The 57,671-nt window shown below is 43.8% G+C and carries 52 protein-coding genes, 9 tRNA genes and 1 riboswitch (1 of these 62 running past the window's edge); of the genes, 44 read left to right on the forward strand and 17 right to left on the reverse strand.

The features are described 5' to 3' along the window. Positions 1-344: 344 nt before the first annotated feature. Positions 345-1,100, reverse strand: coding sequence for a YccT family protein (locus L2744_RS12920; RefSeq protein ID WP_248992294.1), 756 nt, complete (start codon positions 1,098-1,100; stop codon positions 345-347). Positions 1,101-1,291: 191 nt separating this feature from the next. Continuing rightward, a complete protein-coding gene (locus tag L2744_RS12925) occupies positions 1,292-3,349 on the reverse strand; it encodes a bifunctional 2',3'-cyclic-nucleotide 2'-phosphodiesterase/3'-nucleotidase (protein ID WP_248992295.1) in 2,058 nt (685 codons plus the stop codon). Positions 3,350-4,092: 743 nt separating this feature from the next. On the opposite strand from L2744_RS12925, the gene L2744_RS12930 reads away from it, so the two are divergent. From L2744_RS12930 to L2744_RS12955, 6 genes are all read left to right on the forward strand, one after another. Further along, on the forward strand, positions 4,093-6,237 hold the full coding sequence (locus L2744_RS12930) for a M3 family metallopeptidase (RefSeq protein WP_248992296.1): 2,145 nt from the start codon (positions 4,093-4,095) through the stop codon (positions 6,235-6,237). Positions 6,238-6,457: 220 nt separating this feature from the next. Then, entirely contained in the window at positions 6,458-7,081 is a 624-nt protein-coding gene (locus L2744_RS12935) for a 2OG-Fe(II) oxygenase (protein WP_248992297.1), read from the forward strand. 594 nt (positions 7,082-7,675) lie between these two features. Then, on the forward strand, positions 7,676-8,278 hold the full coding sequence (locus tag L2744_RS12940; protein ID WP_248992298.1) for a GNAT family N-acetyltransferase: 603 nt from the start codon (positions 7,676-7,678) through the stop codon (positions 8,276-8,278). Positions 8,279-8,309: 31 nt separating this feature from the next. Further along, positions 8,310-8,774 (forward strand): GNAT family N-acetyltransferase, encoded by a 465-nt coding sequence (locus L2744_RS12945; protein WP_248992299.1) that lies wholly within the window; start codon positions 8,310-8,312, stop codon positions 8,772-8,774. A gap of 37 nt (positions 8,775-8,811) precedes the next feature. Continuing rightward, positions 8,812-9,207 (forward strand): hypothetical protein, encoded by a 396-nt coding sequence (locus tag L2744_RS12950; RefSeq protein ID WP_248992300.1) that lies wholly within the window; start codon positions 8,812-8,814, stop codon positions 9,205-9,207. A 209-nt stretch (positions 9,208-9,416) separates the two neighbouring features. After that, positions 9,417-9,812 (forward strand): hypothetical protein, encoded by a 396-nt coding sequence (locus L2744_RS12955; RefSeq protein WP_248992301.1) that lies wholly within the window; start codon positions 9,417-9,419, stop codon positions 9,810-9,812. Positions 9,813-9,824: 12 nt separating this feature from the next. Here L2744_RS12955 and L2744_RS12960 read toward each other — a convergent pair whose 3' ends face one another. Continuing rightward, entirely contained in the window at positions 9,825-10,631 is an 807-nt protein-coding gene (locus tag L2744_RS12960) for a substrate-binding periplasmic protein (RefSeq protein ID WP_248992302.1), read from the reverse strand. 135 nt (positions 10,632-10,766) lie between these two features. Here L2744_RS12960 and L2744_RS12965 point away from each other — a divergent pair, with 135 nt between their 5' ends. From L2744_RS12965 to L2744_RS12990, 6 genes are all read left to right on the forward strand, one after another. Then, entirely contained in the window at positions 10,767-11,867 is a 1,101-nt protein-coding gene (locus L2744_RS12965; RefSeq protein ID WP_248992303.1) for a DUF2157 domain-containing protein, read from the forward strand. Then, positions 11,857-12,990, forward strand: coding sequence for a DUF4401 domain-containing protein (locus L2744_RS12970; RefSeq protein ID WP_248992346.1), 1,134 nt, complete (start codon positions 11,857-11,859; stop codon positions 12,988-12,990). Before L2744_RS12965 ends, L2744_RS12970 begins: the two co-directional genes overlap by 11 nt. Further along, positions 12,990-13,493: a GDYXXLXY domain-containing protein gene (locus tag L2744_RS12975; protein ID WP_248992304.1), complete on the forward strand. Its 504-nt coding sequence runs from the start codon at positions 12,990-12,992 to the stop codon at positions 13,491-13,493. Before L2744_RS12970 ends, L2744_RS12975 begins: the two co-directional genes overlap by 1 nt. Before the next feature lie 329 nt (positions 13,494-13,822). Beyond that, entirely contained in the window at positions 13,823-16,657 is a 2,835-nt protein-coding gene (locus L2744_RS12980) for an ExeM/NucH family extracellular endonuclease (protein WP_248992305.1), read from the forward strand. A 485-nt stretch (positions 16,658-17,142) separates the two neighbouring features. Continuing rightward, positions 17,143-17,661, forward strand: coding sequence for a GFA family protein (locus tag L2744_RS12985; protein ID WP_248992306.1), 519 nt, complete (start codon positions 17,143-17,145; stop codon positions 17,659-17,661). Between the two features lie 134 nt (positions 17,662-17,795). Next, the gene (locus L2744_RS12990; RefSeq protein ID WP_248992307.1) at positions 17,796-18,188 is read left to right on the forward strand and encodes a DUF6678 family protein; all 393 of its coding nucleotides are present in this window, start codon (positions 17,796-17,798) and stop codon (positions 18,186-18,188) included. Between the two features lie 108 nt (positions 18,189-18,296). Here the strand turns inward: L2744_RS12990 and atcC are convergent, their stop codons facing one another. The 7 genes from atcC to L2744_RS13025 form a co-directional block, all read right to left on the reverse strand. After that, a complete protein-coding gene (atcC, locus tag L2744_RS12995; protein WP_248992308.1) occupies positions 18,297-19,193 on the reverse strand; it encodes a cold adaptation protein AtcC in 897 nt (298 codons plus the stop codon). Positions 19,194-19,204: 11 nt separating this feature from the next. Next, the gene (gene atcB, locus L2744_RS13000) at positions 19,205-19,963 is read right to left on the reverse strand and encodes a cold adaptation protein AtcB (protein WP_248992309.1); all 759 of its coding nucleotides are present in this window, start codon (positions 19,961-19,963) and stop codon (positions 19,205-19,207) included. Further along, positions 19,963-20,493, reverse strand: coding sequence for a cold adaptation protein AtcA (gene atcA / locus L2744_RS13005; protein WP_248992310.1), 531 nt, complete (start codon positions 20,491-20,493; stop codon positions 19,963-19,965). Before atcA ends, atcB begins: the two co-directional genes overlap by 1 nt. Positions 20,494-20,516: 23 nt before the next feature. Beyond that, entirely contained in the window at positions 20,517-20,801 is a 285-nt protein-coding gene (gene atcJ / locus L2744_RS13010) for a cold adaptation protein ActJcold adaptation protein ActJ (protein WP_248992311.1), read from the reverse strand. A 684-nt stretch (positions 20,802-21,485) separates the two neighbouring features. Further along, a tRNA-Met gene (locus L2744_RS13015) sits at positions 21,486-21,562 on the reverse strand. 140 nt (positions 21,563-21,702) lie between these two features. Then, positions 21,703-21,779, reverse strand: a tRNA-Met gene (locus L2744_RS13020). Positions 21,780-21,820: 41 nt separating this feature from the next. Next, a tRNA-Met gene (locus tag L2744_RS13025) sits at positions 21,821-21,897 on the reverse strand. Between the two features lie 257 nt (positions 21,898-22,154). Here L2744_RS13025 and rlmKL point away from each other — a divergent pair. From rlmKL to rmf, 5 genes are all read left to right on the forward strand, one after another. Continuing rightward, positions 22,155-24,284, forward strand: a complete 2,130-nt coding sequence (gene rlmKL / locus L2744_RS13030; protein WP_248992312.1) for a bifunctional 23S rRNA (guanine(2069)-N(7))-methyltransferase RlmK/23S rRNA (guanine(2445)-N(2))-methyltransferase RlmL — start codon at positions 22,155-22,157, stop codon at positions 24,282-24,284. After that, positions 24,277-24,537, forward strand: a complete 261-nt coding sequence (locus L2744_RS13035) for a glutaredoxin family protein (protein ID WP_248992313.1) — start codon at positions 24,277-24,279, stop codon at positions 24,535-24,537. Before rlmKL ends, L2744_RS13035 begins: the two co-directional genes overlap by 8 nt. A 1-nt stretch (position 24,538) precedes the next feature. Next, a complete protein-coding gene (locus L2744_RS13040) occupies positions 24,539-26,464 on the forward strand; it encodes an ABC transporter ATP-binding protein (RefSeq protein ID WP_248992314.1) in 1,926 nt (641 codons plus the stop codon). 28 nt (positions 26,465-26,492) lie between these two features. Continuing rightward, the gene (locus L2744_RS13045) at positions 26,493-28,328 is read left to right on the forward strand and encodes a DUF3466 family protein (protein ID WP_248992315.1); all 1,836 of its coding nucleotides are present in this window, start codon (positions 26,493-26,495) and stop codon (positions 28,326-28,328) included. A gap of 187 nt (positions 28,329-28,515) precedes the next feature. Further along, positions 28,516-28,692, forward strand: a complete 177-nt coding sequence (rmf, locus tag L2744_RS13050; RefSeq protein WP_006082074.1) for a ribosome modulation factor — start codon at positions 28,516-28,518, stop codon at positions 28,690-28,692. Positions 28,693-28,799: 107 nt separating this feature from the next. Here rmf and fabA read toward each other — a convergent pair whose 3' ends face one another. Both fabA and L2744_RS13060 read right to left on the reverse strand, forming a co-directional pair. Beyond that, entirely contained in the window at positions 28,800-29,315 is a 516-nt protein-coding gene (fabA, locus tag L2744_RS13055; RefSeq protein WP_248992316.1) for a bifunctional 3-hydroxydecanoyl-ACP dehydratase/trans-2-decenoyl-ACP isomerase, read from the reverse strand. A 74-nt stretch (positions 29,316-29,389) separates the two neighbouring features. After that, a complete protein-coding gene (locus L2744_RS13060; RefSeq protein ID WP_248992317.1) occupies positions 29,390-31,123 on the reverse strand; it encodes an AAA family ATPase in 1,734 nt (577 codons plus the stop codon). Between the two features lie 221 nt (positions 31,124-31,344). Here L2744_RS13060 and L2744_RS13065 point away from each other — a divergent pair. The 9 genes from L2744_RS13065 (at position 31,345) to L2744_RS13105 (ending at position 36,286) form a co-directional block, all read left to right on the forward strand. After that, a tRNA-Ser gene (locus L2744_RS13065) sits at positions 31,345-31,435 on the forward strand. Between the two features lie 231 nt (positions 31,436-31,666). Continuing rightward, positions 31,667-31,757, forward strand: a tRNA-Ser gene (locus L2744_RS13070). 718 nt (positions 31,758-32,475) lie between these two features. After that, positions 32,476-33,120 (forward strand): UvrY/SirA/GacA family response regulator transcription factor, encoded by a 645-nt coding sequence (gene uvrY, locus L2744_RS13075; protein WP_248992318.1) that lies wholly within the window; start codon positions 32,476-32,478, stop codon positions 33,118-33,120. 65 nt (positions 33,121-33,185) lie between these two features. Beyond that, a complete protein-coding gene (gene uvrC / locus L2744_RS13080; protein WP_248992319.1) occupies positions 33,186-35,015 on the forward strand; it encodes an excinuclease ABC subunit UvrC in 1,830 nt (609 codons plus the stop codon). Between the two features lie 47 nt (positions 35,016-35,062). Beyond that, a complete protein-coding gene (pgsA, locus tag L2744_RS13085; protein WP_011789673.1) occupies positions 35,063-35,611 on the forward strand; it encodes a CDP-diacylglycerol--glycerol-3-phosphate 3-phosphatidyltransferase in 549 nt (182 codons plus the stop codon). Positions 35,612-35,762: 151 nt separating this feature from the next. Continuing rightward, positions 35,763-35,838: transfer RNA gene (locus L2744_RS13090), tRNA-Gly, on the forward strand. A 39-nt stretch (positions 35,839-35,877) separates the two neighbouring features. Next, positions 35,878-35,951: transfer RNA gene (locus L2744_RS13095), tRNA-Cys, on the forward strand. A gap of 48 nt (positions 35,952-35,999) precedes the next feature. Further along, positions 36,000-36,086, forward strand: a tRNA-Leu gene (locus tag L2744_RS13100). Positions 36,087-36,199: 113 nt separating this feature from the next. Next, positions 36,200-36,286: transfer RNA gene (locus L2744_RS13105), tRNA-Leu, on the forward strand. 249 nt (positions 36,287-36,535) lie between these two features. On the opposite strand, the gene L2744_RS13110 is transcribed toward L2744_RS13105, so the two are convergent. From L2744_RS13110 to L2744_RS13125, 4 genes are all read right to left on the reverse strand, one after another. Next, positions 36,536-37,462 (reverse strand): ABC transporter ATP-binding protein, encoded by a 927-nt coding sequence (locus L2744_RS13110; protein ID WP_248992320.1) that lies wholly within the window; start codon positions 37,460-37,462, stop codon positions 36,536-36,538. Beyond that, positions 37,459-38,289: an ABC transporter permease subunit gene (locus L2744_RS13115; protein ID WP_248992321.1), complete on the reverse strand. Its 831-nt coding sequence runs from the start codon at positions 38,287-38,289 to the stop codon at positions 37,459-37,461. The genes L2744_RS13110 and L2744_RS13115 overlap by 4 nt, the downstream gene beginning before the upstream one ends. A gap of 72 nt (positions 38,290-38,361) precedes the next feature. Then, complete coding sequence (locus tag L2744_RS13120) at positions 38,362-39,027, reverse strand: YceH family protein (RefSeq protein WP_248992322.1); 666 nt, start codon at positions 39,025-39,027, stop codon at positions 38,362-38,364. Between the two features lie 132 nt (positions 39,028-39,159). Then, positions 39,160-40,002 carry a CvfB family protein gene (locus L2744_RS13125; protein ID WP_248992323.1) on the reverse strand — a complete coding sequence of 281 codons (843 nt, stop codon included), beginning with the start codon at positions 40,000-40,002 and terminating at the stop codon, positions 39,160-39,162. Between the two features lie 737 nt (positions 40,003-40,739). Between L2744_RS13125 and L2744_RS13130 the strand changes: the two genes are divergently transcribed. The 7 genes from L2744_RS13130 (at position 40,740) to L2744_RS13160 (ending at position 46,827) form a co-directional block, all read left to right on the forward strand. Then, positions 40,740-40,892, forward strand: coding sequence for a hypothetical protein (locus L2744_RS13130; protein WP_248992324.1), 153 nt, complete (start codon positions 40,740-40,742; stop codon positions 40,890-40,892). A 474-nt stretch (positions 40,893-41,366) separates the two neighbouring features. After that, positions 41,367-43,280: a biosynthetic arginine decarboxylase gene (speA, locus tag L2744_RS13135; RefSeq protein ID WP_248992325.1), complete on the forward strand. Its 1,914-nt coding sequence runs from the start codon at positions 41,367-41,369 to the stop codon at positions 43,278-43,280. Positions 43,281-43,439: 159 nt separating this feature from the next. Beyond that, entirely contained in the window at positions 43,440-44,381 is a 942-nt protein-coding gene (locus L2744_RS13140; protein ID WP_248992347.1) for an S-adenosylmethionine decarboxylase proenzyme, read from the forward strand. 101 nt (positions 44,382-44,482) lie between these two features. Next, positions 44,483-45,121: a pyridoxamine 5'-phosphate oxidase gene (pdxH, locus tag L2744_RS13145; RefSeq protein ID WP_248992326.1), complete on the forward strand. Its 639-nt coding sequence runs from the start codon at positions 44,483-44,485 to the stop codon at positions 45,119-45,121. A gap of 26 nt (positions 45,122-45,147) precedes the next feature. Continuing rightward, positions 45,148-45,600: a YaiI/YqxD family protein gene (locus L2744_RS13150; RefSeq protein WP_248992327.1), complete on the forward strand. Its 453-nt coding sequence runs from the start codon at positions 45,148-45,150 to the stop codon at positions 45,598-45,600. Between the two features lie 120 nt (positions 45,601-45,720). Next, positions 45,721-46,296, forward strand: a complete 576-nt coding sequence (locus L2744_RS13155; RefSeq protein WP_248992328.1) for a YceI family protein — start codon at positions 45,721-45,723, stop codon at positions 46,294-46,296. Between the two features lie 177 nt (positions 46,297-46,473). Further along, positions 46,474-46,827 carry a DUF3802 family protein gene (locus tag L2744_RS13160; protein WP_248992329.1) on the forward strand — a complete coding sequence of 118 codons (354 nt, stop codon included), beginning with the start codon at positions 46,474-46,476 and terminating at the stop codon, positions 46,825-46,827. A 147-nt stretch (positions 46,828-46,974) separates the two neighbouring features. Here the strand turns inward: L2744_RS13160 and L2744_RS13165 are convergent, their stop codons facing one another. Beyond that, on the reverse strand, positions 46,975-48,768 hold the full coding sequence (locus L2744_RS13165; protein WP_248992330.1) for a M61 family metallopeptidase: 1,794 nt from the start codon (positions 48,766-48,768) through the stop codon (positions 46,975-46,977). 145 nt (positions 48,769-48,913) lie between these two features. Between L2744_RS13165 and hinT the strand changes: the two genes are divergently transcribed. The 11 genes from hinT to L2744_RS13220 form a co-directional block, all read left to right on the forward strand. After that, entirely contained in the window at positions 48,914-49,270 is a 357-nt protein-coding gene (gene hinT / locus L2744_RS13170; RefSeq protein ID WP_248992331.1) for a purine nucleoside phosphoramidase, read from the forward strand. Next, positions 49,267-49,794: a PaaI family thioesterase gene (locus L2744_RS13175; RefSeq protein ID WP_248992332.1), complete on the forward strand. Its 528-nt coding sequence runs from the start codon at positions 49,267-49,269 to the stop codon at positions 49,792-49,794. The genes hinT and L2744_RS13175 overlap by 4 nt, the downstream gene beginning before the upstream one ends. Further along, positions 49,781-50,296, forward strand: coding sequence for a PaaI family thioesterase (locus L2744_RS13180; protein ID WP_248992333.1), 516 nt, complete (start codon positions 49,781-49,783; stop codon positions 50,294-50,296). Before L2744_RS13175 ends, L2744_RS13180 begins: the two co-directional genes overlap by 14 nt. Positions 50,297-50,428: 132 nt before the next feature. Further along, positions 50,429-50,824, forward strand: coding sequence for a YcfL family putative periplasmic lipoprotein (locus L2744_RS13185; protein WP_248992334.1), 396 nt, complete (start codon positions 50,429-50,431; stop codon positions 50,822-50,824). Between the two features lie 129 nt (positions 50,825-50,953). Then, positions 50,954-51,081, forward strand: a riboswitch (TPP riboswitch). A gap of 54 nt (positions 51,082-51,135) precedes the next feature. Continuing rightward, a complete protein-coding gene (locus L2744_RS13190; protein ID WP_248992335.1) occupies positions 51,136-53,325 on the forward strand; it encodes a TonB-dependent receptor in 2,190 nt (729 codons plus the stop codon). Between the two features lie 68 nt (positions 53,326-53,393). Continuing rightward, entirely contained in the window at positions 53,394-53,654 is a 261-nt protein-coding gene (locus L2744_RS13195) for a hypothetical protein (RefSeq protein WP_248992336.1), read from the forward strand. Between the two features lie 109 nt (positions 53,655-53,763). Next, entirely contained in the window at positions 53,764-54,420 is a 657-nt protein-coding gene (gene pnuC, locus L2744_RS13200; RefSeq protein WP_248992337.1) for a nicotinamide riboside transporter PnuC, read from the forward strand. A gap of 30 nt (positions 54,421-54,450) precedes the next feature. Beyond that, on the forward strand, positions 54,451-55,626 hold the full coding sequence (locus tag L2744_RS13205) for a phosphotransferase (protein ID WP_248992338.1): 1,176 nt from the start codon (positions 54,451-54,453) through the stop codon (positions 55,624-55,626). A 187-nt stretch (positions 55,627-55,813) separates the two neighbouring features. Continuing rightward, positions 55,814-56,695 (forward strand): DUF6279 family lipoprotein, encoded by an 882-nt coding sequence (locus L2744_RS13210; protein WP_248992339.1) that lies wholly within the window; start codon positions 55,814-55,816, stop codon positions 56,693-56,695. Between the two features lie 44 nt (positions 56,696-56,739). Beyond that, positions 56,740-57,333, forward strand: a complete 594-nt coding sequence (locus tag L2744_RS13215; protein WP_248992340.1) for an HvfX family Cu-binding RiPP maturation protein — start codon at positions 56,740-56,742, stop codon at positions 57,331-57,333. Positions 57,334-57,451: 118 nt separating this feature from the next. Then, on the forward strand, positions 57,452-57,671 hold the 5' end (the start) of the coding sequence (locus L2744_RS13220) for an NAD(P)H nitroreductase (RefSeq protein ID WP_248992341.1). The gene runs 329 nt beyond the window's last position; the window shows 220 of its 549 coding nt (coding positions 1-220); the start codon lies at positions 57,452-57,454; its stop codon lies beyond the right edge, outside the window.

Genomic DNA, 57,671 nt, shown 5'->3' on the forward strand with positions numbered 1-57,671 from the left:
AGTGTGGGGTCTCCCCATGTGAGAGTAGGTCATCGCCAAGCGCCTAATTATCTTGTAAAGATGTAACTAAGCCAGCTGAATAAGCTGGCTTTTTTGCGTCTGTAATTTGTAAAATCAAGGCACTAAGAACAATTCTGCTTAGCATTTTACTATTCGGTAAGGCAGTAGATTTACTGTTTGAAATGATATTAGGTCGTAACGTGAGAATTGCTTTACTGAGCTGTAAGTGAAGCCGTCAGTTCATAATGAAACTGGCGGCTTGGTATACCAAGTAATTTAGCTGTCTCAGCATGAACATATCACTTTCACGATACTGATTTATTACTGATTTATTACTGATTGATTCACTGTTGATTTATTTTTGCTTTGAAGCTGGCTTTAGTATCATCATTGGCAAGTTTATACCAATAATCAAGCATCTGACTGATTTCGGTTTGACTCGGTGTGTCAGCCAAAGTGTCTTGGGGATTGGGTTGGTTTTGGTTATTTGCCGAAGTTTCGCTTGGTGCAATCACAGCTGGCGCTACCAAACTGGTTGATGCGACCACTGGTGCTTGGTGCGTCAATGAGGGATTAATGACAGCACTCGATTGTGCTTGAGGCGCAGCAGCTTGGCTTATCATAGCGATTTTTAATGAAGCCGAGCGATCACCAAGATTGTATTGCAGCATCTCGTGTTCAAAATCTCGTCCAATTTGAAGACCATTTTTAATCAATTTATCCTGAGCAACATTTACCGCTTCGTTTCGTGTATTCATCAATGTCACTGTGGGTGAGGTATCAAATTGTTTCGCATCGCGGGCTGAGGTTATTGGGGGAAGTTTGAGGATCAGTGTTTGATCTGACTCATCGAAACGTATGATTAACACGTCAGACTGATAACGTACAGTGTTTGCTTGTTGTCGATATTGAGCTGTATATCTAAAGGCAATTTGATTGATGCCATCGGCTAAGATGAGATCGTCACGATTCAATGACTGTTTGCCATTCACAGTTAATAATTCAACGTTTTGAGGGATTTTGAGATTAACATCCGCCATGGCTGGTTGCACTATGCCCAGTATTAGCGCAGTGGTACATAGGATGGAATGATATTTCATAAACTTTCTCTTTTATTGCGAGGACGCAGCTAAATAATAAGGGAGATATTTTGGTGACACATCGGCTTAGTCTTTAGTCTGAACCATGATGATCATAATGGCTAGCAGCTATTTATACGACATAGAGATATAAGCAGGGAATAAAAAAGGCTCACAGGGAGCCTTTTAGTAATTGGTTGTTTTTTATAAGATTATTTGGTTAAGTCGATGCTGTACACTGCAAAACCAAGTTCATCTTTGCTGAGTTTTTTCATTTCACGTTGTTTATTGGCTTCGATAAAGGCGGCGGCTTTGTCGCTATCTTGTGTTTCGAAACGAATATCCAGTGCTACGCTGGTCGTGATGGTTTTAAAATCCCAGTTGTAATCAGCACTTGGATTGACCATACCGTCGTACTTGCCTGTGGTTTCGTTGTACTGAGATTGCGCTGTGATATAGGCAGCTAGTGCTTCACGGTTGGTGTCAGGTAGTTCGAGTACAACGTGATCACTGCCAGTACCGGCAAACTTACCGCCAAAGGCACGGTAGTTATTCGATGCGACAATAAATTCTTTCGCAGCAAGTGCTTCACCCGTAATGACATTGCCATTTTCATCTTTATAGCTTAAGTCAACGATACGGTTCGCATTGGCATTGATCACGGCACAGTCACGGTCAAATTTGCTCGGCTGAGTCACATCAATTTTGTAAGTTAAGCCATCGAGCACATCAAAGTTATAGGTTGGATGACCATCCCAGTTGATTAGGCCTTGTGGTGTCGTTTTTGTTGGATCGATTTGATTAAATTGGTTAGCTGAGCATTCGAGCCAATCTTTTAACTCTGCGCCAGTCGCTTTTACTGCAACCATAGTATTGGGATACAGGTACAGATCGGCGGCGTTTTTGAAGGTCAGTGCACCTTTATCGACTTGGACATATTGATCCGCATCGCTGGTTGTACCGTGACGTCCACCCGCTTTAAATGGTGCTGAGGCCGATAGTACTGGCAGTCCTTGTAATGCTGAAGGTAATTTCGCTTTAACGTTAGCGATTTGCGCATCGGAAACGATTTGTACCGTTGGATCGTCCTGCACTAACGTGAGGAAGCTATACATATCCGCCGCGGCAACACCGATGGGTTCATCCACAAAGGCGAGTGTGCCTTGGTGTTCTGTTGCTACAGCATCGTGAATGGCGGCATCAGCTTCAACCAATGGTGTTTTATTTGTGCCATCGTAAATTGGTTTGGCTTGAGTTGTGGCACTGATGACATTCCATTTGCCACCTTTACGTTCAAGTTTGAAGTCAACAACCCCTAAGTTATCACCCCAACGGCCTGGCATAACGGCTGGTACGCCGTTGAGTAGACCCTTAGTCACATCGGTATTGGGGAGATCTGCATATTTGGCATCGGGGAAAATTGAGTGGCTGTGGCCGAATAAAATAGCGTTAATACCTTCCACATTAGTTAATGCATAGGTGGCATTTTCAGCCATAGCATCGCCAGGGTTTTCTGTTGAACCAATGCCAGAGTGAGGAATCGCAATAATAAGATCAGCGCCTTTGGCTTTCATTTCTGGCACATATTTCTTCGCAGTTTCCACTATATCTTCAACAGTGACTTTGCCATTGAGATTCTGCTTATCCCACAGTAAAATTTGCGGTGGCACAAACCCAATGTAACCAATTTTAATGGTTTGATCATTTCCTTCGCTGTCGATGATGTGTTTTTCTTTGATGATATAAGGGGTGAATAAATGTTCACCTTTTTTGACATCATTCCAACAACCATTATCATCAGCACAATAAACGTTGGAGTTTATATAGGGAAAATCTGCACCACTAATGGATTTATTTAAGAAATCTAAACCGTAGTTAAATTCATGGTTACCTATATTACCTACTTCGTAATCTAAAAGGTTCATGGCTTTATAGGCTGGGTGAACATCACCCGTTTGCAGACCAACTTTGGCCATATAGTCGCCCATTGGGCTGCCTTGTAGCAGATCGCCGTTATCGACGAGTACGCTGTTTTTAGCTTCATTGCGAGCAGCATGGATTAAGCTGGCGGTACGAGCGAGACCGATAGTCGGATCATCTTTACCACTGTAGTAGTTGAAATCCATGATATTTGTGTGCAGATCTGTAGTTTCTAGTACCCGTAAATCTGCTTGAACATCAGGTTGAATAATAGTGTCGTCATCTGATCCACAGGCACTTACGCCAAGGGCTGCAGTGATCATTACTGCAAGTATTTTTTTATTTAACATAGTTATCTCTATTTATTTTTCTTTGACCCCAATGCATGTTCCTTAAAAGAGCATGCCCATCATCCTGTTAATTAGCAGTAAGTTAACTGTTGAGTTAATTCGTTACTAAGTTAACGGACGGGAATTATAAAGACATTTGATGATCTGAATGTGACATTAATCAGAGAAAAGCTGTTTCAAATTGTGACAATAAGTGTGTTTGCTTAAATAGTCAGCAATGGTGATATCGGGATTTGTCTGCGAAGGATGTCATTTAATTCCGTTATACATAAGGTGATACAAATTAATCTGTCTGAGGAATGGGAATACTTGGCTGATATACGCGTTACTTGTTAAGGTAGTTTGTCCAAATCGATATTCATATCGACAGGTTTAGGGCGTATTGACGTTTTTAGATTAAATTTTGTTCACTCTGGCAAGCTTGTGCTCACGAAACGAGAAATGAAGTTTAGTATGCCAAATAAATGGCGACCTAAAAGAGTCAGAACTTGCCAGACGAGCCCTTCGCGCAGCATTTTGCTGGCTTTTCTGCTACCTTATCGCTCATTAATGTGGAATAACTACACTGCATGGCCCCACCTTGTATAAAAGAGCGCTAAATCGCAGCAAAAATAACCTGAAACGTCAACATGCCCCAGTGTTCATTGAAATAGATCGTTGTTAAAGATAAAGCCAAAATCGTTAGCTCGCACCTTTCACCTTAAAATACAATCGAAAGGGCAGCAAAACTTAAGGGAGTTCATATGTGTAAGTCTGTTATTACTACCGCCGTAGCTGCGGCTTTGTTACTTGGCGCTTGTTCAGACAAGCCAGCCGCAAATACCGATGAAGCCAAAAATGCCGTTGCCACTCAAACGGCTGTCAAAGCTGAAGCGACTAACGTGCTATTGAGCAAAAGCCCGCTTCAAGATCAAGCTCCACAATTTAATCTTATCCATTCCACAGATTATGCTCCGGCTTTTGAGCAGGCTATCAAAGCTCATGAGGCTGAAATTGCTGCGATTATGAATAACAAACAAACGGCCACCTTCGCTAATACTATTCTCGCGCTGGAAACTTCGGGTGAATTATTAACGCGTGTGTCGCGCACCTTCTTTAATCTTGCTGGCTTGATTTCAGATGATACCTTTCAGAAAACAGAAGCGGATCTAGCCCCTAAGCTCTCGGCTCACAGAGATAATATTTATTTAGATCCTGTGTTATTCACCCGTGTTGAAGCGGTTTATCTGCAAAAGGAGAGTTTCAATGCGGAAGATCAGCGTTTAGTCGAATATTACTACGCGCAGTTTGTGCGTGCGGGGGCAAAGTTGTCCGCCGAAGATAAGGCGAAGATGCGTGACTATAATGCCGAGCTTGCCACCTTAGCGACAGATTTTTCACAGAACAGCTTAAAATCCTTTAAAGATGATGTGGTTATCATTACTGATAAAGCCCAGTTAGACGGATTATCAGAAAGCGAAATTTCGACCTTAGCCGCTGCGGCTAAGGCGGCGGGTAAAACGGGATATCTTATCAATTTAGTTAACACTACGCGCCAACCAATATTATCTAGCTTAAATAACCGTGAACTGCGCCAAAGAGTATGGGAAGCTTCGGCTCACAGGTCTGTGATAACGAATGGTCCATTAATTGTCAAAATGGCACAAATTCGCGCTAAAAAAGCTAACTTACTCGGCTTTGACACTTGGGCATCCTATGCGGTTGCCGATCAAATGGCGAAAACGCCAGTAGCGGTATACGAAATCCTTGATGACTTAGCACCAAAGGCCTTGGCACGCGCCAAAGTGGAAGCGGCTGATATCCAAGCCGAGATTAAAAAGGCGGGAGGTGATTTTGAACTGCAGCCTTGGGATTGGGCGTATTACGCAGATAAAGTGCGTAAAGAGAAATACTCCCTCGATGAGAGCAGCATTAAACCCTATTTTGAGTTTAATACTGTGCTGCAGGACGGGCTGTTTTTCGCGATGCACAAACTTTATGGGATAAGTATAAAGTCTCGTACCGATTTGCCTGTATGGCATTCCGATGTATTAGCTTTTGAAGTCTTTGATAAAGATAACAGTTCTATTGGGCTATTTTACCTTGACCCCTATGCCCGTGAAGGTAAAGGCGGTGGCGCTTGGATGGACGAATTTGTTACGCAAAGCGCTCTGCTAGGGACTAAACCTGTAGTCTATAACGCGCTTAATATTCCAAAGCCAGCCGATGGTCCAACCTTAATGACCTTCGATGAAGTGACCACTATGTTCCATGAAATGGGTCATGGGATACACGGTTTATTTTCTAAGGTGAAATATCCAAGTGTGGCTGGGACCTCTACCGCGCGTGACTTTGTGGAGTTTCCATCACAAGTTAACGAAGATTGGAATATCGACCCAATCGTTATTGCAAACTATGCGAAACATTACAAAACGGGAGAACCTATTCCTAAGGCGTTGCTCGATAAGATCTTAGCCTCGAATAAGTTTGGCCAAGGTTTTGATACTGTCGAGTATTTATCTGCAGCAATTTTAGATATGGAGTGGCATTCTATCAGCGCCGATACTCAAATCAGCGATGTAGAAAAATTTGAGCAGCAAGTATTAGCCAAACATGGCCTCGATTTTGCGCCTATTCCACCACGTTATAAATCGAGTTATTTTAGCCACGCCTTTGCGGGTGGATATTCTGCTGGGTATTATGCCTATCTTTGGACTGAAGTGTTTGCCGCCGATGCTTTTGCTTACATGGGGGAACAGGGTGGACTAAATCAGGATAATGGCGATAAATTCCGTGATGCCGTTTTATCTAAAGGCAATAGTGAAGATTTAATGCAGAATTATATTCAGTTTACGGGCCAGAAACCGACGACTGACGCATTGTTAAAACGCCGTGGTTTAGTTAACTAATTTTTCATGGTATAGCAGCAAAAGGCTTGATGGGGTAACTATCAAGCCTTTTTTGTTTTATTGTATTTCCTACGTCTTTACTCTAGAATCTGGCCAGATTTGACTGTGGGATATGTTCTATATCTCGTATCGACGCCCCTCGAAAATCAGGCTCAACCCCTCCTTCTTTTGAGCCCTTGAGTACAGCAAAAGCGTAGCTTCTTTTTTGGATGTAGCATAAATGGTTTCGCAATTAAGTGAAGCAATGCTGGATGTGATCGCTGACGCCTTGGTAGATAAAGGCTATATATTTTTAACTGACTTAGTTCCCCATCATATTAGCCAAGTTTTATTAGATAAAATTCAAACTACAGATGTGCATGAGTTGAAAGCCGCATCTATTGGCCGCGGTGTGGATCAACAATTAAATCCTGATATTCGCCGCGATAGGATCCAGTGGTTAGAGGAGCAAAATGAGCCCGATGTCTTGTATCTCGATTTGATGACGCAGTTAAAAAACGGCTTAAATCGTCGCTTGTTTATGGGGCTATTCGACTATGAAAGCCATTATGCCGTGTATCAACCGGACGCTTTTTATAGGAAGCATGTTGATGCCTTAAAAGGTAGCCAAAATCGCATCTTGACTACGGTGTTTTTTTTAAACCCCGATTGGAAAGAAGCCGATTGTGGTGAATTGATTATTTATGATGAACGGGATAACGAGTTAGAACGTATTCCCCCTAAAATGGGGCATTTTGTGATTTTTCTCAGTGAGCGTTTTCCCCATGAAGTCACCAAAACTCGAGCACAGCGTAATAGTATTGCGGGTTGGTTTAGGGTGAGTAACAGCGTCCATGGTTTTTGATAGGTCACGCAGGCTAAAAATGGTGCACTTGCGCCATTTTTAACTTGGTTTAGCCCGTTTAGAAATTGTAGTTTATCGATAATATTGTTGTTGTATTTCAACTTATCGATATGTTTTTACCTCTTTCATTCCTTCATGCTTTAAGCATATTCATCAATACGTCATTTTCTAATGGGAAGCTTAAGGCGGCAGCATTAGGATGTACTGACGTTTCAGGGGGGATTTTTGTGGCTTTGGTGCTTTTTATGTAAGACGAAGCTTGAGTGGAGTAGTTGTCCTAGATTAATGGGCGATAACGTAGTGGAAATGCCAATCCAATGCTGCCAGAAGAGGTTGTCTGGCAAGGCCTAGCTCTCAGTTTATTTAACTAAAAGCTGCTCGTCATTTGCGTCAACAACGACACTTCACTCCTCGTTTTGCGAGCAAAAACTTGCCAGAGTGAACAAAATTTAATCTCGAAACGTCAATATGCCCTTGGACTCATTTATCCAAATCACCCTGAAAATAGAGTGTTTTTTTATTATCGTTTAATGTTAGGCTAGATAAAAATGTGCGCAATAACACACTTTTAAATCATCTAACGGAGGCGATACTGTGGGCTGTGAAGATAACTTAGGTTGTTTAAGTGGTGAGCATGTAGTGCTTGAGCCTTTATCTTTGTCCCATGTGGCGGCATTGAGTTTGGCGGTAGCGGATGGTGAGCTGTGGCGTTTGTGGTATACCAGCGTACCGGAACCCTGTGAGATGAAAGCCTATGTGGCCCAAGCGCTTGAAGAATCGCAGCGGGGTGAAAGTTTTCCTTTTGCCGTTCGCGATAGGATCTCAGGTCAGATTGTGGGTTGTACGCGTATTTGCCACTGGGAGAGTGAACATCGTCACCTTGAGATTGGTTACACTTGGTATGCAAAACGTGCTCAACGTACGGGGATTAATACCGAATCTAAATTGCTATTGTTGACCTTTGCCTTTGAGACCTTAGATGCCATTGCCGTTGAATTTCGTACCCATTGGCATAATCAAGCTTCACGCCAAGCCATTGTACGACTGGGTGCCAAACAAGATGGAGTATTACGCAATAATAGGATCCTCAAGGATGGCACCATTCGCGATACTGTTGTTTATTCTATTATCGATACTGAATGGTCAACGGTTAAATCTGGCCTGCAATTTCGATTGAGACAGAGATCTGTAATCTAATCGTTTATATTAGAAAAGTTAGGAAACATAGATGGCGAGCATTATTACTCAAGCTGATGTCACTTATAGCCATGAAGTTGCAGTATTATTTAATGAATATCGGCAGTTCTATGGGTGTAGTGATAATTTTGCAGCAGCGCAGCAGTTTATCCACGCGCGGTTACTCGAACGCTCGTCTGTGGTGTTTATTGCACGGGATAGCCAAGGTTCAGGTCTTGGTTTTGTGCAGTTATATCCTTGTTTTTCATCGCTGCGATTAGCCCCAATTTTGATCTTGAATGATGTATTTGTGACTCAACATGCCCGTTGTGTGGGTATTGGTCGAGCTTTAGTGCAGCGGGTAGCTGATTACGCTAAGGAACAAAATATCAGTTATTTGATCTTAGAGACTCAAAGGGATAATCGCCGTGCTCAAGGGTTCTATGAGGCATTAGGCTTTGTGCGAAACCAAGATTTTTTTACCTACGAGCTTGAGATCCACTCAGGGCTTAGGTAGGTTTATTCGTTATTGCTAATAAAAAGGAAACACAACCATGTTAAAAGCGTTAGTCATAGGTGGCTTAGCCTTAAGTGCAAGTACTGCAGTATTGGCAGGCGAAGCAGAAAAGGCTTTTAGTAATGAAGTCATCGAATGTGCCGCTTATTATCAGATAAGTTCGGAAGCGATAGGGGCGATGAATGCACCACAGATGCAGGCCGTTGGTGAGCGTTTAAAGAATTCGAAAATTCAGGCAGAGAACCTTGCTAAGCAATACAGTTCAGAAGCGGAAGTCACTCAAGCTATTGCCGATGCCAAAGCGCGCCAAATTCAGAGTCTTGGAGGTTCAAGTAATTTAGGTCCCTTGATGGGCAAATATAAAAATGAATGTCAAACCATATTGGCAGAACCGCAAAAACGGTTAGATTACTGGATTATGGCAACCATGTAGCTCAGTCATTAACCTGTATATTATCAAAAGGAGCCGATTGGCTCCTTTTGATATTTAAGCTTAACTGATTGGCACCGCTTATTTTATGGGAGATTGAAACTGAGTTACGCTTTAGGCGGTCTTAGTTTGACTGACTCATTAGTGGGTTGTTATTAGCACCTTAAATTGGGTTAGGCGCCTACGATCTTTTTCAATTAAGTGAGAATAGTATGATGTTAACACTTACCGCAGCCACGGTTTTGAGTTCCGGAGTATGCTTTTACCACTTAAATCAAGGTAAGCGAGTGTTATTAGCACCGCTGCTTATTACCAATGTGAGTGAGCAGACAAAGCAAATGTTGTTGTGTGTGTTTCATTGTCAGACAATTTTTTTCCTGATATCAACGGCGATTTTTCTTACCTGTGCCCTTGCTCTGATCCCAGAGATGTACGCTTTTAGCTTATTGCTATTTATTGGGCTTAACTACAGTATTTTTGCAATTTGGCAGTTTTATATAGCAAGCTTAAGTCCACCCAATAGTGGGCAAATGTTGAGTATTCAAGCTTTGGTTTTCCTATTTATCGGTATTTTATCTATGCTGGGGCCTTTGTTGCCAATGATCTGATAGGGTTGAGTGTCAATCTGATGTTGTTAGTTTTATGCCATAGTTTTGAGCTAATTCTGCCAACTTACCATTATCGGTTAGTAATTGTAGCCAATGGGACAGGTTGTTAGCTTCTAACAGTGAGTTCGGCTTCAATAGAATGCTATGAGTATAATGTTGATCCCAGTTGTCAGATATTAGCAATAGCGGTTGTTCCTGCGGATTGAGCTTGAGATAGTCATTCAGGTAAGAATAGGTTACAGGCGCGACATCGGCACGTTTGCGTAAAATACTTTCAATCGATGCTTTATTATTGTTTACAAATATAATATTGAATTGTTTTTCAAGGTGAGCAGGATTGGTTTCAAATTGGGCGAAGCGGTAGTGATAACCTTTAACTAATGCAATCGATTTATGGGTTAGATCGCTAAAAAACAACTGGTTTTTAGCCTTACTCTTTAGGGCAATAAAGGTTTCACCATCGGTGATGTTTAAGGGAATAAATTGGGTATCTATTTGTTTCCAGCTCCAGCTGGGGTTCTCAAACATCATCATATCGAATCGTCCGACTGAATAGGCTTTATATCTGTGTTCTATGCTGGTAGAGACAAATTCAAATCTGACGTCCTGTTGGACTTGATTGAGAGCATTAATAATATCGAGGGTTAGGCCTGTATAGCGGCCATCCTGCTGAAGATTTACGTAGGGGGCAAATTGATAACCTCCTACTCGTATTTGAGGTATAGGTTCGATTTGCTGCCCTTGAGCAAATACCATAGAGCTCAAACTGGTAAAGAGGATAAAGCATAAGAGTGGGTAGCTACTGCCTTGTAAGTGCATAGGTTCTCCTGTTATTCACCGCTACCTTAGCTTACCTCTGGTTGTTACAAGTTAATACAATTAATTGCTGCACTACCGTATTGTTAATGCGTATTTTGTGCTGGTCAGTTTTATGATGATTAGGGAGATCTCACATTGAGTAATTTACCATCTCAGGTGTGTGAGTGGCTTGAACAAGGACATATTACCAAAGCCCTAGCAAGTCGCTTATATTGTACTCTTTCGCAGCGACCTAGCGCAGCGAGTTGGAGGGCGCTCTTTAGCGTATTGCTATTGTGGTTGGGGACGTTAAGTTTTGCCTGCGGGGTGATCTTTTTCTTTGCCTATAATTGGCAATCCCTTGGGCGTTTTGCCAAGTTTGCCCTGATTGAAGTGGCAATACTGCTGACAATTGTCGTTTTTGTTTGGTTATATTATCGCGCAGCCTGCTGTTTTTCAGAAACTCATCCTAATTCATCTAAACGTTCCCTCATTGGTGTGACAACCGCCAATGCCGTGCTTTTGGGGGCAAGTATCTTAGTGGGAGGATTATTGGCGCTAGTGGGACAAACCTATCAAACGGGCGCCGATCCTTGGCAGTTATTTGCCCTATGGGCACTTGTGATCTTGCCCTTTGCTTGGGTAGCAAGATTCGATGGTTTGTGGTTATTGGTCGTCGGGTTGTTTAATCTTAGTTTAGGATTATTTTTCGATACCTTTTCCCATTTTTGGGGATACTTTGGGGCTGAACAAGCGCTGCTGTTAATGTTTGTCATCTTCAATTTAGTTATCTATTACACCTTTGTATTTTTAGACCGAAAAGCGACAGGACGCTGGCATGCTCCCCTTTTGGAATATGCTTGCTCGATGTTTGCGATGGGGTGTTTTACCTGGCTTATCTGTTGGTTAATTTTTGATAGTGACCATGGCAGTGATACCTTTAGTACTTGGGTTAGCAGTGGTTATATAGCCCATCTTATTCTTGGTCTTTTTATTTTCCGTTACGTGTTGCCACAGATCTATCCATTAGCCTTGGGAGGATTTAGCCTTATTGCAGTGGGCGCCGCGTTACTAACAAAACTGATGTTTGAGGATAGCGATCCTATTGGTGGCTTTTTGTTTATCGGGCTTTATATCATATTGGCAAGTACAGGTTTAAATCTTTGGTTGAAGTCGGTGAGCCGTGTGTTTAACGCTCAATTTCCGCCAATGGCGACATTAAACCAAGGAATGGAGGTTGAAACTGATGATCGATAAGGCGACTCAAGTAGAGGATAAGCTAACCATAGAGTCTGTCGCAGAGTCGAGTTCGGCAAAATTGTGGCAAGCCTTGTATGTGGAGGGGAAAGTCAGTTCACCGCAGATGCCAGAAAGTCATGATATGCCTTGGTATGTTGCAGCCATGCAAGCCTTTGCTGCTTGGATTGCCGCATGGTTTTTATTGGGTTTTATGGCATCGCTTTTAGACGCGATTTTTGAGCGAGTCGAAGGATACTTTGCCTTATTTATTGGTTTAACTTATTTAGGCATAGGCGTTGGTTTGTACTTTTTACCGCGGCAACAGACGTTTGTTCAGCAATTTGCCTTTGCTGCGAGCTTAAGTGGACTCTTGGGCGTTGCTTGGGGATTATTCGATTTACTGGGCAATGACTTTAGTCTTGCCTGGTATTTCTGCATGGGGATTATTCTCTTGTGTTTATGGGGCTTGATTACCCATGGATTAGCCCAGCTGGTGTTTGCCTTTTGCCTAAGTTGGTGTGTTATTGGCGTTATGGCTAAATTACATCTACTTAACTTAAGCCAGAGTATTTTTGCCTTGCTTATCAGTTTACTTATTTTAAATATCAATCAATTAGGTCGCCATTACCGTCGAGTACGTATGCTCACCTATGGCTTTGCGCTTACCCTATTGAGTGTTCAATTGATTCATGCCTTTAGCATGGATAATGTGTTTGAAGAGTGGTTCAGCCCTTGGCGAGAAACGCTGTGGCTTACTCTGACTCATCTATTGATTATTTTTGCCATTTGCAGTTTTTTATTGGTATCAATTTTCCGAGAACGTCAACAATCACTGACTTCACTTGCCGCACTTGGGTGTGCTATGGGGTTAGTTTTAGTCAGTGGTCTGTCGCTGCCTATGCAGGGCTTATCCACGGCTATTCTGCTGATTTTACTCGGCCACTACTCTAATGAGCTGTGGCTTAAATGGATGGGTATTGCATCAGCGATATTATTTGTGAGTGGCTATTACTATTCCTTAGAAACGACGTTAATGCTTAAGTCTTGGTATTTGATGGGGCTAGGAGCCTTGTTGCTGATGGCGCGGATCGGGATGTGGCAATTATTTCCAGAAAATCAGAATGCCAAGGAGAGTCTCTGATGGGAAAACTGTCGGCTTCACATAAATGGGCACTTGGGATCGTATTATTCACGACTGTTGCGATTCTTACGGGCGTAAATTGGCGTATTTTTAAGTTTGAACAACTACTTAATCATGGTCAAGTGGTGCGCTTTGCATTAGCGCCAGTCGATCCGCGCTCCTTAATGCAGGGGGACTACATGGCACTGGAATATGCGATTGCCCGAGAGGTACGTAGCGTTTTAGCGCCGCAACAAATGCAGGGTCAGTTACTCTTGGCTGTTGATGAGCAAAAGGTAGCTCGTTTTGTGGACTTTTATACCGACCAAGCGCTCGGAAAAGATCAACTGCGGGTACAGTTTCGCGTCCGTGGTAATCAAATTAAGCTCGCATCGAACAGTTTTTTCTTTGAAGAAGGACAAGCCGATCATTTTAGTGCGGCTAAATATGGCGAGTTTAGGGTGAACTCGCAAGGCGAGTTGCTGCTTGTCAGTTTACTCGATGAAAAGCTTCAGCCCTTATAACCCTCAGTTAACTCTCCAGCAATAGTGTCAGGATTGTTGGCATCCATTTGTTCCGCTTATTGTATTTACCTCGATTTATCTCTGGCCGCACTTTTTATGGGCGGCCAGCAGGTTCCGTACTGCTTTCTTCCTAGCTCTGATCGCTAAATTACTCGAATAATATCCATCTTTAGTTGCAACTTTAACGCAACCAATTTGTAACTTTGGCGGCCTATAGTATCGTCAGTCTTCGAGGTGATACCGCCTTGAAGAATCTAAGTGCATAAATTAAATAGCAATCAAATACCAATTCAATATCAAATACTAAAACGATACATTTAGGGGTCTCAATGTTTAATACTAAAACTGTGCTGGCGTTAGCCATCAGCAGCGTTTGTGGGCTTGCCCATGGCGCAGATAATTTAATCATTTCAGAATATATCGAAGGTAGTAGCAACAATAAAGCCATCGAACTTTATAATCCAACGGCCAGTGTTATCGATTTAAGCCAATACCAATTACGTTTCTATTTTAATGGCAGCACAAACGTAGGCACTACGATTGTGCTCACAGGCTCATTAGCGGCGGGTGCAACTTATGTTGTGGCTGATAACGATGCCTCTGCCGATATTCTTGCGGTGACGAATCAACAGAGTACCGCGAGCTTTTTTAACGGTGATGATGCCATTGTACTGACCTATCAAAATCAAGTGATTGATAGTTTAGGGCAAGTTGGAGTCGATCCTGGCGCAGAGTGGGGCAGTGGAGATCTCTCCACTCAGGACAATACGTTACGCCGTAATTCTGAGCTACTGATTGCTGATACCATTATTGACGATGCGGTGAACTTTAGTACGTGGCTGGGTTTTGCTAAGGATGATATTTCAGATCTTGGCAAGTTTAACGCCGGCACGCCGATTGATCCCGTCGATCCTCCACCAAGCTCTTTGGTGTGTGGCGAAGACGCTACCGCAATTCATACTCTTCAAGGTACGGGTGCTATAAGCCCTTTCAATGGTCAAACCTTAGTGGTTGAGGCTGTGGTTGTTAGCAATCAAGAAGCGGGTCTTAAGGGCATTTTCGTACAAATGGCTGATAATGAAGCCGATAGCGATCCCCAAACTTCTGAAGGTGTATTTGTGTACACGGGCAATACGCCAACAGCTTATATGGCGGGCGACCGTATTCGCTTAAAAGCTAAAGTCACTGAATATCAAGGTTTAACTGAATTAACGACAGTTTCTGAGCACACACTTTGTGCCACAGGGCAAACACTGCCAACGGCCGCTGTAGTGACCCTACCGGTTAACAGTAGCGATGATTTTGAACCCTTCGAGGGCATGCGCGTTCGTTTTAACCAAGATTTAGTGGTTAACGAAGTCTATAACCTCGGCCGTTATGGCGAGATTTCTTTAGGCAGTCAGCGCCACTTTATTGGTACTCAGGTGGCTGCACCGGGCGCGGATGCATTAGCGGTGAGCGCAGCCAACCAACGCGACAGTATTTTATTAGATGATGGTTTAACGGCGCAGAATCCTGATCCTGTGCAATTTCCAGCCCCAGGTCTTAGCGCATCGAACACAGTGCGTGTGGGCGACAAAGTCACGCAGCTTACGGGTGTGATGCACTATGGCTTTAACTTATATCGTGTTATGCCAATCGAAGCGGTTAACTTTGTAGCTGAAAATCCACGTCCTGTTGCGCCAACGCTAGCCGAGGGCGGTAATCTTAGCGTCGCCAGCTTTAACGTACTGAACTACTTCAATGGTGATGGTCAAGGTGCGGGTTTCCCAACTGAGCGTGGTGCCAATACCATAAGCGAGTTTGAGCGTCAAAAGGTCAAGATTATCAGTGCTATGGTGGGCATTAATGCCGATGTATTTGGTTTAATGGAAATCGAAAACGATGGCTTTGGCGCAAATTCAGCTATTGCTGATTTAGTCGCTGGCTTAAATGCCGCTGTGGGTGAAACGCGTTATGCGTATATCGCGCCAACAGGCATGAATGCAATAGGAACCGATGCCATTTCTGTTGGTTTAATTTATCGCAGCGATAAAGTCACGCCGCAGGGTGCTGCGCGCATTCTATCCAGTGCCAATTCACCATTAGATGAAGATCAACAGCCGCTGTTTGACGATACAAGAAACCGCCCTATGCTGACGCAAGCCTTTAGCGTGAACGGCAGTGAAGAAGGCATGGTTGTCGCGGTTAATCACCTTAAATCTAAGGGCAGTGAATGTGCGGGCGATCCTGATCTTAACGATGGTCAAGGTAACTGTAATATCACTCGTACCCGCGCGGCGACGGCCGCTGCTCAATGGATTAGTGAACAATATCCAGATCAAGGTGTGCTGCTGATTGGTGATTTGAACGCCTACGCGAAGGAAGAGCCATTAACTGCGTTAGCAAATGCAGGATTTAGTGAACTGTTTGCTGAGCTTGGAAAGCCAAATCCATACACCTATGTGTTCTCAGCGGAATCGGGTCAGTTGGATCATGCTTTAGCGAACGCAGCATTGCTGGATAAAGTGGTGGATGTGGCGCAGTGGCATATCAATACCGATGAACCGCGCGTATTGGATTACAACGAAGAGTTTAAGACACTCGTTCAAATCCAAGACTTATTCGCAAGTGATGCTTACCGCTCATCGGATCACGATCCTGTGGTGATTTCACTCTTGCTTGAAGCGGAGAAAGTCGCGCCAGTAGCCAGTTTCACTCAAGTGGTGAATGGTGCTGCAGTGCAATTGACGTCAACCTCAAGCGATAGCGATGGGCAAATTGTGTCTGCCGAGTGGAGCTTTGGCGATAATACAGTGGCAGTGGGTGATGTAGTTACTCACAGTTACAGCCAAAGCGGTGAATATCTGGTCACACTAACTGTGATTGATAATGACGGCCTAACCCATAGCAGCTCACAAATGGTGGTGGTAGTTGTCGAAAATGTGAAACAACCACCCGTTGCACAAATTCAGCGTATCAATTTATGGTTAGTCGATATGTTTATCTCGACCAGCTACGATACCGATGGCGTGATCAAGCAACATAAATGGACGTTCGACAATGGCACCCGCGCTAACGGCCAAGTGGTATTACGCCTTGCCCGCCGTGGTCAACACACTGTTGAACTGACCGTTAAAGATAACGACAAGTTAACCGATACCACGACGCTGACTTATCGTTAGGCCAGTCCATTTATTCCGCTGATTTTTAAGTGATTCAAAGCCCGCAGCTGCGGGCTTTTGTTTAAGCTTTGCAGTTGATACTGGAATCACTGATATTGTTATCATGCTCGGAATAAGTTCAGCTTACTTAGTGATGATTTGATAGGGGAAAAATTCAATTTAGGTGTTCACGGTATGATTGATTTTTTGATTGAATAACTGAAATACGGGCTCTAATTTTAGCATTTTGAGCGTCAGCACTTCTGTAACATATCGTCGGTCTATCCTTGGTGGCTAACTAAGGTCTCTGTATTTAAGGTTTGCACTCAAGGTTCGCACCCGACATATTAACAAACCGAAAAATTGATTTTGGTAACTAACTCACTTTTCCATAAAGTGAGTTAGTCATCTCCATAAAACCATATGTGGCTTGATAAATTAGGTGTATTAAGCATTATTATGGATTTTTAGTAGATGTTCAGTTCACAACAGGGTGATTGGAATATATGAACAAGAGCAACTTATTTCTTTCAGAAGGTGGCTGCACCTGTCAATTCATTCGATATCGCATTGATACCGCCCCACTATTTGTACATTGCTGCCATTGCCGCTGGTGTCAGCGTGAAACTGGGGCTTCATTTGCCCTTAATGCCATGATAGAGACTGACAGGGTTCACTTGATCTGTGGGGAGCCTGAGATTATTGACACTCCATCGGCAAGTGGTATGGGACAAAAGATTAGCAGATGTCCCAAGTGCCATGTGGCTGTTTGGAGTCACTACGCAGGTTCAGGGCCGATACTCAGTTTTTTACGGGTGGGCACTTTGGATAACCCTGACATACTGCCGCCGGATATACATATTTTCACCTCATCCAAGCAACCTTGGGTCATCCTTCCCGAAGATATCCCTTCGGTTTCTGAGTATTATGATCGTGAAAAATACTGGCCAGCGCAGAGCCTAGAGCGACGTTTGAAAATACTGCCAGAAATTAATGCCTATCAAGCTGGGCGTCAGCGTACTTAAATAGCATTATTTGTTTAAGTAGAATGTAATTTTCTATGACTTGAATCTAAGTTTAAATCGGATTATGTTATTGTTTTACAATGGAAGACTGATTTTGGGTTATTGTTTTTACTGGGGAGCATGAGGCGCCCAAAATGAATGTTGAAACCCTAAAATATATAAACAAACACCAACTTTCGTCAGTCATGAATAAGACAAAGTGGTGCGAGCTTGAAAAGGCATTGAATGGATCTGAAGACTTTATTCCCCATGTGCGATACAAACTGATTTATGATGAGACGCCTAATGCAGGTTTTACTGCCGTGTGGTGGCACGAGTTACTTGAAATAGCAGAAACCATTGAGTGGTTAGAAGTTGATCCATTCAAAAGAGAATGGTTAGGCCGATTAGTGACGGATCGAGTGACTGACTTTTCTGATTTTGTAAGTGCACAATTAGCCCAATATTCAATTCCTTACTCGATAGAAAATGGTATGTTTCGGATTTGGGGCTATCTGAGGTTGGGTGAGTCTCCTGAGTTTCAGTAACTGCACCGTTATACATGAATAAGTGCTTTATTTTGCAATAAAGCACTTATTTTTAAGCGATTCAAACACTCGTTAACCTACTGATCACACTACTGATTAAAGTACCGATCAAAGTACTATGTAGAGTGGCCAGCCGAGGAGGCCGACGAGACCTTCTTTGTGTTCGAATCTTTCTAAGCGTTCTGGTGAGGCGTCGCTGAGTAAGAGTTCGCGGTAGCTTTTGGCAAAGTGCAGGGTACGCAGTAGGGCGGGGGCAAAGTTTTTACCGAGATCTTTACTGATGGTTTCAGCGAGTTTTGCGGGTAATTCTGCTAACGCTTTCTGGGTTTCCAATTCGATATGCTCACGGGTAAACCACTCCTCTTTTAAGGTGATTTTGCCGATACGCTTTTTCAAATCCTGTCTGACTTTGGCGCCATCAAACAACAATCGATACAGTACCACTTCGGCTAACACACTCTCTAGATTGAGAAAATCTAGCGGATCATAGCTCGATTGGGTGTAAAACTGTGCCAATAGCGCTGCAATGGACTGTTGGCGCTGATGCTCAAGTAGGGCATCTTGATAGGCTTCATAGCCTAACCATTCTTCCGCATCTGGTGGACTGGACACTTGTTCGAGCAAGAACTTGTCGACATCGCCGTAGAGGGATTTGCCGTTGACGAGTTTATGCTTGCTGACAGTGCTGAGCATGCTCCAGCCTTTTTGGAAGCATTTGACTACGCCATCGGCGGTGATTAACAGTCGTATCGCCTGCTGCGGATTTTGGTTTGATAATTCCATCAAGCCAAGACTCACCACACCAATTACATCGTGCGCTGCTTGTTCGAGCAAGTGCATTTTGTACTTGTTGTAAAACTTATCGGCCAGTTTGAGGCTCATCAAAATGGCTTTGGATTTGATTTGTGACAGCTGTTCACCGCTCAGCGTTTCGTCTGCTTGGCCTTGGATCAATACCTTGCTTAGGTAGGGTCCTTGATCTACATCACGCAGTACCAGTTGCATCAAATAATTCCTTAATCCAAAAAGCTAAACATATCATCGACTTCAGCGTATTCATCCGTCACTTGGTTTTTCTCTTTGGCTTGAATAACCAGCTCGTTAACAAACTTGCCGATGATCACTTCCCAACCTGAGCTTTGGTTGCGCAGTAGACTCTTGATGGCTTTTTCAACATCTGGCGCGAGCTCGTGGATCAAGGCCATTAGGCTGCGTGGATCGTCTATGCTGAGGCTGTGGGCATCTTCACTGGCGACGCGGCTATCGTAGCCGATGGTTTCAGTGTCTTCTTCGTCATCATAAAGATCGGTATAGCCATCTTCATCTTCATGCTTTTCACCTAACATCATTTCGATGAAAGGGATCGACAGGTAGAAAAGGCCCGCAGGATCTTCGGCGATACACTCTAAAATCGCAGTTTGTTTCGCTTCGCTATCTTGAATACGGATTAAATAGGTCAAAAAATCAAAGGTATGCTGAATAAGTTCTTCGGCATTGTTTTTGATTTTTTCTTCCCAGTACAAAGGTTGCTGACAGACGATGTCGCGAATTTGTTCTGGGGTCATGAGTTCAGACATGATCGAAGGACAAGAGATATCATGGTGACTGTTGATTTGTGTCAGCGTGACAATATCCATGTGTTCGATGACTTCGACTAATTGCTCGTCGCTCATGGTATTGGCGATAATTTCAAAGCGTTTGCTCGCTTGCTTTGGCTCTACGTCCGCCAGTTCTTTAATCTCGGCGACGGTAATCTCAATGAGACTAGTGTTCATTAGCGGTCCTCATCATCGTAGTGATCGTAGTAGCCATCTTCCTCTTCGCCTTCATCATCGTCGTCGTTATCAGACGTGCCAACATAATCGTTGTCATCATCATCTTCATCGTCATGATGTTTCGCTGTTGGCGTTGCTTTACCTTGGGTTTCAAGTAAATACAGTACGGCGCAGCTTTCTATCAATAAGGTTTCCGAGTAACTACGCACAGCCAATACTAAGGGTAAATCGGCATTGTTAAAGCCAATAGTGACTTTAAACTCATCCCACTCGGGTTGCGTTGCCGTGTTTATCCACTGTGCCCACTTGAGTTTGGCTTCGGCGGGAAATTTAATTCGACCGTAAAGCGCAACAGGCAGGTACTCAGGCACAGTATCGAGCATCTTAGGATCGGCTTCTAACACCTTTTTGATTTGACTAGTAAATTGTTCTAGCGCTTTAGGTGTATCGGGATCGTCGTAGGACTCGATATTGTCGTAGGCATTATTTTTTAGCTCATTAATGCGTGAGATATTCAGTTTTTTGACCATTTGACACTTACTCTAGAAAACGCTCAAGGATAAAATTGATCCCACAGCTCGCGCATGGCGCTAGCGGGATCGGTCACTATTACGTTATTGAAATCTTTGATAAACGCATTTCGTTGCTTAGGATCGGACAAGACATCATAAGCATTTTTAACGCGTTCAAGTTGTACGGCGGCTTGCTGTTTTTCCTCTTCCGAGGCACCTAACAACTTGTCGGGATGATATTTGTTTGACAGCCGTCGATAGGCTTTTTTAATGTCGTCTTCTTTGGCACTGGGTTTTATACCGAGCACACTAAAGTGGTTAATCATACTTGTACCTGCAGGCGATGTATTTGATATCGCGAGATAAAAAGGGTGTGACTCTGATTATCTTTAAATTCGTGGAATTATGATTAGTCAGCGGTGGATAATAGCAGAAATCCCCTAGGGGCAGCAAACACGTAAGTCGCTATTTGTAGCCTTAACCTAACTTATAAACGCTGGGATTTATAGTGCTAATTGTAGTGTCAATGGAAGGGGCAAAAAGAAGGCTGGTTGATGATGATTATGCGGGATTAGATAATTGGTTGCGGGAGCTGGATTTGAACCAACGACCTTCGCCCGTTGTTTATAAAGAGTTGAGCCCGACGAGCGATCATACTGCTCTATTTATAAAATTTTAGCTATTTTAGGCACAAAAAAACCAGCACTATGCTGGTTGATGATTAGATAGTTGGTTGCGGGAGCTGGATTTGAACCAACGACCTTCGCCCGTTGTTTATAAAGAGTTGAGCCCGACGAGCGACCATACGGCTCTATTTATAAAACTTTAGCTATTTTAGGCACAAAAAAACCAACACTATGCTGGTTGATGATTAGATAGTTGGTTGCGGGAGCCGAATTTGAACCTACTACCTTCGCCTGTTGTTTATAAAGAGTTGAGCCCGACGAGCGACCATACGGCTATTTTAGGCACAAAAAAACCAGCACTATGCTGGTTGATGATTAGATAGTTGGTTGCGGGAGCCGGATTTGAACCGACGACCTTCGGGTTATGAGCCCGACGAGCTACCATGCTGCTCCATCCCGCGTCCGATATCTATCTGTATTACTATACTATTTCGCTTTAAATTGGTTGCGAGAGCAGGATTTGAGCCTACGACCTTCGCCCGTTGTTTATAAAGAGTTGAGCCCGATAAGCTGTTTCTATTGATAAACTAATACACTAAATTGGTTGCGGGAGCTGGATTTGAACCAACGACCTTCGGGTTATGAGCCCGACGAGCTACCATGCTGCTCCATCCCGCGTCCGATATCTATCTGTATTACTATACTATTTTGCTTTAAATTGGTTGCGGGAGCAGGATTTGAACCTACGACCTTCGGGTTATGAGCCCGACGAGCTACCATGCTGCTCCATCCCGCGTCCGTCTTCAAAGCGGGGCAGACTATAACGGCAGTGAGTGGCCAATGCAAGGACGAATCCTAAAAAAGAGGGTGAATGCTCAAATATAAAGCGTAGTGCGGGGATTTTACGCAGCATGGCCGGCGACTCACAGTTATAGGTCGCTAAAAGCAGGCTAACTGACTGACTAAATCGGGCTTTGGTTAATAACTGTTTATCTTTTATGTATTCGAGCAGGTATAATGTCGCTTTGATTTTGACTGTGTACTGATTATCCCATGCTTAATTTTTTTGCCGCTGCCCCTAAGGGCTTTGAATATAGCTTAGCCCAAGAACTCACTGAATTTGGTGCCACTGAGATTAAAGAAAGTGTTGCAGGTGTGTATTTCACCGCACCTTTAGCCTTAGCGTACCGCATTACCTTATGGACACGTTTAGCCAGCCGTATTGTGTTGGTCATCTATAAAGGCAGCTGTGAGTCGGCAGAGCAACTGTATAATGCTGCTTATTGTATTGATTGGCCTGCGCATTTCTCTAATAGAAATACTTTTAGTATCGATTTTCATGGTACGGGTGGCTTTATTAATAACACCCAGTTCGGCGCGCTTAAAATTAAAGATGCGGTAGTCGACAGGTTCCGTGACGATGGTGATGAGCGTCCTAATGTGTCGCGCACTGATGCGGATTTTAAAGTCGATGTTCATTTTCGTAATGGCGTTATTACTATTGCAATGAACTTCTCTGGGCCATCGTTGCATCAGCGGGGATATCGCTCAACCACAGGTGAAGCGCCTTTAAAAGAAAACCTTGCCGCGAATATGTTGGTGCGAAGTGGTTGGCAAGCTGCGCCTTCAACTTTACTTGATCCTTTTTGTGGTAGCGGCACTGTGCTGATTGAAGCGGCGTTAATGGCAGCGGATATTGCTCCTGGATTGCAGCGTAGTCGTTTTGGTTTTGAACATTGGCGTCGCCACGATAAAGCCGTGTGGCAAGATATTGTCGCCGAAGCCAAGGCGCGTGCTTCTTTGGGCGTTAAACGCTGTGAGATTAAATTTTACGGATCTGATATCGATTCTCGCTTAGTTGCACTTGCAAAACGTAATGCAGAAAATGCGGGAGTGCTTGAGCTTATTGAGTTTAACGTCGCTAACGCGTTGAATATTAATCCACCCGCTGCTGAAGGTTATCTAATCACCAACCCGCCCTATGGCGAGCGTTTGGGGAATGTGTCTGAACTTTTGCAGCTCTACTATCAATTAGGCGATAAGTTTAAAAAAGAGTTTGGTGGTTGGAAAGTCGCCATGCTTTGTAGTGATATCGAGCTAATCTCATCACTTAAGCTTAAAGCTGATAAACAGATGAAGATGTTTAATGGTGCATTAGAGTGTGCCTTTAATATTTATACGCTGCATGCCAATAGTACTCGCCGTGACACGCCTGTTTTGCCTGAAGGGGTCGACATTGCCGATATCGCTCCCGCCTTTGCCAACCGTATTAAGAAAAATGCTAAGCAACTGGAAAAGTGGGCTCAAAAAGAAGGCATAGATAGTTATCGTATTTACGATGCCGATATTCCCGAATACAACGTGGCCGTTGATAAATATTTAGATTATGTAATTGTGCAGGAATATATGGCACCTGCGACCATTCCTGAGGCGGTAACTAAGCGTCGATTAAGCGATGTGTTATTGGCATTACCCACAGCGATTGGGATTAATCCTAATAAAATCATCATGAAAACCCGCGAACGTCAGAAGGGCACTAGCCAGTATCAAAAGTTAGATGAGCGCAAATTAGAGCTTATCACTACTGAATATGGCGCTAAGTTTAAGTTGAATTTAACTGGTTATTTAGATACGGGGTTATTCCTTGATCACCGTTTAACGCGTCGTCTGGTTGGTCAAAAAGCTAAGGGACGGCGAGTATTGAACCTGTTTTCTTATACGGGTTCAGCATCTGTGCATGCGGCGCTCGGTGGTGCTAAGTCGGTTACAACGGTAGATATGTCAAATACCTATATTGCTTGGGCGAAGGATAACTTTGCCCTCAATGGGCTGCAAGGCAAGCAATATGAATTCGTGCAAGCGGATTGTTTACAGTGGATCCGTAATTGTAATGAACAATTTGATTTGATTTTTATTGATCCGCCGACATTCTCTAACTCAAAACGGATGGAAGATTCATTCGATGTGCAGCGGGATCATGTCAATTTACTTAGCGCTTTAGTGAAGTTATTAAGTCCTACTGGCGAGTTAGTTTTCTCCAACAATAAACGTAAGTTTAAGATGGACATAGAAACACTGACTAAGATGAACATCACGGTTAAGAACATTGATGACATCACGCTGCCCATGGATTACAAGCGTAATCCTCATATTCACAATACTTGGTTAATTACCCATGCCTGAACGTAAGGCTGATCTTTCAGCTGAATTACATCGGGACTATATGCTATATCACACGGAGGGATGCCATCTGTGTGAATTGGCAATTGTGCTATTAAAAGATGCTGGTATAGCGTTTCAAACCATCGATATTTGTGATGATGAAATACTCGCGGAGCGTTATGGCGTGTCGATCCCCGTGCTAAAAGCCGTGGACGACAGATGTTTATTTTGGCCATTTGACGCAACGCAATTACAAAAGTTTATAGGAGCTTAGTTTGAGTCTGGTTCGTATCAATAATGGCTCTTTAGCCTATGGTTACACACCGCTGCTGCAGAATGCGGATTTTACCATTGAACGCGGTGAGCGCGTGTGTATAGTGGGGCGAAATGGTGCTGGCAAGTCGAGCTTGCTGAAGATTCTATCCGGTGATGTATTGCTGGATGAAGGTGAGTTTAACATTGATGGTAATGTTACCGTCAGCCGTTTACAGCAAGATCCACCTAAGGCAGAGCAAGGTACGGTTTATGCCTACATTGCGGCAGGCCTTAAGGAAGTGGGTGAAGCGCTTGAGCGTTATCATCAATTATCCCACGATGTGGCCCATGTCTCACCTGAACTGATGGATCGCATGCTAAATGAGATGCAAGGTCTGCAGGAAACCTTAGATCACTACAACGGCTGGCAGTTAGATTCACGTATTCAGCAAAATTGTGAATTACTCGGTCTCGATCCTGATAAATCCTTAAGTGAGTTGTCTGGTGGTTGGCAGCGTAAAGTGGCGCTGGCTCGCGCGCTTGTGAGTGAGCCCGATCTATTGTTGCTTGATGAGCCAACCAACCACTTAGATATTGACACCATCGAATGGCTAGAAAAATTTCTACTTGATTATCAAGGTGCTATCGTCTTTATCAGCCACGACAGGGGCTTTATTGCCCGTATGGCGACGCGCATTGTGGATTTAGATCGTGGTGTCATCACGTCATGGCCGGGCAACTATCAAGCTTACCTTGATGGTAAGCAGGAATGGTTGCGGGTCGAGGCTGATAAAAATGCCTTGTTTGACAAGCGTCTAGCCGATGAAGAAGTGTGGATCCGTCAAGGTGTTAAAGCTAGACGTACCCGTAATGAAGGACGTGTACGCGCACTTAAAGCGCTTCGCCAAGAGCGTAGCGAGCGTTTGAATCGTCAAGGTAACGCTAAAATGGCGGTGTCTGATACAGAGCGTTCAGGCAAGTTAGTCTTTGATGTAAAAGAGTTAAATTATAATTTGCCGGATAAAAATCTGGTGAAAAACTTTAACACTACTGTGATCCGAGGCGATCGCATTGCACTTATTGGGCCGAACGGTTGTGGTAAATCCACACTAATTAAGTTGCTGATTGAAAAGTTGCAACCTCAGTCTGGTGAAGTCAAAGTCGGCACTAAGCTAGAAATTGCCTATTTTGATCAATACCGTGAAGCCTTAGATCCTGAACAAACAGTTGAAGATAACGTCGGTGAAGGTAAAAAAACCATCACAATCAATGGGCAAGACCGCCATATTTTAAGTTATTTGCAGGATTTTTTGTTTTCTCCAATGCGAGCAAGAACACCTGTTAAAGCCTTATCGGGTGGTGAGAAAAACCGTTTATTACTCGCAAAGTTATTGATCCGTCCTGCAAACTTAATCATTCTCGACGAACCTACAAACGATCTTGATATTGAGACCCTAGAATTGCTAGAGTCGCTGCTGACTGAATATCAAGGCACTCTATTGCTAGTGAGCCACGATAGAGCGTTTATTGACAACACAGTGACGAGCAGCTGGTGGTATGCAGGTAATGGCCACTGGAGCGAATATGTGGGTGGTTATCAGGATGCGGTCGATCAGGGAGCTAAGTTTTATTCTGAGGAACCTAGTTCACAAAAGACGGTCGAAGCTCCTGCAGTACCAATCAAAGCTGCTGACGTTAAGGTGGCAGAAGTTGCCAAAGTTGCGAAAAAACTGTCGTATAAGTTACAGCGTGAGTTAGAGTCATTGCCTAGTCTGATGGAACAGTTGGAGGAAGACATCCTCGCACTGCAAACCACGATTGGTAACCCCGATTTCTATAGTCAGGCGCAAGATAAAGTCAATCAGGTATTAAGCCAGTTGGCGGATAAAGAAAAACAATTGGAAGTTTGCTTCGAGCGATGGGAAGAGCTTGAGTCATTGAAGTAAGCCAATAATAAAAATGGGAATAGAATTAATGAAGTCAAAGTTGGATAAAGCCCTGTCCTTGGTTGCCTTAGGTGTCCTTGGTGTATTGAACAGTGCCCATGCTGCACCTGTCTATGAAATTGTAAATATTGATAATTATGATCTACTAGGTACGCTTGAAGGCACTCGTAACGGGTATGCGTTAGGTGTGAATGCTAATGATGAATTAGTCGGTATTTCAAAGGGTAAGAAAAAACTCAACACTACCGATGTGGACGGTGGAGTGATTGATGTTGAAGATGGTATCGCACCAGAGGAAACCATCACTTATTCCATCACTACAGCAATAGTTGCCAACAACTTTGCCTTTATAGCTAAGGAAAACGACGATACATCTAATCCTTGGTTACCCACTTTTGATAGTATAAATGGCACAACTCCACCGCGTGATACTACTGTGACTAATTCAGTTGATACCTTTTATTATGGTATTAGCGATTCGGGTATCAAAGTAGGCAGCATGACCGCTCCTGAGAAAAAGGTTGAGAATACTGCAACTACCGATGCTACTGATGATTATTGGTATTACCGCGACTATGAATCCCGTGGTGTGGCTAAATCCAGTGATGCTGAAATACCGCTTCTTCCCCCTTATACCCAATACGTTAAGGATGATGAAACGGTTGAGTTGGGGGGGTGGTCGGCGGCAACGGCTATCAACAATAATAACCTCGTAGCGGGTTATGCGAGTACTGATATCAGTAAATATGGTAGCGATCGCGTGACTTACTGTCTAAGTACGGATAATACCTTGCCATTGGATGTATGTGTTCAACGTGAGCAATATCCCAACTCATCTGGAACTCGCAATATTCAATATCAGACACGTGCCTATGTGTGGAAAATTGAAGATGATAATACTGCGACAGGTACAGTTTTACCTCTTGGTTTAACGCCAGCAAGCGATAACACCTTAACCTTTACGGCGCAGGCGCTTGGCTTAAACGATAATGATGTTGCTGTTGGTCGCTCCCATGTTTACCGTAATAACAACACGGACAAGTTGCGTCAAGATGCGGCATATTGGACTAAAGATACTGAAGGTAATTACCAATATCATTGGATCCCGATGAGCGATTCGATCTCAAGTTCTATCGCCTACGATATCAATGATAGTGGTATTGTTGTGGGGAGTTACCGCAGCTACATTCAAGGTTATTTACGCGATAAGTTCTTCTATTTCGATATTAATACTCCCGATGTTGGCTATGTAACTCCAAATGATTTTGCGACTACTACTACAGATTTATCCAGTAAGCCAAAAGATATCAACAATCAGGGCCAAGTAGTTGGTTATATTGAAACAACCTATGATAAAGAAAAGCCACGTCCTAAGGCGGGGTTCTTGTATGAAAAGTCAACGGGTGAGTTTAGCAACCTTAATACGTTACTGACCTGTGAATCTAAGGGATTTGAGAAAGATGATCAGGGTAACTGGAGTCGCCATCAGGTCGAAGTTCAGGATGGTTCTGGGAAAACGCTGACATACAATACGGATATTCTAGTAGTCGAAGCCACTAGCATTAATGAAGAGGGGACTATTGTCGGTACCGCCTTTATTCGTAAGCCTTCGTACCAGTTCGATGACGATGGTAATGTCGTGATTGGTGAAAACGGGTTACCTTTATTCGAGTTAAGTGGCAGCGGAGAACCTGTTACTGCTTATATTCCTCGTATGGTTGTGCTTAAGCCTGCAACCAATGGCGAAGCTTGTACCGTGGATGATGATAGTACTGATACGGGCAACTACGAGCGTGAGGGGGCGGCGTCCTTAGCTTGGCTGTTTGCGTTACCATTGATTTGGTTCCGTCGTCGAATTCGCTAATTTTTAAGCTTGAATTCAGACTAAAAAAATCGAGGCAAAATGCCTCGATTTTTTTTAACTAGGATCTCAATAGTTTAAAAAATAGTCGATATAATGAGCAATTTTTTGATTGATCTTGGGGACAAAAAGCACTATTTCTATGGGTGAAGCTTTTGCTTCTATTTCACGTAGAACAGAGGACGCTTGCATGAAAAGACAAAAACGAGATCGTTTAGACAGAGCTTTTTCAAAAGGATTCCAAGCTGGTGTTGGTGGGCGCTCTAAGGAGCTCTGTCCTTATGCAAATCTTGATTCGCGATCGCAGTGGTTAGGCGGTTGGCGTGAAGGTGTGGATGGCCGAGTTAATGGGCTATTTAATAAATAACTGAGTTTAACTCGTTAATTAAATAGCCCAGAACAAACGAAGTAATGCAGCACATTGCCCTCAGATGAGGGCATTTTTATACCTACAATAAATGCAGTAAAAGATAACTAGAAGGTTGATGTATCACTAAATACACCGACTTTCAGATCGGTTGCACTGTAGATTTGGCGGCCATCAACTTCGAGAATGGCATCGGCAATTCCCATTACTAGTTTACGGTGGATCGTGCGTTTGATATTCAGTTTATAGGTAACCTTTTTCGCACCGGGTAGCACTTGGCCGGTAAATTTAACTTCACCAACACCCAGTGCACGGCCTTTACCTTCTGCGCCTTCCCAACCTAAGTAAAAGCCCACTAACTGCCACATGGCATCGAGACCTAAACAACCGGGCATCACGGGATCGCTAACGAAATGACAGCCAAAAAACCATAGTTCTGGATTAATATCGAGTTCAGCGACAATTTCACCTTTTCCAAACTCGCCACCATTTTCATTGATAGTGACGATTCTATCGATCATCAGCATATTATCAATTGGGAGGCGAGGGGAGTTTGGACCAAATAATTTCCCATGGCCACACGCGATGAGTTCTTCTTTATTGAAACTGTTTGCTTTATTCATTATTTTACTACTCCAGCAATAAGAGCCGCCAAGATTAGCGAACACGTGTAAGCTAAACAACTCCGATCAGCTAATTAGCGGCGAAATAATCCCAATTTTGCGAGTAACCTCGTTATTATGCCAATTTCCTCATCCCCATTCCCAGCAAGCTTATCAAGTCTTTCCTGCACTAAGCCATATAAAGAATCATGTGGAAAATCATTATCTTCATCGGCAACGCCCGCGGGCATCTGCATCAGTAGCTCAACGGCCTCATCCATATGCTCAATAGCGTGGATATGGAATAGACCTTTGCCTACAGCTGTTATCACTTTTGGCGCGAGATTAAGTTGTAAAATATTCGACCTAGGCATGATAACACCTTGTTCACCCGTTAAGCCTCGGCGTTCGCATAAATTAAAGAAACCTTCGATTTTCTCATTAATCCCACCAATCGCTTGCACATTACCGAACTGATCGAGGGCACCAGTAATGGCTAAAGATTGAATAATGGGCTGCTCGGCAATTGCTGACATAAGGCAGCAATATTCAGCTAGCGAGGCACTATCACCATCGATTTCTTGATAGGATTGCTCAAATACAATATTGGCATTTAGGTGCAATGGCGCATCTCGTCCAAAGATGCGATATAAACAGGCCGATAGGATCATCATTCCTTTGGCATGAATATTCCCACCAAGTTCAGATTTTCTTTCTATATCTGCAACCTCACCATCACCATAGTGTACCGATGCCGTAATACGCGCTGGTTCCCCATAGCAATAATCAATGGCATCAATCACTGTTAGGCCGTTTATTTGTCCTACCATAGCTCCCGTTGTTGGCAGATTTATGAAATTGTCATCAAAACTCTGACCTGAAAATTCTTCGGAGCTGTTGTGACGGTAATTAGCTTGGGATAGGGCATATTCAATGCCGCTAGCGTTGATGCTAGGTTTACCTCGGTAGGCTTTGGCTTGTGCCATCAATTGCGCAAAATCGAGCATAGATAAACTTAGACGACGTTGATGCTCTGTTAAGCGTGCGCTATAACGAAACAGTGGAGCTAGGGTTGACTGCTCTAATGTCACATCGACACTTTGTGCTACGGCTTGTAACCATGCTGCGTATTGTGATTCTTTATAGCGCGTTAGATCTATTTCACTGGCGAGTTCTGCTAGTAGGGTAAAATGCCGTTGAAATTGCCAGTCCTCCGAACGCACTTGACTATAAATCATCCCTGCGCCTACCAGCACTATTTTACAATTTAGTGGTATTGGGCTTAAGGTGCTGCTAATTTGATACTCTTTTTGTGTGAGGATTTGCATCACTAAATCCCACAAGTTCTCACGTTTCCACAATGATTCTGCACAAATAAACAGGTAATGACATTGGGCAAGGGCACCCGCTTGATATTTACTGCTATTACCTGATTGCACCATTCTTCCGAGTAAATCGACTCGGCGAATATTGCCGCTTAAGTAACGATAAGTGACATTCTTTTCTGCAATGCAACCTTGGTTGTCTAATGGTTGCTCATTTTGCCACTGAAATTGTATCGCTTTATCTATCGGCCGAGTTGCAACAAGGTAAGCTGCGGACATAGGAGCTAAGGTATCCATCAGCGCGCGCATCATTAAATGGCGATCAATACCGGGGAAATCTGCAAGATAAAGCTGTTGTTCTGCTATGGCATTGTGCAACTTGAAGGCATCAACTGCGCGTTCTTGCCCTAAGAGTAAGGCGCTTAAATTGGCAGCCGATTGAGATAGGGTTGGCAGGCTAAATTCAGGTGCGAGTGAGGAAGTCGATATCAAGAGTGAATTCATATAAGCATTTACCGTGAAAAGTTACAGTGATTTTACCATACCAAGACAACAAATCTCTCACTGTATAGGTATTTTTGCGCGTGTTTGTCTTTTAATTGATTAAAATCTACCGAGTATTCGTCTGAAAAAACATCGAGCTGAACATAAGATGAGCATTTGGCGCAATAATAAGAAATTGAGGTTTACAATGTGTGGGGATGCTTATATTATTTGCGGCGTTCGGAGGGGTGGCAGAGTGGTTTAATGCACCGGTCTTGAAAACCGGCGTGGGTTTATAGCCCACCCAGGGTTCAAATCCCTGCTCCTCCGCCATATTAAGTCAAAACGCCGCTAAGCAATGAGCGGCGTTTTGCATTTTGTTCATTTGAAACTTTACGGTTTTATGTCTTCTCCATAAAATTTAACCGACAAAACTAAGGCGTATAGTTGTTCTCAACATGTCGATCATTTTTAGCAGGGTGCACATGAAATCGTCAATCAATACATTTATCAATAAATTTAAGTTTACAGCGACATAAGAGATCGCTATTATCTCACTCGTTCGGAGGGGTGGCAGAGTGGTTTAATGCACCGGTCTTGAAAACCGGCGTGGGTTTATAGCCCACCCAGGGTTCAAATCCCTGCTCCTCCGCCATATTAAGTCAAAACGCCGCTAAGCAATTAGCGGCGTTTTGCATTTATACAGTTTGAACCCTTGGGTTCCTGATTTGAAGCGCAGCTCCTGCGCCGTATTCTACGGGAAAGGTCATCATGATGGCCTTTTTTGTTTTTTTGGGAATGAACCCTAGGTTCCTCATTCTAAGCTCAGCTCCTCGCCATATTAAGTCAAAACGCCGTTAAGTAATTAGCGGCGTTTTGCATTTATACAGCTTGAACCCTTGGGTTCCTGATTTGAAGCGCAGCTCCTGCCATATTTAGTCAAAACGCCGCTAAAAACGAGTGAGTTTTGACATCTAGACTAGACGTTGCCCGCTGTTCTAAGTACCACTACAACCACTACAGCAGCATTTAAGGCAAAACGACACTTATGTTTTATTGCTTGGTTTTGATATGAGGTTTTGGTTACTGTGATAACGGATCCTAGGGTTTAGTCGCTTGATAGGATTATTTATTTTTTCTCTGCAACTTTAGTTTAAAGTTTGCGATAGACATTACTGCTTCGTTTTTAAACGTATTTTATTAGTATGTCATTCTCGAATCGTTCCTTTAAATATCATCTAGTTAACAATATTCATTTTATGCTTTGCGAAACGGGGTTGTTGGGCTAAATTAGCCATATGAACTCGTTATCCGTTTAGTTTTTATTTTTTTAGTGGACGGATAGGGCGGTAAAATAGAAAAGGTGGATTAAGTTGATATCGATATATTTAGTTGACGATCATGAGCTTGTGAGAACTGGGATCCGCCGTATCTTAGAGGATGAACGTGGGATTAAAGTGATAGGTGAAGCCCCTGATGGTGAAACCGCGGTGCAGTGGTCTCGCCAAAATGAAGCCGATGTGATCTTGATGGATATGAATATGCCTGGGATGGGTGGGCTAGAGGCTACTCGGAAAATTCTTCGTTATCAACCACATGCAAGAATTATTGTGTTAACTGTTCACACAGAAGATCCGTTCCCAAGTAAAGTGATGCAGGCGGGAGCTTCGGGGTATCTCACAAAAGGGGCTACTCCACCTGAAGTATTGCAAGCGATACGTCAGGTCTCTCGCGGACAACGTTATTTGTCCCCAGAAATTGCTCAACAGATGGCGCTGAGTCAGTTTAATCCTGCCGATGAAAACCCGTTTAAGTCTTTGTCCGAGCGTGAATTGCAGATCATGCTGATGATCACCAATGGTGAGAAGGTCAACGATATTTCTGAACAATTAAATCTCAGCCCCAAAACGGTAAATAGCTACCGTTACCGTTTGTTTGCCAAACTTGGGATCAGTGGTGACGTTGAACTTACCCGCTTAGCGATTCGTTATAAAATGTTGGATGCTGGCCATTTTTAAGCGTGTGTAGGCGATATAACGCTATGTTGTTTATGTTTAATTTTCACAAACTGTGGGTGTGAAAGATGTCTAGTGGTTTTAATGCCCAAAGTTTTTTACGCACAGTTTCATCTTCATCTGGAGTTTATCGCATGTATGACGTCAAAGGTGACGTCATCTATGTGGGCAAAGCTAAGGATCTGAAAAAACGTCTCTCATCGTATTTTCGTAAAAATGTGGATAATGTTAAGACTCAAGCGTTAGTCTCGCATATTCATCATATTGATGTGACGCTGACCCACAGCGAAACCGATGCCCTGTTGCTTGAAAACGATTACATCAAGCAATATATGCCAAAATACAATGTGTTATTACGTGATGATAAGTCTTATCCCTACATATTATTGAGTCAGCACGAACACCCACGGCTCGCCTATCACCGAGGCCCACAGCGTGAAAAAGGCCATTATTTTGGTCCTTATCCCAATGGCGGTGCGGTACGCGAGAGTCTGCATTTGATGCAGAAGCTATTTCCAATTCGCCAATGTGATGACCTTTATTATAAATCTCGCTCACGTCCTTGTTTGCAATATCAGCTTTCTCGTTGCAGTGCGCCCTGTGTGGGTAAAGTCAGTAATGCCGATTACGATGAGCAAGTTAAACTCGCGACTTTGTTTTTAAAGGGTAAAGATCAACAAGTGATCAGTACCTTAGTGGCAAAGATGGAGCAGGCGGCGCAGCAGCAGGAATATGAGCAAGCTGCGCGGTTTCGCGATCAGATCATGGCGCTGCGTAGGGTGGCTGAGCAGCAAGAAGTTTCCAATAATAGAGGAGATATGGATGTTATCGGCGTGCATTATGCGTCAGGTATCGCCTGTTTCCATCTACTGTTTATCCGTGAGGGTAAAATCTTTGGTAGTCGCAGTTATTATCCTACAGTACCAGCTCAAACGGATATTGACGAAGTCCTGCGTTCCTTCTTACTGCAGTTTTATTTAAATGCCGATATTCAACGCACTATTCCTAAAGAAGTGGTGATAAGCCACAACTTCGAAGAGTTACATGAACTAGAAGCCGCGGTTTCTGAGGCACTGGATAAAAAGTTTTCGATTAAGACTAACGTACGTGCCGATAGGGCGAGCTTTTTACGTCTGGCGGTGACCAATGCCACTAATGCGGTGATAACACGTTTATCCCATAAGAATACTGTCGAACAACGCTTTGTATTATTAGAAGAAATTCTAGAACTGAATGCACCTATACAGCGCATGGAATGTTTTGATATCAGCCACACTATGGGAGAAAGTACCGTTGCCTCCTGTGTAGTGTTCAACCGCGAAGGGCCGCATAAGGGCGAATATCGTCGCTATAATATCGACGGTATTACTCCAGGTGATGATTATGCCGCGATGAAACAAGCCATCACTCGTCGTTTTGATAAGATAGAGACCAGTGGCAAAATCCCCGATATTCTGTTTATTGACGGTGGATTGGGACAATTACGCATTGCTCAGAAAATAGTAGATGAAAAATTTGTCGATCTCGATAAAGCGCCGCAATTGATTGGGGTGGCTAAAGGGGAGGGCCGTAAACCTGGGCTCGAAACGTTAATCTTAGGGGATACAGAAACGAGCTTTTCCCTTGAAGGTGATTCACCCGCATTGCATCTTATTCAGCATATTCGTGATGAATCTCATCGGTTTGCGATTACAGGACATCGCAATCGTCGCCAGAAAACCCGCAATACCTCGACGTTAGAATCTATTCCTGGTATTGGTCCTAAACGTCGTAAAGCGCTCTTACAGCATCTTGGTGGATTACAGGAGGTGAAGGGGGCGAGTGTGGCTGAATTGGTCAAAGTGCCGGGGATTAGTATAGAAATGGCACAAACCATTCATGATGCATTGCGAGGGTGAGAAAATTAAGGCAAGATTGGCGCTGCTTTTGACTAACTGGTTTGATCATGCCGTTTAACTTACCTATAGCATTAACCCTTTTCAGGCTTTTTTTACTGCCTATCTTTGTGGTGTTGTTTTACTTACCCTATAGCTGGACGCCTTTCGTTGCAGCCTTCATCTTCTGGTTGGCGGCGTTAACGGATGCTCTCGATGGTTATGCGGCCCGTAAATTGAAGCAATTGACTCGCTTTGGCGCTTTTCTCGATCCCGTTGCTGACAAGTTAATGGTGATTACCGCGCTCGTTTTACTAGTGGATCAATACGCCAATGTTTGGCTTACTCTGCCAGCACTCTTTATGATTGGTCGTGAAATTGTGATTTCTGCCCTAAGGGAATGGATGGCCGAAATTGGTAAACGTGGCACTGTTGCTGTTTCTTGGATTGGCAAATATAAGACCGCAGCGCAAATGGTGGCAATTATTGGCTTAATCTGGCAATACAATCCATTGATGACCAATGCTGCATTTGTGCTGTTGTATATTGCGGCAGTATTAACTTTTTGGTCAATGATGAGTTACATTTTAGCCGCTTGGAAAGATCTCACTGCCGAGTAGCGCAATAAAAAATCAAACAGATTATTTAGTGTGCAAGCAGTAAGTTATCGATAACACAGCGGTTGACACTGAGTGTCAAATCGGTAGAATGCCACCCCGTAGACAAGAGACTATGTGTAAACAAAGTATTAACGCTACTGAATATTGAAATGCGACATTAGCTCAGTTGGTAGAGCGATACCTTGCCAAGGTATAGGTCATCGGTTCGAACCCGATATGTCGCTCCAATATTCTAAAAGCCTGACTGAAATTAAGTTAGCAATTATGGCGCGATGGCAGAATGGCTATGCTGCGGATTGCAAATCCGTCGACCTCGGTTCGACTCCGGGTCGCGCCTCCATAGAATAAATATTAATGACACGATTCCCGTTGTTAATATCAAGAGTTTGCCCGAGTGGTGGAATCGGTAGACACAAGGGATTTAAAATCCCTCGCTGGTAACAGCGTGCCAGTTCAAGTCTGGCCTCGGGTACCATTATTAGTTAATAGTGGTAATGATAAGGCCTAAAATAGGTTTTATTTAAAGTAAAAAATTTATCAGAGTTAAAAATATTAATGACACGATTCCCGTTATTAATATAAGAGTTTGCCCGAGTGGTGGAATCGGTAGACACAAGGGATTTAAAATCCCTCGCTGGTAACAGCGTGCCAGTTCAAGTCTGGCCTCGGGTACCAAATACAAAAAGCCTCAACGAAAGTTGGGGCTTTTTTGCATTTTAATTCCGATGATTAGCGTATTTTTAATCGATGTTCTAGACTAGATTTGACTGGCACCCTAGGCGTGCCACTTTCAATACACGCTAAAGTCTGGCCTCGGGTAGCATTAATTCTGTATGAATAGCATCAAGCCTCAACGGAAGTTGAGGCCTTTGCATTAGCGCTTTAAGCGGTATTGACAAGTTCTAAATGAGCGTTTATGCGAACTTAAGAGAACAGTGTTTCTTCTAAGGTTCGACCTTTTAGTAACATTTTGTATTGCCACTTATGGGCGTTAAAAAGTGAAAGTAGCGCTACTTCAACATCGTAGCTAGTAAGGGTATTTTCCCCTTCACATTTATCCTCATTGTCTAACTGAATAATAAACACATTAGTTTGCTTAGAGCTGATATTGACCACGCCACTGAGTTTTGCAACTTCCTGTTGTAATTTTTCACTGTCACAGCTTTGCATCGTTAAAGTGAGATAGTCGCTATCGGTGGAGGCACGCATCGAGACCGATTGGCTTAATTCTCCCTTGTCGAGATACAACACTTGATCGCAAAGTTTTTCTAGTTCATCAAGATTATGGGAACTGATCATAAAGGTTGTTGTTGGTGAAAGTGCTTTTACGAGCTCACGCACTTTCTTAGCATTAGCGGGATCGAGCCCAGCGGTCGGTTCATCCAATAACACCAGTTGTGGTGAGCCAATCAATGCTTGGGCAATGGCGACACGTTTACTCATACCGTGGCTTAGGCTAGGAGGTTTTTGAGCCGCAACATCAGCAAGATCTACTAAGGTAAGTACTCGTAATGCTTCTTTCGCTGCAACTTGAGAATTCATTCCCTGTAAACGGGCAAAAAAAGCCAGTTGACTTGCAATTGTGAGGTTGGGATCGAGCACCGCATCCTGAGGTAAGGCCGCAATTTTGCCTAAGAGCTTGGGGCTGTTTGGGGCTTCACCCAGCAAGGTAACTGTGCCAGCGCTTGGAGACAAATAGCCGCATAATAGGCTAAATAGCGTAGTTTTACCTGCACCATTAGGGCCAACCAGAGCAATTGGGGCGCCCGCTTCAAGGCTAAAGCTGACATTATTTAAGGCTTTTTTGCTCCCGTAGGACTTAGATAAGCCTTCGCATTGGATCAGACTCATAGCGAACTCCTTTGCATGTAAATGCGGCCAAGCAATAGGGCTGCCATAGTTTGTAATACAGGGATAGGCGCAAAGGCTAAGCTATTAAGACCATTCGTATTGAGCATATCTGAGAGTTGTGCACCAGGTAACAACCATTGAAGCTCTGCAAGAACACTCGATTGATTGCTTAATAATAAAATGGTCAGCGATACTAGAGTCCATAAAATGGTTGCCAGTACCATAGCTTGACGGGCTGTTCGGGCATATAAAGACAATAAGGTCATGACGGCAGTGAAGGGTAAAATCACGATAATGAGATTTAGTCCCACTAAGGCCCCTGAGCTTAAGGCCTGTAATATCAAATCACTATCACGACTTAGCGCCAGCGCGATAGTCGCAATAATGGTCAGCAGGATAAGTAAACCTTGGATCAAGATCTGCCCGAGGAAACGCCCAAAGAGCAAACTATCACGGCTGGTACGTATACTTAAAAATCGTAAGGTGCCACGGGTTTTATCCGACGAAAACTGATCGGCAGCAATAAGAATGCTAAACATGGGAAATAAATAGAGAGCAAAACACCAGAATACCGCCATCTCAGCCACGGGCCATTCGAACAAGACGTTAAGGGTATTAACACCAAAGAGACTATCAATTAAGTCTTTGATATTGGGCTGTAGTAGCATAGCCGAAGCGCCTTGAATGGGATAGATCAGTAGAACACCCCAGATGAGCGCGAAGGCGATTAACGCGATGATCCCTCGGGTATTAAAGAGGAATTTACGTAATTCAAATGTGGCGATAATCAGCATATTTTTGAATGTGCTTGGCGGATGATTTGTCATTAACAGTCTCTACAATTGAATGAGTTGGTATGACCCATGCTAGTACCAAATAGTGAGGCTTATGCTGTTAGCCTAGGTTAACGACGCAATAAGCTCATCGAGTTTTTGTGTGAGTGTGGTAACTTGCTGTTCTAGCTCAGTGACTCTTGCAACCAATGTATCATGTTCTACTAACACAGCGGCGGGAGCCGTATGTGGCATAGCTGTGTGATCACTGGCGGTTACCACATTGGCCGACGTTTCAGAAAACAATTCTACATAGCGGCATTCGCGTCGCCCAGGTTCCCTTGATAGCTGCTTTAAGATCGGTTTAGTGCGGCTCATCAGTTGTTTAATGCAATCTTCAACTTCGATCACATCCTTAAATTCGTAGAGCCTGTTGCTTCGGGTGCGTAATTCCCCCGGTGTTTGTGGGCCACGTAGCAGCAGTAAACAGACGATGGCAACGCCGGCTGGCGATAATTGTAATTCGCTAAATTCGGTGTTACAGAATCGATGTTTATATTTGACAACGCGACTGCCAAATCCCGATTGCTCGCTGATCAAACGCTTTTTATTTAGGGAGTCAAGGGCATCTTGCACTTGGGCTTCGCTGAGTTCCAACACTGGCTCACGGCTGGTTTTTTGATTGCAGGCTAAGGTCAAAGAATTTAATGAGAGTGGATATTGCTCAGGGGTGGTGATTTCTTTTTCAAGCAGGCATCCGATGACTCTGGCTTCGTGTAACGTGAGTTCCATATAAGCTCCAAAGAAAAAAGCATGGCTTTGTTTATAACAGAGCCATGCTTAATATCCTAGACGTTGCCAGTTAAACTCTGCGCTTAATGGCGTAACTGGACAAATAAAATGCTAAGTACCGTATAAATCTGGTTATTCTGCGGTTTCAGTTAAACGCAGACCATCATTATCTATGCTCAGCTCGCCATTCTTGAATAGGCCTCCAATGGCTTTTTTAAAGGCTTTTTTGCTCATACCGAGTTGATCGTAAATGATTTCTGCATCGGTTTTATCGGTCAAGGCTAAAAAGCCGCCCGCTTGTTTGAGCTTGCTCAAAATAATATGGGCATGTTTATCAAGTTCTTGTTTGCTACCTTGTTGTAAAACAAGGTCGATTTTGCCGTCGCGGCGAACTTGTTTAATAAAGCCTTTGAGTCTTTGGCCGAAACGCAGTTTTTGGAACACTTCGTTTTCGTAAATCACGCCCCAATGGGCATGATTAATAATGGCTTTGTAGCCTAAATCTGTAGTGCCGCCGATATATAAATCAACCTGTTCACCGACGGTATAGTCTGGCTCAGTTTTATCGAGGAACTTATCGATTTTGGATGAGGCCATGATGCGTTCATCGGCGCGATTTGCGTGCACATAGACCAGATAAGAGCGGCCTTCTTCGATAGGTTTATGTTGCTCACCAAAGGGCAGTAATAAGTCTTTATCTAATCCCCAATCTAAAAAGGCGCCATAGGGACCAGTTGCAACCGCTTTTAAATAGGCAAATTCACCTACCTGTGCCAATGGGCGGCGCGTGGTGGCAATCACGATATCTTCAGAATCGAGATACAGAAACACGTCAAGCATATCACCGACTTGGCAGTCTTTTGGGGTGACTTTATTTGGCAGCAGCACTTGCCCTAACTCGTGTGCGTTTAGATACACGCCAAAGCTGACTTGTTTTACAACCTCAAGTTTGCAGGTTTTACCTATCTGTACCATGGATCTCTCTGTGCATATGGATGTGATTCGGCGACGATTATAACTGTTTTAGTATTGAAACTGCAGTTTTATTGCGGGCTTATTGAGTAAAAGGGCATTAAGTAGGGCCGAATTAAAGTTGTCATGGGAGCCGTGTATTACCACTTTTTCGCTTTAGTCTTTTTTATCTCAAAACGCTCAACTTATTATTGGCTATTTTAAGCTGTTGAGTGTGACAACTTCGTTGGTTTTTATTGTGTGCCTATTAAAAAATATTGAACGGCATTGATTGGCTTTTAAATCTTAAGTTGCTTATTTTTAAATATAAAAAATATTGGCAACAATAATATTTGTTACCTAGGTGTTTATTATATTTTAACGCAAAATAATTAATGAGATTCTTGCTTGCATTCTGTGACATTGCGCGGTTTAATTGCGCCGTTTAACGAGTTTACTCGTTGCAGACATGACAAATATTACGTGAGTAGTAAAGGTTTTATGGTTCACTGGTCATAAACCGTGTAACAAACAATTTATAGCTGTTACATCAGGGTGAGAGCACACTAACCTAAAAAATGAGCAGGCAGAGCAAAACAACATCAATAGGTATAAATATTGCTCACTCCACGGTGTAAAACCAAGTGCTATTTACTCTTGGGTTGTGTGCTTAATGAGCAAAAATCGGGCTTGTTACTTGATTTAACAAAGTGTGCTCTCGCCCTGGCTGTTACATGGGGTTAAGAGGGTTTTTTTAGCTAATGCACAAGCATCCATTTTTTGCACTTTGCCTAAAAGCGTCACAATGCCAGCGCGCCATTGTGGTACCTTATGATGATACTGGCCTTAAACATCTCACGTTAATTCGCATCAATTCTGGCCGCGAAGAAGCCAACAGTCCCCAGTTACACTAATCTTGCCTCTTTTTAGGTGGTCATTGCTCAACGCTGTACCGCTTAATATGTAAAATTGATCCTTAATGTGAGTTGTACTTGTGTTGTTAACACTCTTTATAGAGCGTCTTCGGCCGTGTAGGCCCGACCTTGTAAGGCGTGATACAACTCTCTTGCTTCGGCTTATTGGGCATTTTCTCCCAAAAGGCGCAGAATGGTAACACTAGGGTGGTAAGACAGTCGGGTTGGCTAGGGGAGTTTGCGTCAGAGATGTCCCTGAGCAGAATAATATAGGAGCTGCATGTTATCGCGGCTTTAATGAAAATAGCATCAATGTCACTTAAATTTACGTGACTTTGCTGCATCAATAAAAGGTGAAGTTCACCTTTAGTATATGTCAGGTAAGGTATCCCTTTGCCTGGGTTTGTCGAACGGGCGGTCTTGCAAAATGCAGCGGCCGTTTAACCCATTTTTTAATAGACGGGCTAAATAATAATGAATGATTGGTCTATTGATGATGCTCGTGCTGGGTACAATGTTACTCACTGGAGCCAAGGTTTTTATGGGATTAGCGATCAAGGTGAGGTGACAGTGTCACCGGATCCTAAAAATCCTGATTACAAGATTGGCTTAAATGAGCTAGCCAAGGACATGGTCAAAGCGGGAGTCGCTTTACCTGTACTAGTTCGTTTTCCGCAGATCCTGCACCACAGAGTGAACAGTTTGTGCCAAGCATTTGACCAAGCGATACAGAAGTACGAGTATCAGGCGGACTATTTGCTAGTTTACCCGATTAAAGTAAACCAACAGCAAACTGTGGTGGAAGAGATCCTGGCGAGTCAGGCATCAAAAGAAGTACCACAACTGGGTTTAGAAGCGGGCAGTAAGCCTGAGCTGATGGCTGTGTTAGCCATGGCGCAAAAAGCCAGTTCAGTCATTGTATGTAATGGTTATAAAGATAATGAATATATCCGTTTGGCACTGATTGGTGAAAAGTTAGGCCACAAGGTTTACATCGTTTTAGAAAAACTGTCTGAACTGAAAATGGTGTTAGCTGAATCTAAACGTCTGGGCGTGACACCGCGTTTAGGCCTGCGTGCGCGTTTAGCGTTCCAAGGCAAAGGTAAATGGCAGGCGAGCGGTGGCGAGAAGTCTAAATTTGGGCTATCTGCTGCGCAAATTTTGCTGGTTGTTGAACAACTTAAGCAACACGATATGCTGGATTCGCTGCAGTTGCTGCATTTCCACTTAGGTTCGCAAATCGCCAACATCCGTGATATTCGCCAAGGTGTGAGTGAAGCGGGTCGTTTCTACTGTGAATTACGTGAATTAGGCGCAAGCGTTAACTGCTTCGACGTCGGTGGTGGTTTAGCGGTGGATTACGATGGCACACGTAGCCAAAGTAATAACTCGATGAACTATGGCCTGACCGAATACGCTAACAATATCGTTAATGTATTGACCGACATCTGTAATGAATACGAGCAACCTATGCCACGTATTATTTCAGAATCGGGTCGTTACTTAACGGCGCACCATGCGGTGCTTATCACCGATGTTATCGGTACTGAAGCCTATCAGCCTGAAGATATTCAACCGCCTGCGGAAGATTCACCACAGTTATTGCATAACATGTGGCATTCATGGTCCGAGATCAGCGGCCGCGCCGATCAACGTGCTTTGATTGAGATTTACCACGATAGCCAAAGTGACTTACAAGAAGCGCATTCGCTATTCGCTTTAGGTCAATTGACCTTAGCGGAGCGTGCGTGGGCTGAGCAAGCTAATCTGCGTGTGTGCCATGAAGTGCAAGGGCTATTGAGTGCTAAAAACCGTTATCACAGACCTATTATTGATGAACTCAATGAAAAGTTAGCCGATAAGTTCTTCGTTAACTTCTCATTATTCCAGTCATTACCCGATGCTTGGGGTATTGACCAAGTGTTCCCAGTATTGCCGTTATCGGGCCTAGATAAAGCCCCTGAGCGCCGTGCTGTAATGCTCGATATTACCTGTGACTCTGACGGGATTGTCGATCAATACGTTGATGGTCAAGGGATTGAAACCACGCTGCCAGTGCCTGCGTGGAGTGCCGATAGCCCGTATTTGATTGGTTTCTTCCTTGTGGGTGCATACCAAGAAATTTTGGGTGATATGCATAACCTGTTTGGAGATACTAACTCTGCGGTTGTTCGCATCGAAGAAAATGGTGTGACTAATATTGAGTCAGTATTGGCGGGTGACACGGTTGCTGACGTATTGCGTTACGTTAACTTAGATGCGGTGGCCTTTATGCGCACCTATGAAGAGTTAGTGAATCTGCATATCGCCGAAGGTGAGCGCGCACAAATTTTAGAAGAATTGCAACTAGGGCTGAAAGGCTATACCTATTTAGAAGATTTTTCTTAATTTTTAGTGTGTTAAACTAAATCAGCCTAGGGTGACCTAGGCTGATTTTTGTTTTTATAAGGGTAAGGTTTTCGCTTTTATTGCAGTCTGAGTCGTGTAAAATCGCGTTGTTCTAGGATTAAGTAAAGGATGAGTGACGATCATGAGGTCAAAGAGTTGATGTTTTTTGAAGGTTCAGAAAAAAAGCTCGAGATTATCGTGACCCCAGTTGCGGCTAATTTACGCCAATTGGATTTATCTTTTTGGTCATCCTTAGTGCGATGCGCCAATGCGGATATCCTTTCTTCGCTTAAAAGTGAACACTGTGATGCCTATTTGCTCAGCGAATCTAGTCTGTTTGTCTGGGATGATAGGATCTTAATATTAACTTGTGGTAACAGTACGTTAGTCAATGCAGCCTGTTATTTTATTGAAACGTTAAGGGCAGCTAATATCGCATTAGTAAGCTATCAGCGCAAAAATGAATACCATGCCCACCTGCAAAACAGCACCTTTGCCGATGATATTGCTAAATTGCGTAGGCTCATCTCTGGTAAGGCGTTTCGTATTGGACATTTAGACTCGCATCATCATTATTTTTTCTGCTCAGAAGGGCACTATCACGCCCAATCGGACGATAATACCTTAGAGTTGCTCATGTACCATATCCGGGGCGAACTTGCCGACTATCTTAACGGTGAGACGCAAACCAAAACCGAGATTTGTGCGCGGCTTGAGTTAGATACTTTATTTCCTGAGTTCACGTTTGATGCTCATCTATTTGAGCCATATGGCTTTTCAATGAATGGACTCTGGGGTAAGTATTACATTACGTTGCATATTACGCCGCAGGCTGGACAAGCTTATGGCTGCTCTTATGTGAGTTTCGAAACCAATCTTGATTTGTCGCGATATCCCCACGCTGTGCTTGGGCGTCTGTTAAGTTTGTTTTCCCCTGTGAGCTGGGATGTGATTGGATTCAATTATCCCATAGAGACACAAGGGTTTTCTGAACATTTATGCTTAGGGAGTTGTTCATTAACGACCGAGCAAGGTTACAATATTGGCTTTAGTCACTATCAGCAGTTTCAGACTGAAGTGTTGCTCCCTGAACTAATGTAAATTTTTGGCATTAACGCCCGCAACACTAGGCCTTGAAATGCTGCACGTTTGGGCCATAGGTCAAGATTTGAAATTGTGATATGTGCTTATAAGGAAATCCTATGACAGATCTCAGTGATATCCGTCGTGAATATGCTAAAGGTGGTTTAAGACGAGCCGATTTGCCGCAGGATCCAATGGATTTATTTGGGTTGTGGATGACACAGGCGAGGGATGCTGAGCTTAGCGATCCAACGGCCATGTGTGTGGCGACTGTGGATCAGCATGGCCAACCTTTTCAACGAATAGTGTTACTTAAGCGCTTTGATGACACAGGTTTCGTGTTTTTTACTAACCTGGGCAGCCGCAAAGCGCAGCAAATTGCTGCCAATAATAAAGTCAGTTTGCATTTCCCTTGGCATCCTCTAGAGCGACAAGTGTCGGTGCTCGGCGAAGCGCAGGCGCTCTCGACCACTGAAGTGCTTAAATACTTTATGACTCGTCCCAAGGACAGCCAAATTGCGGCTTGGGTGTCGCAGCAATCGAGTAAGCTCAGTGCAAGACAAGTACTTGAGGGCAAATTCTTCGAAATGAAGGCTAAGTTCGCCAAGGGCGATGTGCCCTTGCCCAGTTTTTGGGGTGGTTACTTAGTGAGACCATCGAGCATTGAATTTTGGCAGGGTGGAGAACATAGGCTGCATGATCGTTTTATTTACACTCGCCATGGGGGGAGCTGGGAGATTGATCGCCTTGCGCCTTAATAACGATCTGATATTGGAGCTTTAAATTGAGTCGGTACCAAATTTGGGTCGATGCGGACGCATGTCCGAATCCTATCAAAGAAATCCTGTTTCGGGCGGCGGAGCGCAAAGCCTTGCCGCTGGTGCTGGTGGCGAATCAGATGATCCGTATACCGCCGTCCCCCTATATCAGCCAAGTTCGCGTAGGATCAGGCTTTGATGTGGCAGATCAATATATTGTTGACCATGTGGAACCGACGCATTTAGTGATCACGGCGGATATTCCCTTAGCGGCTTTAATCATTGAAAAGGGCGCCCTGGCGCTCAATCCCCGTGGTGAGTTGTACACCATCGATAATATAAAACAAAAATTAACGATGCGGGACTTTATGGAAGATCTGCGTGGTTCTGGTGTACATACTGGTGGGCCGGATACATTTTCTCAAGCGGATAAACAGGCTTTTGCCAACAGTTTAGACAAATGGCTAGTGCGAGTTTGAAACATAGTTTACTGGTCGCTAATGGATAAAAAGAGTATCTTTGGTGCTCGAAAAGTCATGTTAGTCACAATTAACTGGTTTGGATATAGCGTTTAAATTTACTCTTTGAGGGCTGATACGATGAGAAAATGGATAGGGATTACGGCATTGTTGACCATGGCGAGCTTTAGCTGTGCAGCACAATGGCAAGTGCTGGAGCAAGATTCACGGGTCAGTTTTATTTCATTAAAAAAAGGTGATATCGGTGAGATACATCACTTTAAGCAACTCAAAGGTACGTTAAAAGATAATGGACAATTTGAGTTAGCTATTCCCCTCGTCAGTGTTGCAACCGGCATTGAAGTACGTGACGAACGCATGCAAAATTTATTATTTGAAGTGTCATTATATCCACAGCTTAAACTCACTTCGCAGGTTGATAGCAAAATGCTAAAGGATTTAGCGGTGGGGGAAGCTAAAGTCACGGATATCGATGGTAAAATTGCTTTGCATGGTAAAGAACAAACTAAAACATTCTCGGTAATTTTGACCAAAATCTCCGATAATAAACTGATGGTTAGCAGCTTTCAGCCGATAATAATCAATGCTAATGAATTTGATTTAGTCGCTGGTGTTGAAAAATTGCGGGATATTGCGGGGTTGTCTAGCATTAGCCAAGCCGTTCCTGTGTCTTTTGTACTAACCTTAACTCGGTAACATCAATAAGATTGGCGTAGATCAATATGTCGGCTGTGAAATTTAAGCTAAGGTGTGGCAGTAGCTGGCATTGATGAATAAAAGCAATAGGTTGAGTTTTGAACGTGTTAGTATTTTGACTAATATTATTAATTTGGGTTGTATTGACCTTAAGTTCATGAGTGTTAAGGGTAAAAAATGGTCACTGATAAAGACGGTTACATGCATTTGATCCAGTATTTGACTGAGCATCTTGGCATATTTGAACTACCTGATACTCAATGTGTTTCCGATGATACTGTGATGGAGTTATTTGAAGAGCAGTTGTCAGCTCAAATCATTATGGTCTGTGGCCAACATCCTTCGTTATCTTTTACTGAGCGAAATACGATCATTCGTGAAGTGGATGCCATAGTATACGATCTGGAGGAGATCCTCGCTTCGGTTGCTAATCATAAAGCGACGCCTTCTCAGACCTTATTTGTGACCGAGTTTTCGGGATTGATTAAGAATTTATTCGACCAAGAAATTGCCAAGCTACCTACCAGCTAAATGATGTAGACAGAGTGTAAAAACATCCCCAATTTCAGCACTCTACATAGGCAGATAAATTGTGATTTTATTTATCTGCCTATGTAGATGTTTGCTCTTCAAACCGATATTAACATGGCCTTGAAGAGCTAATCCCCCCTGATGAGTTTATGGCTTATTATCAACTCCAAGCCAAGCGGCTAATTTGACGTCATCAACAATCGACAGCGCCACGGTATCTTTGGGAGCTGTGGTGACGGTTAGTTCACCTGTCATTAATTCATCCCGTCTAAACCAATGTAACGGTAAGGTTTGTCCAAGTGGATACTGTTGCAGCTGCGCCTCAAATAGCCCTGTCACTTGCAGATTATCCGCAGCAATTAACACATCCCCCGCGCTTAACCCCGCAAGGTGGGCTGGGCTGCCTTGGGTGACTGTGACGATTTTTAATCCGATAGGCGCGGCTTGTGTCTTAGCACCAAAGGCGATGTCATACCCTTTTAGCTGGTTACCGCCGACATCTTGTGCGCCTTGGCTAGCACGAATACTTAATTCGACACCAAATTGGGCTAGCAGTGGGCCGAGCGGAATATCATCGGTATTATCCAAATAGCCAAACAGATCTTGGCAATCACGATCTAGCAGACGCTCGACAATTCTTTGATGGCAATCATCAGTCGTGCCTTTATTTTGCAAGGCATATTCCTGCCATAAAATTCGCATCACATGGTCGAGGGTATATTTGCCTTGGGTTTCACTGCGCAGGGTTAAATCTAAATACAAGGCAAATAGGGCGCCTTTAGTGTAATAGCTGATGATGGCGTTTTGGGCGTTTTCATCCTGCTTATAGAACTTAGTCCAAGCATTAAAACTCGAGTCTTTAATGCTTTGCTTAAAACGTCCTGGGCTGCGGTAAACGCGGGTAAAGGTTTCACTCAGCATATCTAAATAGCTTTGTTTATCCACGAGTCCTGCTCGGTAGGTGAGAAAATCATCGTAATAGGAGGTAATGCCTTCATAGGCCCACAGCTGTGGCGTATAGGTTTCAGCTTCGAGTCGATAGGGGAGGAAACACTCGGGTTTAATGCGTTTCACATTCCAGCTATGGAAATACTCGTGGCTACACAAAGATAAATAGGTGCGATAGTCGTTATTCATCGCTGCATCTATTGAAAGGGGTAAATCCTTGCGTGAACACATTAATGCGGTTGATGCCCTATGTTCTAAGCCACCAAAGCCATTGTCTAATACCGTGGTCATAAACAGATAACGCTTAAAGGGCGCCGGTGTACCAAAAAAATTAATTTGATACTCGCAGATGGCTTTTAAGTCTTTGCAAAGTCTTGGCATACAGGCGCGGTGGCGGCCATTGAGCACGATATCGTGCCGCACGCCACAGGCATCGAAACTCCCTAAGGCGAATAAGCCCATTTCCACTGGATGATCAATCAGTTCATCATAGCTTTCGGCTGAAAATTGGCCGAAACCAAAGTCGTCACCACTGGTGCGGGTCATGCTGGTGGCAAGACGCCAGTCGGCTAATGTTGACTCAGAGGCTATTGCCTGTGTTGGTGCATCCATAGTGACAGTGTGAGTTTCTTCTTCAAAACCGTGGGCGGCTAAAAACACACTGCTACCGTTAAAAAAACCATGGGTCATGTCTAAGTGGGCAGTGCGAACTGAAAGATCCCAAGCATAGATTTGATAGGTTAGGGTGATTTCGCGGCTGTTATTGTCAACCGACCAAGTTTGTTTATCTAATTGTGTCAGCTTAAGTGCTTGACCTTCGGCATCTTTTGCCTTGAGTTCGATAATGTTTTTGGCAAAGTCTCGCACCATATAACTGCCGGGAAGCCAAGCAGGGAGGCTGAATACTTGTATTTCTTTGGGTTCTGAGACCGTCATAGTGACGGCAAATAAATGGGCTTTCGGATCGACGGGGATTATCTGGTAATGGATCATAATTTATCCTGCAAAACCTGCGAATTTTAATGGGCGTCATGCTGCCAAAAATACCGGCAACTGGCAAATGAAACGCAAAATATCTGGAGACACAAAGTGTTGAATTGCTAGTATACTATGCCAACTAACCCAAGGAGGATCCCCCATGGCCGAAGAAACTATTTTCAGTAAAATTATTCGTCGTGAAATTCCAGCCGACATTTTGTATCAAGATGAGCTCGTCACCGCATTTAGAGACATCTCCCCTAAAGCGTCAACCCATATTTTGATTGTGCCAAATCATTTAATTCCAACGGCAAATGATATGAAAGCCTCCGATGAACCAGCATTGGGTCGAATGATGACGGTTGCGGCTAAATTGGCGGCAGAGGCGGGCATTGCCAAAGACGGTTATCGATTGATCATGAACTGCAATCAACATGGCGGACAGGAAGTGTACCATATCCATATTCACCTCGTGGGCGGAGAGCCATTGGGCCCTATGTTGAGCCAAGGTAAATGAAGGTAAATCCAGAGTTTTTTCCACTGACCCAGATGGCGCAGCGGTTTGTGGATCAATTAGCCCAGTGTCGCCGCCTCGGTTTAGCTGTACTCGAGGCGAGCGAGCACCATGTGTTAATTGAATTGCCTTACAGCACTGAATTAATCGGTTATCCCGACACGGGTGTTATCCACGGCGGCGTGATCACCACCTTAATGGATACCGCTTGTGGCAGTGCGGTAGTGAGTGCAATTTATCAAAAATATCAATCGTTAGAGATTTCACCCACCTTAGATTTACGGGTGGATTATATGAAGCCAGCGCAGCCCAATAAACCCGTGTATGGTTTTGCTGAATGCTATAAGTTGTCATCAAATATCGCTTTTACCCGCGCCATTGCCTATCAGGATAGTATTGACGATCCTATCGCCCATGCTGTTGGTTCCTTTATGCGTATTAGCCCAGAAATGGTAGGTGATGCCTTTAGGCAAGCACTGATGGGTGAAGTCGTACCTGCGCAGGGAGATAGTGATGAGCTCAAATAAACAAGACGTTAGCACAGAGAGAAATGCGCAACAGCCTGGTCTTAATGCATCTATCGAGACAAAAGCGCCCATAGATGTGCAAGGCATAGTCAAACGTGCGACAGAGCTTAATGATTTTGGGCATTTACTCGAGCATGTTCCCTATGCCAAATTTATTGGCATGCAGGTTGAGCGTTTTGGTGATGAACTGATTTTTAAATTGCCCGCCAAAGACGATAATATCGGTAATCCTGTTTTGCCCGCGATCCATGGCGGCGTGATTGCAGGTTTTATGGAAATGTCGGCGATTGTGCAGCTAATGGTGTTTATGCAAACGGCAAAAGTGCCAAAAGTGGTCGACTTTTCCATCGACTATTTGCGTGCTGGTCTGCATAAGGATAGCTTTGCAGAATGTCGTATTACCCGTCAGGGGCGACGAGTCGCCAACGTCAATATCGATTGTTGGCAAACTAACCGTAAGCAGCTCATTGCCACTGCAAGGGCACACTTTCTGATAGATTAAGATTGATGATTTAGCCGAGGGGGCTACTCAGTACAAGCTATTAAGCATGAGTTCAGCCCCTGTCGATTAGTTTACAGCCAATCGGAATGGGCCGTATTTGCCCCATACTTTACGCTAGATAGGGAGAACAACATGAAACATATCTATACAGGGTTGATATTGGCCGCAGCACTTACGCTCGGCGCCTGCGCCTCAAATACGGCGGGTATTTCGGTAAGCTCACTGGGCGAGACTCGCGTCGACAGTAACAGCTTTGCCCGGGATATTGCGGTCGAAAATGTGGATGCTCGTCGTGTGGGGGATTTAATTCAAGGTTCTGCGTTGATTGTGAGTAAAACCTCTAGCGATATGCGCGTGCAATATAAATTCACTTGGTATGATGCCAGTGGTTTTACCATTGAAGATGAAGCAACGAGCTGGAAATCGGTGAAACTACACGGTAAACAACAATTGCAAGTGTCTGCTGTGGCGCCTAATGCTCAAGTCGTTAAATTTGATGTATATGTACGTGAAACTTATTCATACTGAGCTCAAGTTTCAAACTGATCTCAACAGCAGCAAACTTCTCAATAATTAGCCCAATAAAATGCCAGCCATGCTGGCATTTTTCATTTTGTGACGTAAATGTGCATCCCCTCCCATTACTCGTGTATACTAGGCCCCGCCAAGGGGTGTTTGCAGCGAGTTCACTTTAGCTTTAGTGACTGCAGACTGAGATGTCATCCGACGAACCCTTAGAACCTGATCCGGCTAATACCGGCGTAGGAATGGGCCAATCAACAGCACACTTCTGAATCGCTTATTCGTTGCCGGATCTCAAACATTATATTTGAGGTCCTATGTTTAACAGTAAAAATCAAATTTTCAGCACACCCTTGAAGCGAGCACCGTTGGCATTAGCCATTGCTGCCGCGCTCAGCACCTCTGCATTTGCACAAACCGACACTATCGATAAACCCGATCCGAACACTGAGATGGAAATCATGGTGGTGACGGCGGATTTTCGTAGCGCAAGTTTAGAAAAAATGCCCTCCAGTATTACCGTTATCGATGCCCAGCAAATTCAAGATGAAAGCGCACAGCACTTTGAAGATGTGCTTAATTCTATCGCTAACGTTAACTGGTCTGGTGGTAGCTCACGGCCGAAATATTTCCAAATCCGTGGCGTGGGTGAACAGGAGCAATACCAAGGCGCACCTAATTCGTCAGTGGGCTACATTGTCGACGATATTGATTTATCCGGTATCGGCATGGTGTCGAGTATGTATGATCTACAACAAGTCGAAGTGCTGCGTGGGCCACAGGGGACACGCTATGGTGCGAACGCATTAGCGGGATTGATTTACTTAAAAAGTAACGATCCAACGGATGTATTTGAGCATGGCGCTGAAGTGTCTTTAGGTGACGATGATTTACGCACCTTTAGCGGTTTTAGTTCTGGCCCATTAACGGACTCCGGCAAGCTACTTTATCGCGTATCACTGCAACAACATCAGCAAAATGGCTACCGCGATAATCTGTATTTAGGCCGTGATGATACCAATGGCCGTGATGAATTCAGCGGCCGTGCTAAGTTGCGCTGGTATGCGACTGACGATCTGCAATTGGATCTAACCCTGCTGCACGCTGATTTTGATAATGGCTATGATGTGTGGAGTTTAACTAACGCCCCTACACAGACAACATCGGATCAACCGGGTGTCGATAGCCAGCGCACCACAGGCGCGGGTTTTAAAGCGACCTATTCTGGCGCAGAAAACTTTGAGCTGACTTCGTTAACCTCCTTTGCGAATACCGATCACCATTACAGTTACGATGGCGATTGGGCGAACCCAGAATATTGGGCATCTAAGCAATGCAATGATGATGGCAATATTGCCCCCTGTCAGTACGATTATTTTTGGGATAAAACTGGCCAACGCAAAACCTTGTCCCAAGAGTTTCGCTTAAGCTCCACCGAGCAAGGCCGTATTTTTGCGGGAAGTACAGATTGGCTACTTGGCGTATATGCCATGAATCTAAAAGAAGATAACCAATTGGATTCCGAATACAATTCTTGGCCGGATGAGGTATTAGACTCAGAGTACGAAGCGACTAACTATGCGCTGTTTGGTCAGATCGATACGGATCTGGGCTCTGATTATGCCTTATCTGTGGGTTTACGCTTAGAGCAACGCAATAGCCATTACTCAGATACTAATAACGACAATTTCGATCCGAGTGAAACCATGTGGGGTGGCCATATTTCTTTGAGTAAAGTGCTCAGTGATCCGCACAACGCCTATGTTCGTGTTGCGCGCGGTTATAAGGCGGGTGGTTTTAATATGACTTTGCCCGTCGAATTAAATGATAAGAAAGAGTTTGATACCGAGACCCTCTATAACTATGAAATTGGCCTGAAATCCCGTTGGTTAGCGGGGCTTATCGATACCAATTTCGCGTTGTTTTATATGGACAGACAAGATCAACAGGTGGCTGCTTCTCAGCAAGATCCCGATAAACCACAGCGTTTTATCCTCTTCACTGAAAACGCGGGCAGTTCAAATAATTACGGCGCCGAGCTCGATGCGACTTGGTATGTCACGGATAATCTACAACTTTACTCAAGCTTAGGCTGGTTAGAAACCGCCTACGGTAATTATCAGTATCAGGATAAATACGGTACTGATGTGGATTTAACTGGCCGAGATCTGGCCCATTCACCCCAGTTTACCTACAGCCTTGGTGGGACCTATCGTGCCAACTCAGGCTGGTTTACTAACGTCAATCTTAACGGTAAGAGCGAATTCTACTATTCGGACAGCAATGATTCCCGCTCCGAACCCTACACTATCGTCAATGCCCGTGTGGGTTATGAAGCGAGTGCATGGTCGGCCTATTTATGGGGCCGCAATCTGTTCGATGAGCAATACGGTGTTCGCGGCTTCTACTTTGGCAACGAGCCAGACAGTGGCTGGGCTGAAAAACAATATATTCGCTATGGCGATCCGCGCCAGATTGGTGTGACCTTTAACGTCAAGTTTATGTAGTGGTTTGAGCCCTAGTCTCGGACTAGGGCTGTCGCTTATCTAACACCCATAAATATCAAGGAATTAAAATGAAACTGACCGCAGAAATTAGCATGTATCCCTTTAACGAAAACTACCTAGATCCGATTAAGTGGTTTATCGGTCGGGTGGATAGTTATTCCAATATCGAGCGCGTGACCAATGCGATGGCAACTCAGGTATGCGGCGAATATGTAGATGTGATGACTATGTTGGCGACTGAAATGCAAGCTGCCCATAAGAAGTGGGGCAAGGCAGTGTTTGTCTGTAAGTTTATCGGTGGTGAGTTGAATTTAGCCCATAGTGAATAACGCAGTATTATCTTTGCTAGAACCTAGAACCTAGAACCTAGAACCTAGAACCTAGAACCTAGCATTGATAATTCGCCCCTTTCAATTCAATAGCTGCGAGAACAACTCAATGACAGATTTATGGTTAACGCTGGTTAGCAGCATTAATGCGGCCTTAGGTGAAGTCCATGTGATGACAGCATGGGAAGCCTTGGCGGTGTTGCTAGCCATGGCTTATTTGCTCTTGGCGATGAAGGCAAGCGTTTGGTGCTGGGCGGCTGCCTTTGCCAGTACCGCCATTTACACTGTATTGTTTTGGAAGGTTTCCTTGCTGATGGAGTCAGTACTCAACGTCTATTATATGGCGATGGCACTCTATGGTTATTGGCTCTGGACCCAAGGTGGCGATAAACAACAGGGGGTAAAAGTGACCACTTGGCCACTGAAAAAACACTTAACCTTGATTGTTACAACTGGGATTATTTCTTTGCTGGTCGGTCATGGTATGGCGACTTATACTCAAGCTGCATTTCCGTATTTAGATGCCGCAACGACTTGTTTTGCGGTGATGACCACCTATTTAGTCGCCAAAAAAGTGTTAGAAAACTGGCTTTATTGGGTGGTTATCGACCTCGTCTCTATTTACCTCTACCTTAGCAAGGGGTTGATGCTGACATCCTTGTTATTTGTTCTATATGTGGGGCTGGCAGTGGTGGGTTATTTCCTGTGGCGCGCGGCTTTAGCCGACGATGCCCGTCAAGATAAGACATTGAGTTTACTTAGCTAATTTGACTCTACTATTTTAAGGTCGGCAGGAATGTCATCTAAACCAAAGGCTGCTAGCTCAAGCTTAACCTGCTCAAGTTTAAACAATGCTGATTTAAACCGCCCGGGTGTGAAAAACACCGAGTTAAACAAGAGCGACTCAAATTTAGCCGTGGTGTCAGTGCCGAGTGGATCATATAGAGCGCTATTACCCATTTTGGAAGCCGCAGGGCTTGATAAAGTGTTAAGCATCACCGAGCTTTCAGGGGGACTCAGTAATCATAACTATAAGATTACAACGCCAGAAGCGAGTTATGTGCTGAGGGAAAATGCAAACGCCACTGATATTTTTTGTATTCGGGAGCAGGAGCGTTTTTATTGGCAACAACTGGCAAAGGCCAAGGTCGCTCCGCAACTTTTTTGGGTCAGTGATGATGAGCGGTATTACTTAAGTGAGTTTATTGACTCCGATGGTATTCAAGATACACCTATTGCAGAACAGCCAAGGCTATATTGGTTAAATCTCGAAAAACCAAGCAGTGCGCGTGAGTTTTTTAAGGGGGCTAATCGCGAGAACACCAAGGCCACAATAATACCGCACTATGGGCAAGCGCATATTTTATTACTGGAATTATTGCTCAAGTTACGCGATCTTCCTGCTGGCCCCTACGGCATTAGTGTGACTGAGCAGTGGCAGGAATATCATCAGCAAATGATGATCTATGCGACCTCACCAACATCCACTGATACGGCAATATTTAACCATCGTGAGGCGGATGGGTCATGGCATGGGAGAGTTGCTAAACTTGTTGGTATACAAGCAGATATCCAACTATGGACTGATAAACTTGCCGCCTGTTTAGTCTCGCCGCAGTTTTGCCATCGGGATCTGAATCCCCATAATCTATTGCTACAAAATAACCATCTCTATTGCATTGATTTTGAGTATGCAACCGCCTCACATCCCCTTTGTGAACTGGCGGTTGTATTAGCCACCCATGCGTTAACCCCTAAGCAGCAAAATTTCTTGTTGGACGAATACCTTAAAGAACATCCTAATTTAACTATAGATGCCGTTTCGGCAGTACCCGCCGCGATTGAACTCTATTGGGTATTTGCCTGCTATTGGGCAATATTGATGGCGGCGCAGCAGACTGAATTAAGCCGCAGTGCAGAGTATATTGCTTGGTTTGATTTTTTCTGGCCGATGATTTCGCCAGTGGTCTAATCGTTTACGTCTATAGAATCCACATTTGCGCTGATAAACTGCTCCCTTATCATATTGTTTTAATTAAGTTGTAATGAAATAAAGATATTCCTCACTACGTTTACTTATAAAAACAATGTTATAAAACAAGCAACTTTATATCAGTTACCGCGTCTTAAAGAGACACTTCTAGGATGGATAATTCAGCATGAAAAAAAGCGTGATGCTACTCGTGTGTCTTTTAGGCTTAAGCGCCTGTTCCACTAAATTCAGTTATCGTTTCCTCGACTGGGCCATCGGCTGGGAGCAGGAGGATTATGTCACCTTAGATAAACCACAGCAGAAGGCATTTGATACGCTGGTTGAAAAAATGGTTTTTTGGCACCAATCCAAAGAGTTAGCCCATTATGTGGTGCAATTAACAGAGGTCGAAAGCTTAATTAAAACAAATGCTTTAACGCCATTGCTTTGGGCTGAGCATGTGGATATAGCGAAGCGTCATTGGTTTAGGGTGTTTGAGTTTGCCCTACCAGAACTGCTACCTATTATCATGTCCTTGACCGATACACAGGTAAAACAAATTCTCGTTAAGCTACGGGAGGATGAGCAGGAATTAGTGAAGGAGTTTGCAGGCAAAACCCCCGAGCAATTGCAAACCGATGCAGATAAGCGGTTACAAAAGCAGTTTGAAGACTGGCTCGGCAGCGTGAGTTCGGAGCAAAAATCACTTATTCATCAATATAATCAACAGCGTTTATCCACTCTAGATATGTGGCTTGAATATCGCCACGAATGGTTGCGTCAGTTTGAGGTTGCGCTTGGGCAACGTGCCGATAAAGCGCTTTTAACCGAGCGTTTGACACTGTTAATGACCCAACCTGATGAACTAAAGTCTGAGCAACATAAAGCTTTTTTACGTCAAAATACAGAAGCCTTTGGCACCTTATTGCTGACGATGAATAGCAGTTTATCGGCAAAACAATCTAAACATTTCTATAAAAAGCTTGGGAAGTTAATTCAAGATCTGACGGAGCTAAATCAAGAGGCGCTTGAAAAAGAATCCAAATCTGTGAAAGGTTTATCGACTTAATAGGGTCTATTCCACTAGCTAATCAGCCTGTGAAGAGGGAGCCTATGTTACTCGTATCCTTGTATCAAAAACTGCTTAATGCGAGTCGTTATGTCGATGGTATAGCACCATTAGCCTTGAGGATTTACCTTGCGCCTGTATTGTTGCAAGCGGGCTATAACAAGCTTTTACACTTTGACGATACTGTCGCTTGGTTTGCTAATCCTGATTGGGGGTTAGGTTTACCTATGCCCGCGTTACTGGCGGGTCTTGCTGCGGGTACGGAGTTTTTGGGGGCTATTTTATTATTGCTTGGGTTAGCCACAAGACTTATTTCTATCCCGTTAATGGTGACTATGCTGGTGGCTGCTTTTACTGTGCATTGGCCAAATGGCTGGTTAGCGATTGCCGATGGCAGTTCTTGGCTCGCTAACGACAGAGTGCTTGAGGCGGGGGATAAACTTGCAAAGGCAAAGGATATTCTGCAAGAGCAGGCTAATTACCAATGGCTTACTAGTTCGGGGAATTTTGTGGTGCTAAATAATGGGATTGAGTTTGCGATCACCTATTTTATTATGCTGCTAGCACTCTTTACCTTAGGAGGAGGTCGTTACACCAGCCTAGATTATGTTATCGCTAGGCACTTTGGGGTTAAGTAAAGCGGTGTTGTAAGCTAACGCAGGCATTAAATCTCACCAATGCGATGGGATTTTTTATACCTCTTTACCCACAATTTGCTATGCTTGAGCTCAATTTATATCGAACTAGGATAATAACTTGGACGCTATCGAACTCTTACTTACCCGTCAGTCAACTCCGCGATTAACAGCTCCAGCTCCTGATGCAAATCAATTAAAAATCATCTTAGATGCCGCCATTCGTGTGCCAGATCACGGTGCCTTAGCACCATGGGAATTTATTATCGCCACAGGCGATGGGCTTAATACCTTAGCCGATATTTTTGTTAATGCGGCAAAAACCAATGGCAGTGATGAGG

Origin of the sequence: Shewanella profunda (assembly GCF_023283765.1) — a bacterium.
Taxonomy (GTDB): domain Bacteria; phylum Pseudomonadota; class Gammaproteobacteria; order Enterobacterales; family Shewanellaceae; genus Shewanella; species Shewanella profunda.

Bases quoted from the DNA above. Each gene is read 5' to 3' on its own strand.
- L2744_RS12920 (WP_248992294.1), bottom strand. From the start codon at position 1,100: ATGAAATATCATTCCATCCTATGTACCACTGCGCTAATACTGGGCATA.
- L2744_RS12925 (WP_248992295.1), bottom strand. From the start codon at position 3,349: ATGTTAAATAAAAAAATACTTGCAGTAATGATCACTGCAGCCCTTGGC.
- L2744_RS12930 (WP_248992296.1), top strand. From the start codon at position 4,093: ATGTGTAAGTCTGTTATTACTACCGCCGTAGCTGCGGCTTTGTTACTT.
- L2744_RS12935 (WP_248992297.1), top strand. From the start codon at position 6,458: ATGGTTTCGCAATTAAGTGAAGCAATGCTGGATGTGATCGCTGACGCC.
- L2744_RS12945 (WP_248992299.1), top strand. From the start codon at position 8,310: ATGGCGAGCATTATTACTCAAGCTGATGTCACTTATAGCCATGAAGTT.
- L2744_RS12950 (WP_248992300.1), top strand. From the start codon at position 8,812: ATGTTAAAAGCGTTAGTCATAGGTGGCTTAGCCTTAAGTGCAAGTACT.
- L2744_RS12955 (WP_248992301.1), top strand. From the start codon at position 9,417: ATGATGTTAACACTTACCGCAGCCACGGTTTTGAGTTCCGGAGTATGC.
- L2744_RS12960 (WP_248992302.1), bottom strand. From the start codon at position 10,631: ATGCACTTACAAGGCAGTAGCTACCCACTCTTATGCTTTATCCTCTTT.
- L2744_RS12970 (WP_248992346.1), top strand. From the start codon at position 11,857: ATGATCGATAAGGCGACTCAAGTAGAGGATAAGCTAACCATAGAGTCT.
- L2744_RS12975 (WP_248992304.1), top strand. From the start codon at position 12,990: ATGGGAAAACTGTCGGCTTCACATAAATGGGCACTTGGGATCGTATTA.
- L2744_RS12980 (WP_248992305.1), top strand. From the start codon at position 13,823: ATGTTTAATACTAAAACTGTGCTGGCGTTAGCCATCAGCAGCGTTTGT.
- L2744_RS12985 (WP_248992306.1), top strand. From the start codon at position 17,143: ATGAACAAGAGCAACTTATTTCTTTCAGAAGGTGGCTGCACCTGTCAA.
- L2744_RS12990 (WP_248992307.1), top strand. From the start codon at position 17,796: ATGAATGTTGAAACCCTAAAATATATAAACAAACACCAACTTTCGTCA.
- atcC (WP_248992308.1), bottom strand. From the start codon at position 19,193: ATGCAACTGGTACTGCGTGATGTAGATCAAGGACCCTACCTAAGCAAG.
- atcB (WP_248992309.1), bottom strand. From the start codon at position 19,963: ATGAACACTAGTCTCATTGAGATTACCGTCGCCGAGATTAAAGAACTG.
- atcA (WP_248992310.1), bottom strand. From the start codon at position 20,493: ATGGTCAAAAAACTGAATATCTCACGCATTAATGAGCTAAAAAATAAT.
- atcJ (WP_248992311.1), bottom strand. From the start codon at position 20,801: ATGATTAACCACTTTAGTGTGCTCGGTATAAAACCCAGTGCCAAAGAA.
- rlmKL (WP_248992312.1), top strand. From the start codon at position 22,155: ATGCTTAATTTTTTTGCCGCTGCCCCTAAGGGCTTTGAATATAGCTTA.
- L2744_RS13035 (WP_248992313.1), top strand. From the start codon at position 24,277: ATGCCTGAACGTAAGGCTGATCTTTCAGCTGAATTACATCGGGACTAT.
- L2744_RS13045 (WP_248992315.1), top strand. From the start codon at position 26,493: ATGAAGTCAAAGTTGGATAAAGCCCTGTCCTTGGTTGCCTTAGGTGTC.
- rmf (WP_006082074.1), top strand. From the start codon at position 28,516: ATGAAAAGACAAAAACGAGATCGTTTAGACAGAGCTTTTTCAAAAGGA.
- fabA (WP_248992316.1), bottom strand. From the start codon at position 29,315: ATGAATAAAGCAAACAGTTTCAATAAAGAAGAACTCATCGCGTGTGGC.
- L2744_RS13060 (WP_248992317.1), bottom strand. From the start codon at position 31,123: ATGAATTCACTCTTGATATCGACTTCCTCACTCGCACCTGAATTTAGC.
- uvrC (WP_248992319.1), top strand. From the start codon at position 33,186: ATGTCTAGTGGTTTTAATGCCCAAAGTTTTTTACGCACAGTTTCATCT.
- pgsA (WP_011789673.1), top strand. From the start codon at position 35,063: ATGCCGTTTAACTTACCTATAGCATTAACCCTTTTCAGGCTTTTTTTA.
- L2744_RS13110 (WP_248992320.1), bottom strand. From the start codon at position 37,462: ATGAGTCTGATCCAATGCGAAGGCTTATCTAAGTCCTACGGGAGCAAA.
- L2744_RS13115 (WP_248992321.1), bottom strand. From the start codon at position 38,289: ATGACAAATCATCCGCCAAGCACATTCAAAAATATGCTGATTATCGCC.
- L2744_RS13120 (WP_248992322.1), bottom strand. From the start codon at position 39,027: ATGGAACTCACGTTACACGAAGCCAGAGTCATCGGATGCCTGCTTGAA.
- L2744_RS13125 (WP_248992323.1), bottom strand. From the start codon at position 40,002: ATGGTACAGATAGGTAAAACCTGCAAACTTGAGGTTGTAAAACAAGTC.
- L2744_RS13130 (WP_248992324.1), top strand. From the start codon at position 40,740: ATGCACAAGCATCCATTTTTTGCACTTTGCCTAAAAGCGTCACAATGC.
- speA (WP_248992325.1), top strand. From the start codon at position 41,367: ATGAATGATTGGTCTATTGATGATGCTCGTGCTGGGTACAATGTTACT.
- L2744_RS13140 (WP_248992347.1), top strand. From the start codon at position 43,440: ATGTTTTTTGAAGGTTCAGAAAAAAAGCTCGAGATTATCGTGACCCCA.
- pdxH (WP_248992326.1), top strand. From the start codon at position 44,483: ATGACAGATCTCAGTGATATCCGTCGTGAATATGCTAAAGGTGGTTTA.
- L2744_RS13155 (WP_248992328.1), top strand. From the start codon at position 45,721: ATGAGAAAATGGATAGGGATTACGGCATTGTTGACCATGGCGAGCTTT.
- L2744_RS13160 (WP_248992329.1), top strand. From the start codon at position 46,474: ATGGTCACTGATAAAGACGGTTACATGCATTTGATCCAGTATTTGACT.
- L2744_RS13165 (WP_248992330.1), bottom strand. From the start codon at position 48,768: ATGATCCATTACCAGATAATCCCCGTCGATCCGAAAGCCCATTTATTT.
- hinT (WP_248992331.1), top strand. From the start codon at position 48,914: ATGGCCGAAGAAACTATTTTCAGTAAAATTATTCGTCGTGAAATTCCA.
- L2744_RS13175 (WP_248992332.1), top strand. From the start codon at position 49,267: ATGAAGGTAAATCCAGAGTTTTTTCCACTGACCCAGATGGCGCAGCGG.
- L2744_RS13180 (WP_248992333.1), top strand. From the start codon at position 49,781: ATGAGCTCAAATAAACAAGACGTTAGCACAGAGAGAAATGCGCAACAG.
- L2744_RS13185 (WP_248992334.1), top strand. From the start codon at position 50,429: ATGAAACATATCTATACAGGGTTGATATTGGCCGCAGCACTTACGCTC.
- L2744_RS13190 (WP_248992335.1), top strand. From the start codon at position 51,136: ATGTTTAACAGTAAAAATCAAATTTTCAGCACACCCTTGAAGCGAGCA.
- L2744_RS13195 (WP_248992336.1), top strand. From the start codon at position 53,394: ATGAAACTGACCGCAGAAATTAGCATGTATCCCTTTAACGAAAACTAC.
- pnuC (WP_248992337.1), top strand. From the start codon at position 53,764: ATGACAGATTTATGGTTAACGCTGGTTAGCAGCATTAATGCGGCCTTA.
- L2744_RS13205 (WP_248992338.1), top strand. From the start codon at position 54,451: ATGTCATCTAAACCAAAGGCTGCTAGCTCAAGCTTAACCTGCTCAAGT.
- L2744_RS13210 (WP_248992339.1), top strand. From the start codon at position 55,814: ATGAAAAAAAGCGTGATGCTACTCGTGTGTCTTTTAGGCTTAAGCGCC.
- L2744_RS13215 (WP_248992340.1), top strand. From the start codon at position 56,740: ATGTTACTCGTATCCTTGTATCAAAAACTGCTTAATGCGAGTCGTTAT.